We start from the raw sequence: 54119 nt of genomic DNA on the forward strand, positions 1-54119 counted from the left end.
CTATCCGGGTCTTCTTCTCCGCCGGAATCGAGGGTGGTCTACCCATGTCTGACTCTCCTTCAGGACCTACATAACGGCCCTGCCACTAAGTCTGACGCGCGACAGACACCCACCATCCGGCAACCTCAGCCTGCCTCTCCGTGGCGGCGGTCGTCTCGGCGTGGAACACTGACCCGGCCCAGAATGTCTGATGACACGCCCGCACGTCGCATATCAGCCGGTCGGAACTACCTCGCATCACACTCATCGTTCTCTCCAATCCGTTGGTATCCGCCTGTTTTCAGGCCGTCCTCGGTGACCAGCCATGCGGCCCTGCCGAAGCGGCCCTCGGGCAGTGCGACCCAGACGTGCCCGAGCACGGCGTATCCGCCGAGACTGCCGGTGAACGGGTGAGTGACGCGCAGTATCCCTCCGTGATCGTTCCGCCAGATCCCCCGCAGGTCACTCATCGTCTTGTCCTTCACGGCGTGTACTTCCCTGCTCGCAGCTGACGGCGGAGGGCCTCACGATGCCGTCGCCGGTCGTGTCGCCGGTCGAGAATCCACGCCCACGCACGGGCCGGGGCGGTGATGATCTGGTCAAACAGCCACATGATGATTCCTTCCGTTGTCATACTCGTTGTTCTTCAATCGGGTGATGAGATTCGCTCGACCGTGCCGGCACAGCGCACGTTCCGCCGCCGCCAGTGACCCCCAGCCGGCCCGTTTCACCGTCGAGACGTTCCAGGTGTGGCCGAGTCTGGCAAGCTCAGCGAGGTCGTCGATGCGTTCAGTGATCGTGGAGTCGCCGATGCGCAGCGCGGAGACATCTGGCTGCTCGTCCGGATCGTCGATGTCGTCCCACGCCAGGGCTGGGAGCCATCCGCGTTGGCGGGCCAGTCGTTTCGCTCTGGTGACCGAGGCCGCTGGCACCTGGTCGTCTGGTGCCTGCCACGCTCGGGTGAAGAAACCGGCGATCAGATCGCGGGTCTCAACGCTCGTCGTCTCGGTCGTGTTCCGGGCGAGTCTGTCGATGCGCTGCCGGTCGACACCGACCTGGTCGGCGATCTGCCGCAGCGACCAGCCAACATAGACGAGGGCTTGGACGCGGCGGCGAGCGCCGGTGGCGTCGACGGCCGTGTTGGCTGCGGGTTTGAGGGTGACGGCGAGGATCTTCTGCGCGGTGGTCTTGTAGATCTGCCGGCGCGGTGGCCTGTGGTCGGGGTGGTCGGGTTCGTGCGGATACTTCCCCCACAGCAGATGTGTGAGTGTCGAGGCTGGGATGCCGGCGATCTTGGAGACTTGCTTCCAGCCCATGCCTTGTGCGGAGAGGTTGCGCAGGTGTTGGCGGGCGGGTTCGGCGTCGACGAGGTCGGTGCGGCCGTAGAGGCGCTGCCGGCGCCGGTTCGCTTCGTACAGGCGGGCGGCTTCGGTGCAGTCGGCGCACCGGCATCCGTGGTGGACGTAGGTGACTCGCTGTCCGTGGAGGTGTGTGGTGCGGGGGCACTTGCAGTCTTCGAACACACGCCCAGAGGCCACAGAATCGCGTGTGACGCGATTGTAAGTCTGGTTGGGGTGATTAGTCGTTGTCGGCATTCTGATCGCTCCTAGGCGTGTTCTCGTGCGTCTGGTGGTGGTGTATGAACGGTTCGACCCGGTTCGGGATCCGTTCCACAGAGATGAATGCTCCCGGCTGGCCGTCTTCGAAGGTCCAGTCTTTGCGGGCGTGCCATTCGACGATCCCGGCATCATCGACGATCACCCCGGCCTGTTCGAGAGCGTCACCGATAGCGCGCTGCAGCTTGTCCAGATCAGGAGGCGACCACGGCCCGCGGTGCTTGGACTTCTTCGGTCGCGGCAACAGCACGTGCAGGCTGGCCCGCAGTGGTGGCGTCATCGCCTCCCATTCGGGGCCGGCCTCGGCCTGGGCTGCTTCGATGACAACTTTCCTCCAGGCGGGCAGCTTCTTGCTCATCTCGATCATGCGGCCTCCGCCGATGTGGCGCTTGGATCCCTGCGGGGCTGGGATGCCGTTGACGGTGAGTTCGAACCGTTCAGGCCAAGCCAGCGGGGCGGGGTCAGAAGGGTGGTTCATCGTTGTCTCCGATCATCAGGCTGCGTGTGGTCAGGTCGGGTTGTGGGTCTGGTGTGGGAAAGCGGGCCCCGCACTTGTGGGTTGGGACGACCGGGGTGCTCTCTGGTGGGTGTGAGGCTGTGTGCCAGTGTGTGCGCTGGTGGAGTTCGGGTGCGCCTGCGTGGTTTTCGAGCATGTAGGTGCGGCGGTCGGTGATGATGCAGGCGATCTCCTGGTCGCGGTTGAGGGTGGTGGGGTCGACGGTGACGCGGAAGGACGACCAGTCGGCGTCGTCGCCTGTCAGGACTGTCTGTCGGCAGTGGCCGCAGCGGCCGAGTTTGACGCCGCGGCGGGACTGCTTTCGTTTCGGGTTGTTGAGCCACTTGTGCAGCCAGGCCGGTGTCAGCATGAGCGTTCTCGTTCGTGGCGTCGGCATTGGCAGTGTTGGGACAGCCAGGTGCTGATGTCCTCGGCGTGGCGGTCGATGTTGCTGATGATGTTGTCGTAAACGGCGGTGAGGGTTTCCTGGTCTGCTCCTGAACGTTCGAGGTGGACGAGCTGCTTCAGCAGTTCACCGCTTGCGGTGTGGAAGGCGTATCGGTTCGGCATGGTTGTTCGTCCTTTCGTCGGGAACTGGTGGCAGTGACCGCAGTGACCACAGTGCCCAGGTTTAGAAAAACTGTCTTCGCGATGTGCGTATGCATGCGTACGTGAGCGCCTACGCGTACGTGCGCGTGTTTGGCGTACCTTTCCGGAAATATGGTCACTGTGGTCACTGTGAGAGCGTTTGTGCTGGTCAGATATGTTGTTCTGGCAGTGACCAAGTGTTTTTTCTCTTGTCACTGGTTGGTCACTGCGGTCACTGAATTTTCCACAGGCAAGTGACAGGTGCCGGTGAGGGTCTGATATACTGGCACTATGAGTATTTCGACAGTCCACTGCCCACGCTGCGGTCACCACATCGCCGACCTGCAGCCGAACACCCGATCCAACGACGCCTCGAAAGCCAGAGCCGACGCCCGAACCGAGCTGCGCGACTTCCTCGCAGCACGCACCGTCCACCGCCCGAACAGCCGTGAAACGAGCTCCGACCTCTACCTCGCCTACGTCGACTGGTGTGACGAGCAGGGTATCCGCCGGGGCTCCCGCCAGATGTTCGGGCGAGCCCTCAACGACATGCCTGAGATCACGAAAGCCAGGTCGAACGGCATCCGCTACTGCCTCGGTGTGAAACTGATGTGACATCACCGATCACTCCAATGCGCGGCGACTTCCTCGTCGGTGAGCTCATCGGTGTCGAGCAGCACGAGACCGGTGTAGAAGCGTTTCCCGTTTGACCGGGTCGATTCGACTCCGAACCGTTGTCGGATCTCACGCCCGAACACCTGCGCACTCAACGGCCGCTCACCTTCCTCACCACACCAACGCGTGTAGATCATCCGCAGCGCCTTCGTCGACACCCGCGCATCCTCGTTGGCGACGATCTCGACGTGCTCGTTCATGAACCGGCCGAGAGAGTCCTCCTCGGCCGCGTACTGTTCGGTGGCGGCGAGAACGCGTTCGGGATCTGCGAGTCCACCAGCGGTGGCGGCGAGCGCACCGTCGATGATCCACTGCAGGATCCCGGGCCCTTCTTCTGCGACCATCCGCTCCGACAGGCCAGGGATGCGCTCTTCTGGTGGGATGACGCGGGTGAAGGGCAGCAGGCGTAGCCGCCGCCAGAATGATTCACCGCCACCAGATGCGACGGTGGGCTGATGGTTGCCCATCAGGAACAGCGTGTGACTGGGTTCGAAGGTGAAGAAGTCTTGGTGCATATAGCGGGCTTTGACGCGGTCGCCGCCGGTGAGCTTCTTGACCTTGCGCTCGTCGAACTTCTGACCGGGGTTGAGCTCGGAGCAGACGACGAGGCGCATGCCCATCAGGTCGGCCAGTTCGGTGGGGTGCTGGTCTTTGCCTTGGACGAGGAAGTCATCGGGAGCGACGGTGGCGTAGTCGCCGAGGAGTGCGAGGCAGGTGTCGAGGAACGCGGATTTGCCGTTGCCGCCGGCGCCGTGGAGGAATGGCAGGATGTGGTGGATGACCCGTCCGGTGGCGGCGTAGCCGATCAGCCTCTGCAAATAGGCGATGAGCTCACGATCGTCAGCGAAGGTGGTGGCGAGGAACCGGTCCCACAACGGTGTGTCCTGGCGTTCGGGTGCGACGGCGGTGATCTTGGAGTGCAGCGCGTCCGGTGTGCAGGGTGTCGTTTCACCGGTGGTGAGGTTGACGATCCCGGTGGGGGTGTTGAGCGCGTCGGGGTCGGCGTCGAGGTCGTCGGCGGTGACCCGGATGCGGCTGTCACGGCGGGCGAGACCAGTCATCGCCTCTAACGAGCGACGGGAAAGGCTTTTGAGTCGGTGTTTGGCGAGCTCTTTGTCATCATCTGGGTTGATGGATTCGACGACGTTCCAGGCGGTCTCGACCGCTTTGCTGTCATCGGTTTGGGTTTTCCAGCGGGTGCCGTCCCAGGCGAGCCAGCGCCCGTGTTCGGGCAGATAGCGCAGTTCGTGGGAGTGCCGATGGATGAGGAGGTCGGCGTTGCCTTTGTCGGTGAGGGTGGTGATGGTGCGGATCGGCATTGCGACGATGTTGCCGGCAGGTTTGGGTTGTGGGGCGAGTGCGGCGGTGCCGTCACTGGCAGGTGTGAGGTCGAGCAGCTGCTTGGTGGTGTCGCCGGCCGGGCGCATCGTGACTTCCCGTCGCGGCGCCTGCCGTCCGTATCCCTTTTTGGCGAGGTCGCGGGCGGCCGCGCTGTAGTCGCCTCCGTGGTTGAGCAGCGTGTAGGCGGCGAACTTCGAGTAGGCTTTCTCGGTCTCGAACTCTGTCGATGAGGTGAAGACGTAGAGGTTGTCGGCGGGGTTGCGGCCGGTGGTCGCTGAGATGCCGGGCCCGGTCTTGCCGGGCCGCCGCCACCCGATCGCCCCACCGGGAAATGTTTTGACTGGTTCCCAGCCGGTGAGGATGTCCCGCCAGTCGGCTGTTTGGTTGAAGTCGTCGCCGGGGCGCAGCCCGTCGATGTCGGGGTTGTGCGGCACGGCAGGTTTGGGTGCGTCGATGATGGTGGGGAAGTGCTCGTTGATCGAGGCGAAGACGGATTCGATAGCTTCAAGGTCACCTGCATTGAGTGTCGGCGCGGTTGCGGGACTGCCGACGAGGCGCGTCCATGGTTTGCCCGAAGCGTGTGCGTGGCCGGTGGTGGGTGCGACGACGACGAAGCCACCTTCGCCGCGGGTTTCGGTGATCACGGCCCGGTCTGCGGTTTGGGCGAGTTTCCGGTTGCCGGGCGGCTGCTCGGTGAGTCGGATCATCCAGTGGATGCCGCCAGAGGGTGATTGCTCGACCCAGCCGGTAGAGATTGTTTGCCACAGCTGCCCGAGTCCGGACGCTTCGGCGGTGTCGCGCAGCTCGGTGAGCCGGTCGATGTGGGCGCCTTCGATTTCGATCATGTAGAGGTTGCCGGATATGGCACCGGTGATGACGCCGAGGCCGGCATCGGGCTCGCTGAACCAGGTGTCGAGTTCGTCGGGGGTCGGCATCATCTGCATGTAGGACTTCCATGTGACGGCCGGTCGTTTGGTGCCGTCGGTGCGGACGGGGATGGGGGCGATGCCAGCCGTGAGGAGTTCGTGGGCGGTGGTGTGGATGTGGTTCACCTGTGGTGGTTTCCCTTCCTGCGTGTGGGGTGGCTGGCATGGACTGGTGTGGTGCCCTGCCGGGGGCTTGATCCCCCGGTAGTGCCGGCCGGTTCCGGTCAGGGCTGTTAGCCGTTTAGGCGTTGCGGAGTGCTTCGATCACGTTCTGGTCGAGGCCGGTCGCCTGGGCGATGGTGGGGGTGTCGAGGCCGAGGCCGATGAGCTGCCTGGCCTTGTTGACGTTGCTGTCCGGGCCGCTCGCCTGATCACCTGCAGGCTGCTGCTGTGCCGGTGCTGGCGCCTGGGGCTGGGCGGCCTGGGGCTGCTGTCCCCACTGTGATGCCGGCTGCGGGGCGGCCTGGCTGCCGGCGAACATGCCCGCAGTCGCCGAGGGGGCCTCGTAGCGCATCTCGAAGAGTTTCGGGGCGTTGAACCCCGGGTTCGATGCCTGCCCGTCAGCCTTGTAGGTCATCGAGAACCTTCCACCGACCTGCAGGTCAGTAGCGCCGGCGGCCTGCACGGCACGTTTGAGTTCGTTCATCTGCGGCCCCCACGCCTTGATGACGACCTTCCGGGTCCCGTCATCGTCAGCCTTCTCGGGGTCACGCTGCTCAGTTTTGATGGTGACGATGATCTCCTGCTGCGGGTTGCCGTCCTTCCATGTGAGTGGTTCACCGGTGCCGATGTCGCGGCGCTGCCTGACCTCAGGGTTGGCGGTGATCTCACCGGCATACGTTGTGCCGATGGTCGGCCATTTCGCGAAGATCCCACCGGTCTGAGCGAGCATGTCTGCAATCGATGTCATAGCTGTCTCCTTTGTGTGTTTTCTTTGGTTGGGTGCTCAGAGGTTGAGCAGTGCCGCCGTGGATTCGGCGACAGGTTTCTGGGGTGCGCCGGGGAACCGGCGACACGAGTAGCAGTCCGGGTCTGCTGGCAGCCCGTTGATCCAGTCGAGGGCCGCTTCGTCGCTGATGGTCTGCATGGCGGTGACGTTGAGGGCGATCCTGTCCGCCCGTGCGAGTGCCGCCTCGGCGAGGCCCGGGTTGTAGGGTTCGGTCCAGAAGTGTGTGAGCCCGAGTTCCCCGTCGCGGGGCAGAAACGTGATCGCGACCTGTTGCGGTGTCTCGCCGGCGTTGGCGAAACCCCGGGCGTACAGGTGCGCTTGCACCCGATACTGCGCGGACGGGCCCTGCCGGCGGTACTTGGTGAGCTGTTTCGGTCCGACGACCTTCCAGTCGTTGACGACCCCAAGCCCTGGGATCCACAGGTCACATGACCCGGTGATCGGGGTTCCGGCGATCGTCCCGACTGTGACCGTGCGTTCGCACTCGAACTGGCCCTCTAAGTCACCGGCAGCTGAGGCAGTGGTGAACCACTCTTCGAGTTGTGCGTGCACCGCGGTGCCGACAGCCGGCTTCCATGCCGGGCCTGTCTCGTCGGCTGGTGTGCCGGCGAGCTTGTGGCCCAGGCACCGGTCGCACGGGATCCCGATCTCGGAGGGGCCGATGCGTTTCTGCAGCGACCTCGGATGCGCGGCGATCGCCGCCTGGATGACACCGAGGAGGGTGTCCTGCACATCTTGTGCTTCGTCAGTCGTCAACATGATGGGGGCAGTCATTTCACGGTGACGCGAGGCGTGCCGGACGTGCAGTACCGGTGGTATTCGTTCTCGCCGAGTTCCTTCTTGATCGCCGTCGTGTCCGGTGTCGTCTTGTAGAACGTCGGCCAGGCGACGACGGGATAGTTCTCGAGGAATTTCTTGGTGTTGAGCCGGCGGTTGGGGGAGACGGTGATGTTGCCAGCGCTGGTCTCGGTTTTCCCTTCGGGCAGGTGGGTGGCGAACCATGTTTTGATCTCGTCGAGCTGCTCGTTCAGCTCAGCGATTTTCGCCTGCAGGCTGATGTAGGCGGCTGCGTTCTTCTCGGCCTGCTCATGTGTCGTCGTGGTCATCGTTGGTTTCCTTCCGAGTGGGTGTGGCCATTTCGGCCAGGATCTGTGCAGTGGTGAGGTTGCCTTCCCGCAGTGCTTCACAGGCGGCGTGTTCGAGCGCGAGGCGTTCGATGAACTCTTCGGTTAGGACGCTGCGAGGCTGGAGTTCAGGCGACATCGGGGAGCAGCTTGTCGAACGCCTTCGTGAACTCCGACACCGTCCGCTCAGCCACCGATGCCGGTGCATCATCACGCTCACCGTCGTCTGGGCCGTCACCGTCGTTGGTGCCGTGGAGGATGTATTCGGCGAGCTCGATCAGCTCGTCGGAGACACATGGTGTGCGCACTGTCTCGGTGTTCCCACCGTCGAACAGCTGCTGTCCGGACTCAGATCGGCGCTCGACGCACAGGTAGTGGCCGAGCTCGTTGCTGTTGATGATCTTCCCGGCGATCGCCGCCGCGGTTGCTCTGTTCTGCTGGTCGGTGTGCGGGAGGTCGCTTACGAGGTGGTTCATGGGGTGGTTCCTTTCTGCTGGCGGATGTAGCGTCGAATGTCTGCTGGGTCGTACCGCCAGGTTCCGAAGATCGCCACTGCCGGCAGCAGACCGTCTTTGCGCAGCCGGTGCACTGTGCGAGGGTGTACGGATAGGAGCTCGGCGACTTCGTTTGCGGTCAGCAGCCGGGACAGCACGGCGGTCATGGTCGGCCTCGGTCGTGATCGATTGCCGCGGCGAGCGTCCCTGCAGCGATGAGGGTGACACCAGCGAGCGTGAGGCCGTTCATGGTGAGAGTGATCGTGTAGGACCACGCGTTGATGATCGCGCCGGCTGCGACGATCGGCAGCCACAGGAATGACAGGCGGCGGGCTTCATACTTCGTCATCGGTGAGGCTCCTCGTCTTGAACGTGTGGTCGGTGTCGTCGTATGCGACGTGCCGGCTGGTGGCGATCGCTCGTTCGCACAGGTTGACGCGGTCGGTGAGCCGGTCGATGCCGCGGGCCAGCCCGTCAGCGAACACGACGGTGAGGATCGTGGCGATCAGGGACAGCCAGGCGACGCCGAGAGTGAGGACAGTCAGGGCGGTCATGACGTCGACCCTGGATCTGCAGGGCCTGATGGACGATCTCGTCCTCGGTCAGCGCTGGGCGCGTACCGTAGCTGCCGGTCTTGCGGATCGTCGGCAGAACCTCCGCTGTGACCCAGCGGCGGAACTTCACCGCTTCGGGCTTGTCCGATCGGATGACGACCTCGTACATGCCGGCCTCCGAGACGATCGTCATCTGCTGTGCGCCGCCGGCGGTTCCAAGGGTGTGCGTCTGACGCACACCCTCGTCGAGGCGGGCGGCCAAGCGTCCTGGCGATGCGATGCCGAGGACCTTGGCGAGGTCGGCGAGCACGAACCACGGCTCACCATCCAACTCGACCGTGCGCACCGGTGTATCCTGGTAGTCGAAGATCCTGAGATTCTTCATCTCGTGTCCTTTCTTGGACCGTGGCCCTCGGCGCTCCACCGCCGAGGGCGTTTCCTTTTTCCCTACTTCCTGTAGTGAGACCGGACGCGGGGTTTCCCCTTACACCCGCGCCCGGCCCCACCCTTCAGCCGCCCGAGTCGCATCCCCGTGTCGACTCCGACGACCCGCACGGACGCTCAACCGCTGACTCGACGGGAGCCATGTCCGCGCCCTCCCTTAAGGTGTCCCCAACGGCAGCAGTGTCCGCTGCTCCCGTTGCCACAGGTGCTGCTACACGGGCAGCGCCGTAACCCGAAAGGGAAGAACCATGTCCAGCAAACGGCTTGCGTGCATCGTCATCGGCGACAGCACCACCGACGGCATCGTGATCGGGTACCGCGACGATGTGATGCGTGCACTCCATCACGCGCTGTTCCAGCACTTCGCCATGACCGGCCTGGGCGGTCAGGTCACATTTCATGTCGCTGGCTCCAAAGGCAACGTCGAGCGCCACTTCTTTCTGACGCCCGACCGGCCTATTCACTTCATGTACTCCCAGGGCAAGTTCCCGCCGAAGTCTGAGGACGAAGTCAAGCGCATCTCGGAGCTCCTCCGGATCGGCGAGATCGTCCACATTCCGGTCGAGCAGTCGATCGCCAATGACGAACTCGCGAAGCAGTTCCTGCGACCCGACGCAGATGCGACTGAAGAATGAGCCCGGCGAGCCCATAGGAGACCCTTCGTGTTCAAGAAACTGCGGAAGTCCTTCCGAGAAACCAAAAAGCATCTGGAACGCCAACGCGCCATCGATCGCCGCGACGTCAAGAGGCAACGGTCCCAGCTGACCGACTTCACCCGAGTACGTCGCACCTTCGAGGTCGCCGGCATGTTCGCCTACCCCGCCGAGGTCGCCGCCGCGCAGCTCGCCGTCGGTGCCCGAGTGCGACTCATCCGCGAACCCAGGAACGCCTACGACCCGAACGCCGTCGCGATCATCGGGCCGGCAGGGCGCCTGCGGTGGGGCTACATGCCCGCCACGCTCGCCACGCAGTACGCGCCCGTCATGGATCGGGGTGTGAAGTTCAACGCGGTCATCACCCGGCTCTACGGTGACGGAGGTGAGATCGACGACGCCGAGATCACCGTATTCCCTCCGAAGCTCACGTAGCGCGGTCATGACGCCACCTCCCGGCCGTCGTTGCCCGGGCGAGCGCCAGCGGCGAGCTCGGCTGGCGATCGGCGGAAGAAGATGCCGCCATCAACGCCTACAGTCTCGGCGACTTCCATGAGCTCAGAGGCTCGGAAGTCGATCTTTCCGGTGACGCGACGATGCATCGACATCTCGGTCATTCCGACCTGCCTAGCTAGGTCAGCGACCGATATGGAGCGCCGTGCGAGCTCGGCCCGCACGTTCGCGGCTATCAACTGCTTGTTTGTTTCCGTCATGCAATGAACGGTACTAACGTTTTTCGTTAGTCGCAAGCCATAGTCTATCTCGGCGCGTCAGAACCTATCGCAGCAGCAGGTAGATCGGTCTCCTGACCTTGCGCTCTATCATCCAGCGTTATATACTGACACCATGAGTATGACAGTGATTTCTGGTTCATCCCGCGAGAGCCGTGCCGCCGCCGTAGCGCGGCGATTCCGTGGCGCAATTGCCGAGATGCAGCTGAGCAAGGCCGAAGTCGCCCGCCTCGTCCATAAGCCGGAGCCGTGGGTGGGTCGACGCGCCAACGGCTCGACTCCGTTCACACTCGACGACCTCGACCTCATCGAGTCCGTCATCGGCATCAGCGCTGATTACCTCTTTACCGGAAACGCAGAAAGCCGCCGTCCGGTTGGACCGGACGGCGGCTCTTCGGGAGTCGTACACCCCCCGGGACTCGAACCCGGAACCCACTGATTAAGAGTCAGTTGCTCTACCAATTGAGCTAGAGGTGCGAACGAGAATCTACTCTACACACCCGTCCGCGGGTTGCAAAATCAGATCGGCGCTTGAGCCGAAAATGTGTCACGCTTCACGCGCAGCAGCTCGAATCGGCCCCGAACGGCACCCCAAAAGCCCTGGTCAGAGGTACAGGCCGGTCGATTCGGCGGCGTGATCCTCCGAGATCGCATGGACATCACGCTCACGCAGCAGCATGTACGTCGTGGCCTCGAGCTCCACCTCGGCGCGCTCCTCCGGGTCGAAGAGCACGGTGTCGCCCAGCTGCACCTGACGGACGTGCGGGCCGGCGGCCACGACAGTGCCCCAGGCCAGGCGCTTGCCCACCTCGGCGGTGGCAGGGATGACGATGCCGGCAGCCGAGGTGCGCTCACCGAGCTCCGCATCCGGCTCGACCAGGAGCCGATCGTGGAGCATGCGGATCGGCAGCGAAGACGTCTGCTGGGGCACGGTCAGCGGTTGGCCCGCAGGACGAACAGAGTGACGAGAGCGGCGGCAGCGAGCGCGGCACCGCCGATGAGGGCCGCGCGGTCGACCTTGACGGAGCCGTCGTCGTGCACGACGACCGACTTCGCGCTGTCGGCGGCACGGCTGGCGAGCGCACGCGGGTGCACCCGGCCGACGAACTCGTCGATGTTGGCAGCCAGGCGCTGTTCGCGGAGCCGGATCGACTCTTCGAGCTGGGATTTGCTGGCGCTGTCGACGGTCACGTCGGAGGTGTAGACATTGCTGCTCATCAGGATGCTTCCTCACTCACGAAGGGGCTGGCGTGCAGGAGACCGGCAGATGCCCAGGCGGCGCGCGGCATATGCTGCCGTGTGTCGTCGTCCCACATCATTGTCTCTGCCTAGAGCTTACCGGTTCGCGCCGGATATGGTGGAACCGGCACTCGCCCCGACGCGAGCCCGGACCCGATGAAAGGAATGAGCATGCCCCGTCTTGAGGTCGGCGACACCGCCCCTGATTTCACTCTGCCCGCCGCCGATGGCTCCGAAGTGAGCCTCTCGGACTTCCGCGGTCAGCGCGTCGTCGTCTACTTCTACCCTGCCGCCATGACCCCCGGCTGTACGACGCAGGCCTGTGACTTCCGCGATTCGCTCGCTGCGCTCCAGGGCGCCGGCCTGCAGGTGCTCGGCATCTCCCCGGACAAGCCGGAGAAGCTGGCGACCTTCGTGGAGAAGGAGTCGCTGAACTTCCCGCTGCTGTCTGACGCCGACAAGTCCATCATGACCGAGTGGGGTGCCTTCGGCGAGAAGAAGAACTACGGCAGGGTCGTCCAGGGCGTCATCCGCTCCACCGTCGTCGTCGACGCCGACGGCACCGCCGAGCTCGCCCAGTACAACGTCAAGGCCACCGGCCACGTCGCCCGGCTGCGCAGGCAGCTCGGCATCGACGCCGACTGACCCGGCCACCGCCTCGGGCCCGGCATCCCGCGGCGGCCCGCCGCCCCCCGGCCGCCCGACCGGTTCGCGCCCGCGCACGCAGCTGGTCTAAGCTGAGATGGCTCTGCGCGAGTGGCGGAATTGGTAGACGCGCTGGATTTAGGTTCCAGTGTCTGCGGACGTGAGGGTTCGAGTCCCTCCTCGCGCACCGTTTTCTCAGGCGGCCGCTCCGCCGCTCACTGCCCGTCGTAGCCTTCCGGGCTGATGCTGTTGGAATCCGCCGGCTCATCGGCGCCGCGGTAGCGGGGCACATTGCTGATCGCACCCTCATGCTGCCGGTGGCCGACCCGTTCGGCGATCGCCGGCTGCCGCTGCGACGGGAAATGGCGCAGCTCGCCGAGCCGGTGCTCATCCCACTGCTCCATGGTCAGCGGGGTCTGCAGCCACAGCGTCACCAGCTTCGCGCACTGGATGAGCGAGTCGACATGCGAGCGCTCCCAGCCGTGCGAGCCGTCGAGGCCGAACGCCATGAGCGCCGCACGCGCACCCGCACCGGCTTCCAGCGCGGCGGCGACATCGGAGCGGTAGAAGGTGAAGATGTCGCGGGCGACCTCCAGCCCGTGGCTCTGCCCGAGCCGGATGAGCTTGCGGGTGAGGTGGTAGTCGAAGGGCCCGTGCATGTCCTTGAGCGGGATCGTCACCCCGCGCTCCACCGAGTTCTGGTTGGGCGCGCACACCGCATTGTCGATCGAGACGAGCTCGGCGACGTTCTGCGACACCCCGGCCGAGGCGCCGTGGCCGACCTCCTCGAAGATCGTCACGAGGATCGTCGTCTTGTGCGGCAGCTTCAGCTCGCCCTCCATGACGCTTTTGGCTGCCGCGAGCGCGATCGCCACGCCGGCCTTGCCGTCGAGGTGGCGGGAGTTGATGTAGCCGGACTTCGACATCGAGGGGTTCGTCATGAGGGCGACCGTGTTGCCCACCTCGATGCCGAGCTCCGTGAGACCTGCTTTGTCGCTGACGTCCTCATCGACGCGGACTTCGACCTCCTCCCAGCTGACGGCCTGGGTGTCGACGTCGTCGCCGTAGGCGTGGCCGGAGGTCTTGAGCGGCAGGATCGTGCCGGTGTAGACGACATCGGGGAACTCGGTGATGATCTGTACGCGCGCGCCCTCGGCGAACCGGGAGGAGAAGGTGCCGACCGGCACGACCGACAGCCGTCCGTTGTCCTTGAGGTGCGAGACCATGCAGCCGATCGTGTCGGCGTGGACGACGACGCAGCGTTCGGCGGCGATCTCCTCGTGGAAGTCCGTGGGCTCGTCCGTCGCGCCGGCTTCCGCGCCCGAGGCGGCGGGCAGCTCGACGATGAGCGCACCTTGGCGGGTGAGCTGGGCGGGCAGGCCGAGGTCGGCGACGATATCGCCGATGAACTGCATGACCGCATCGGTGCGGCCGGAGGGCGAGGGCGTGCGCAGCAGCCGGAAGAGGATGTCGAGCATCCACTCCTGGTCGATGTCACCGGCGGTCAGCTCCGTGAATCCGGTGATGTTGTCTTTGCCGAGTTCGGAAACGTTATATGCGCCTGCGGTCTCGTCCTGCTGCACTGCGGGCTCCTCCTTCTGTCGTATCCCACGGGGACGCCTGACACTTTAGCCGCTGCGGCAGCTGAGGCACAGGGCGTTCCGCACTCCGGAGCAGGTTCCAAGCCCGCACCCGGCACTCGCCCAGCCGCCGCCTCGGGCGCGGAGGGCGGTTCAGTTGGCGGGATCAGCCGGCTTGACCGGCTCCCATGCCCACGGGGTGCGCTTGGAGTTGGGGAACAGGTAGTCGATGAACTCCGCGGCGACCGGCTGCGGCTCGTGGTTGGCCAGGCCGGGGCGCTCATTGGCCTCGATGAAGACGTAGTCGGGGCCCTCGACGTCCGGGACGAGCAGGTCGATGCCAGTGACCGGGATGTCGACGGCCTGCGCAGCGGTGATCGCGGCCTTCGCGAGCTCCGGATGCAGCCGCTCGGTGACGTCGTGGATGGTGCCACCGGTGTGGAGATTGGCGGTGCGGCGCACCTGCAGACGCTTGCCCGGTTCGAGGATGTCGTCGAGGCTGTAGCCCTCCTCGCGCACGGTCGCCTCGGTGGTCTCGTCGAGCGGGATCTTCGACTCCCCGCCGGTGGCGGCGGCCCGGCGCTTGGACTGCTTGCGGATGAGCTCGGCGACCGGGGTCTTCCCATCGCCGACGACCGCGGCCGGCCGCCGGATCGCAGCGGCGACGACCCGGCCGGTGATGACGAGGATGCGCAGATCCTCGCCGGCGCAGAACTCCTCCATGAGCACCTCAGTGCCCTCTCCCCCGGCGCGTGCGAGCGCCTCTTTGAGCTCCTTCTCCGTCTGCACCCCGATCGTGATGCCGGCGCCCTGTTCGCCGCGCACCGGCTTGACGACCAGCGGGCCGTGCTCGTCGAGGAAGTCGACATCGTCCTCATCGAAGGTGGCGTTGCGGCCCTGCGGCACGCGCACCCCGGCGGCTTCGACGATCTTGCGGGTCACCCGCTTGTCCTCACAGCGGCTCATCGCCACCGCCGAGGTGTACTGCGACAGCGATTCGCGGGTGATGACCGTGCGGCCGCCGTACTCGAGCTGGATGTAGCCGGTGTCGGCGTCGAGCACGCTCACCCGGATGCCGCGCCGGGTGGCCTCATCGGCGACGATGCGCGCATACGGGTTGAGCTCGTCGAGGCCCTCGATGCGCGGCTGGGCGTAGAGCTGCTCGTTGATGGCGTTCTTGCGCTTGACGCCGTAGATCGCCTGGCGTTCGAAGCCCATGCGCTCATACAGGCTGATGGCCGCGTCGTTGTTCCACATCACCGACAGATCCATGAACTCCGCGCCGTGTTCGGCGAGCAGCCGGGCGAGCGCGGCGGCGAGGAACCTCCCGAGGCCGCGGTGGCCGCTCGTCGTGTCGACGGCCAACGTCCACAGGGAGGAGCCGCGCTCCGGATCGTCGAACAGCTCGGAGTGGTCGACGCCGGTGACGGTGCCGATGATCTCGCCGGTCGATTCGTCCTCGGCCACCAGGTAGTGCATGGCGTCGACATTGCGGTGGTTGTCCCAGATGACGCTGACATCGGCCGGCACCATCGAGCGGGTGACGTAGATGCGGTTGATCGCCTCGCAGTCGGCCTCGGTCTCGATGGGGCGCACCCGCACCCCGGGCACCTCGACCGGATCCGGCAAGCGGTTCTCCAGATCGAGCCGGTAGGTGTGGCTCGGGTCGATGAAGTACTCCTCCGGATGCAGCGCCACGAGCACATGCGGGTCTCTGAGGTACATGCAGATGTCGCGGGTGCCGCCGGCTTCATCGCGCAGCACCCGCCCGATCTCCTCGATCTCGGAGAAGGTCTGGCCGAAAACGAGCCGGCCCCAGCCGAGCTCCTGGATGACATCGTGCTTCATGATTCGCTCCTGCCGCCGGCTCAGACGGCCGGGCCGGTGATGCCGTGGTTCTGCAGCCACAGCTCCAGCAGCGCGATCTGCCACAGACGGTTGCCGCGCAGCGGGGTGAGGTTCTCATTCGGGGCGGCGAGCAGCGCCTCGACAGCGGCCGGCTGGAACAGGCCGCGCTCGCGGGCCACCGGCCCGGAGATCGCCTCGCGGACCTTCTCCAGGTACGGGCCCTGCAGATGCTTGAGGGCCGGGACCGGGAAGTAGCCCTTGGGCCGGTCGATGACCTCGCTCGGGATGACCCGGCGGCCGACCTCCTTGAGGATGCCCTTGCCCTCCTGCGCGGTCTTCAGACGTGCGGGGCATTCGGCAGCGAGCTGGACGAGGTCGTGGTCGAGGAACGGCATGCGCGCCTCGAGACCGGCGGCCATCGTCATATTGTCGACGCGCTTGACCGGGTCGTCGACGGCCATGATCGTCGTGTCCAGGCGCAGGGCACGGTCGATGCCCGAGATCGCGCCCGGGCTGCGGAAGTGGGCGTCGACGAATTCGGTGGAGACGTCTGAGCCGGCCATGAACTGCGCGGAGACGAGCTGGCCCATCTCCTCATAGCTGCGGTCGAAGAACGCCTGCTGGTAGCTGGCGAGCGCGGCCTCGACGTCCTCCCCGGCCTCGTACATCGGCGGGTACCAGTGGTAGCCGGCGAACACCTCGTCCGCGCCCTGCCCGGACTGCACGACCGTGACGTGCTTGGCGACTTCCTGGCTCAGCAGGTAGAAGGCGACGGCGTCGTGGCTGACCATCGGCTCGCTCATGACGCCGATCGCCTCGTCGAGGGCCGGCAGCATCCGCTCGGTGGAGATCCGCAGCTGGTGGTGGCTGGTGTTGAAATGCTCGGCGATGATGTCGGAGTACTTGAACTCATCGCCCTCTTCGCCGCCGAAGGATTCGAAGCCGATCGAGAAGGTCTCGATGTCCTGCTGGCCGGATTCGTCGATGAGCCCGACGATGAGGCTGGAGTCCAGGCCGCCGGAGAGCAGCACACCCACCGGCACATCGGCGACCAGCCGGCGGCGCACCGCTGTGCGCAGGCTGTCGAGGATCGCATCCTGCCAGTCGGTGTCGGTCCAGTCGGCTTTCTCAGCCGGGGTGCCGTAGCGCGGCTCCCAGTACTGGGTCTGCGTCTGCGCGCCGTCGGTCTCGATCCACAGATAGGTGGCCGGCGGCAGCTTCCGCACCCCGGCGAGCATGGTGAACGGCGCCGGGACGACAGCGTGGAAGGTCATGTAGTGGTTGAGGGCGACCAGGTCGATCCGGGTGTCGATGCCCCCGGCAGCCAGCAGCGCCGGCAGAGTCGAGGCGAAGCGGAAGGCGCCGCCCACCTCGGCGTAGTAGAGCGGGCGCACACCCATCCGGTCGCGGGCGAGGAACACCCGGCCGGTGTCCTCCTCATGGATGGCGAGGGCGAACATGCCCTGCAGGCGGTCGAGGGCCTGCTCACGCCACTGGGCGAAGGCCTTGAGGACCACCTCGGTGTCGGATGCGGTACGGAAGCTATGGCCGAGGCCGTGCAGCTCCTCGCGCAGCTCGCGGTAGTTGTAGATGGCGCCGTTGAGCACGATCGACATGCGCACATCGGGATCGCGCATGGGCTGGGCGCCGTTCTCGCCGAGATCGATGACCGCCAGCCGCCGGTGGCCGAACACCACCCGCCCCTCATCGAGGAGGCCCTCACCGTCCGGTCCACGGCCGGCCATCGCGCGGGTCATCGCGTCGACAGCGGCCTTCGCGTCCGCATGTGATGTCTGGGCTGTGGAGATCTGTCCGCAGATGCCGCTCACACCGGCTCACATCCTTCACGGTAGGTTGCACTGCTTTCATCCTATACAACGGGCGCCCCGGCCCCGGAACTGCGCGACGCCGCGCTGAGATGACGGCAACCGCCGCCGAGGCGGTGGGGCGTCTGCGGCGCTGTCGGGTGCCTCACGTGGGGGCACATGTGCCGCGGCGCGGGCACCTCACGTGCGGCGCTGGGCGGTGACGACGGTGAACCGCCGGTCGCGTGCCCACTGCCGGCTGCCGCCGAACGTCCGGTTGATCGCCGCCCGGTACCCGAGGTGGGAGTTGTACACGCACACGAGCCGCCCGCCGAGACGCAGCAGCCGATGCGCGGTGCCGATCATCGCGTGCGCCGTCGCGGTCTCGATCGTATGCCCCGCGTGGAACGGCGGATTCAGCACGACGAGGTCGGCGCTGCCGGACAGCGGGGCGAGCGCCGGCTCGCTGGCGTCAGCGGCATCGGCGAGCAGGAGCTGCAGACCTGCTGCCGTCCCGCCGGCGTGTGCGCCCAGGGTCTCCGCCGCCGAGGCGAGCGCGGCTTTCGACACATCGACCCCGATGCTCGTGGCCGGGTTGAGCAGGGCGCGGACATTGGCCAGCAGCCAGCCATTGCCGCAGCCCAGATCGACGACCGTCGGGTCTGCGGCTTCTGGGGCTGCACCAGGTCTCGCCACTGCGCTGTGCGGCGCCGCTGCGGTCAGCTCGTCCCGGTGCTCCAGGAGGCTGCCGATGAGCGCATCGGTGCCGCGGTCGATCTGGGTGCCGCCATAGCAGGCGCCATACGCTGCAACCTGCACCGGCGCAGCGCCGGGCACGCGCAGCGGCCGCGCATCGGTCCGCGGCAGCACCGGGGCCGCGCCGGCCTCTCCTGTGTCTGCGGCGTCGGTCTCTCCCCTGTGCGCGGCGCCGGTCTCTCCCCTGTGCGCGGCGCCGGTCTCTCCCCTGTGCGCGGCGTCGGTCTCCGGCGTTTCAGCCGCGCGGTCCCGCGGACCGCTGCCGATGATAAGCCGGCACTTCGCCAAGCCGGGCGACACATCGACGCGCTCGAACACCTCGGCCAGCTCAGCATTGATCGATGGGTTCATATGCTTCTCACGACCGACGACGATGACCTCAGCCGCCGCTCCAGCAGCGGCCTGCAGGTACTCGCGCAGCGCCGCATTCGCCTTCGGCGCCGCCAGCACCACCCGGCAGCCGGGCGGAAACAACGCGCGCCTCGGCAATGCGCTCAGATGCGCCTCGGGAGCGGAGACCACCCCACTGGCGAGCGGTTCCATCCCTCTGGTAAGCGACTCCATGCCAGCGGCTGCCAGCTCCGCGGCGGCTGCAAGGCTGCGCCGCTTATTGCGCAGATCATCCCAGTACGCGCGCACCTCAGCGCCGCCGAAGCTGCCAGCCAGCAGCAGCGTGCCGTCCTCATCATCGATGACCACGAGCGGCCGCTGCACCCACGCGGGATCGGCAGCCGGCGCTGCGCTGGGACCATCGGACACCTCGGCGGCGGGCCGGCCGGAGATGTCGAGCCAGCCGCTGCTGCGGCCGAGCAGATACTCACTCACCAGACGCGAGGGCCCGAAGCCCACCGGCCATTCCGGCCACAACCGGGCCACCGCCTCGGCGGCGGGACCCAAGGCGGCGCGCAGGGCCGCGCGATGAGGCGCGGCGGCCGGCAGAAGTGACTGCACCATGCGCCCCAGTTTAGAGATGCCGCGGCGGTTCGGCCGGCGAGGCGACTGTGGCGAGCGGACATGTGACCGACCAGACTCTTCTGTTCGCCGGGATCGCTCGATAGGCTTGTGAGCAGGACGTTTTCGCGCAGATCTGATGGCGAAGGCAAGCGCAGAGGAGCCAGCACGCATGACCATTCTTGTCGGATATACCCCCAGCCCCGAAGGCATGGCTGCCGTAGACTTCGGCATCGAGCAGGCCCGGGCGTTCAACGACAGTCTGCTCGTGCTCAATGCCGGTGTGGGTGAGGCGCGCGAGGAGAAGGGCATCGCCTCGGCTGAGGACCTCAAGGCGCTCGGCGAGAAGCTTGACGCCGCTGGGATCCGACAGGAGCTCAAGCAGTTTCTGCGCGGCAACGACCCGGTCGAGGAGATCCTCGCCCTCGCCGAGGCGACCCCTGAGGTGCGGATGATCGTCATCGGCTCCCGGCAGCGCTCGCTGGTGGGCAAGCTCATCATGGGTTCGACCGCGCAGCGCATCATCCTCGGCGCCGAGGTGCCGGTCGTGTCCGTCAAGGCGAAGAAGTAAGGGCGGGCGGTCAGCCGGTGCGGATCAGCTGCCGGACCGCTCTTTCAGAGCGGCGGCGAGTTCGGCGAGAAAGTCCGGCATGTGCGTCCTGTTCGTCACGCGGAAGTACTCCCAGCCGGCGGTGCGGAAGGCCCGTTCGCGCTCAATATCGTGGTTCCACTGCCAGTCATCCGTGCGGTGGTGGGCGCCTTCGTATTCGATGGCGATGCGGGCCCCGCGATAGGCGAGATCCGGATGGTAGAGCTGCGCGGCGCGCGGCAGCTGGATCGGCGTGCAGACCACCGGCTCCGGCAGACCGGCTCTGACGATCGCCAGTCGCAACTGCGTCTCCCGCGGTGAGCCGACCCTGTCGCGTGCGAGGCCGAGCGCGGCCAGCAGCTTCTGCTTGCCGATGATGCCGCGGGTGGCTTCCGTCGCCTTCCGTACCCGCTGGACCGTGGTGACCGGGTTCGTCTTCCAGGTCCCGCAGATCGCGTCGATGACATAGATCAGCTCACCGATATCGAGGACGCGCGCGAGCTCGTAGAGGACATAGTCGCCGCGGTTGAGGCGGACGCTGTAGATCGAGTGCGGGTCGTAGCGGTCGGAGCGGATGATGCGCACTCCCGCACGCCGGATGAGCTTCTTCTTCGGCACCGTCACCGTCAGCTCGGAGCACAGCAGCCGCCTGGGGATCGGCCAGCCGCGCAGCAGAGCCGCTGTCACCTGGCTGCCGATCGCCTCTGGGCGCGCGGCACTCACACACGCCAGGTCATGTCGCAGGCGGTACCACGCGTCATCAGCCCATGCGGGCCCGGGCGGCAGCAGCGGCTGCGAGGGGTCAGCGATCGCGCCATACCAGCGAGTGGAGAGTCGGTTCCGGCTGCCGTACTTGGCGAACTCCGTGATGGCCCTGCCGGCAGCAGAGGACGTGGCAACAGGCATGCGCAGAAGCTCGAGCTCCGGCGGTTCGTTCTGTTCGGGTTGTGCGCTCATGCTGCGAGTGTCGGCACCGGGGCGCGAGCGGATCGAGTCCCTCGTGCGGGTTGTGGATAGTGAGAGATGCGGCGTGCGGGGAGCGAGCCGGCGGTGCTGTGCGACGCTGAGGGCAGCGCTGGGGCGGCTGAGAGTCAGCGAAATGGCTCGTAAGCGCGGCTGGAGCGGTGTCGCGAGAAAAGAGTGTTCAAACTTCGATGGTGAAAGTGCCTTTTCACCATCGAAGTTTGAACACTCTTTTCCCACAGGCCACTGCGCACAGGACGGGCGTCTCCCGAGGCGCCTGTGACCAGCCATCCGTCCGCCCGGTTCGGCCACAGACGCTGAAACTCAGCTGCAGCCACCCCTTTCCCACCGAAAGAGGCTGCAGACCCCCGCACACAGCACTGCAGACCCCGCACACAGCACTGCAGACGCCCGCACACAGCACTGCGGACCCTGGTCGTCATGACCAGAGCCCGCAGATGCAGGTTCAGGTGAGCGGTGGGGTCACCGCCTGCCTGCGCTCAGCCGTTCACCCGAGGCCGCAGACAGCCAGGCGCCATACACCGCAGGCACCATCACTCAAGCAGCTCGCGCATGAGGCGGGCAGTCTCCGAAGGAGTCTTGCCGACCTTGACGCCAGCGGCCTCGAGCGCTTCCTTCTTCGCTTCGGCAGTGCCGGAGGAGCCGGAGACGATAGCGCCGGCATGGCCCATGGTCTTGCCCTCGGGCGCAGTGAAGCCGGCGACGTAGCCGACGACCGGCTTGGTAACATTGGCCTTGATGTACTCGGCCGCACGCTCCTCAGCATCGCCGCCGATCTCACCGATCATCACAATGGCTTCGGTCTCGTCGTCGTTCTGGAACGCTTCGAGTGCATCGATGTGTGTGGTGCCGATGATCGGGTCACCGCCGATGCCGATGCAGGTGGTGAAGCCGATGTCGCGCAGCTCGTACATCATCTGGTACGTCAGCGTGCCGGACTTCGAGACGAGGCCGATCTTGCCGCGGTTGGTGATGTTGGCCGGGGTGATGCCGGCCAGCGACTGCTCGGGACTGATGATGCCCGGGCAGTTCGGGCCGATGATCCGGGTCTTGTTGCCCTTCTCACAGGCGTGCGCCCAGATCTGCGCGGAGTCCTGGGCCGGGATGCCCTCGGTGATGATGACGAGCAGTCCGATGCCGGCATCGATGGCTTCGAAGGCAGCATCCTTCGAGAAGGCCGGCGGCACGAAGGCCACGGAGACATCCGCACCGGTCTTCTCCATCGCCTCGGCGACGGTTTCGAAGACGGGCAGCTCGACTTCGCTGCCGTCCTTGTCCGTGTGCTTAACGGTCGTGCCGGCCTTGCGGGCGTTGACGCCGCCGACGATCTGCGAGCCGGCTGCGAGCATCCGGGCGGTGTGCTTGGTGCCTTCGCCGCCGGTGATGCCCTGCACGATGATCTTCGAGTCGGAGTGGAGGAAAATCGACATGATTCTTAAGCCTTTCGGATGGGATCAGCGGCTGGCGGCGAGTTCGGCTGCCTTGTCGGCGCCGCCGTCCATCGTGTCGGTCAGGGTCACCAGCGGGTGGTTGGCGTCTTCGAGGATCTTGCGGCCCTCGTCGACGTTATTGCCGTCCAGGCGCACGACGAGCGGCTTCGAGGCGGCGTCACCCAGGATCTCCAGGGCCTTGACGATGCCGTTGGCCACCGCGTCGCAGGCGGTGATGCCGCCGAAGACGTTGACGAACACGCTCTTGACCTGGTCATCGCCGAGGATGACGTCGAGTCCGTTGGCCATCACCTCGGCCGAGGCGCCGCCGCCGATGTCGAGGAAGTTCGCCGGCTTGGCTCCGCCGTGGTTCTCACCGGCGTAGGCGACGACGTCAAGGGTCGACATGACGAGTCCCGCACCGTTGCCGATGACGCCGACCTCACCGTCGAGCTTGACGTAGTTGAGGTCGAACTTCTTGGCCTTGAGCTCCAGCGGATCCTCAGCGCTGATGTCGTGCAGCGCCGCGTGGTCTTCATGGCGGAAGTCAGCGTTGTCGTCGAGGGTGATCTTGCCGTCGAGGGCGATGATCTTCCCGTCGCCGGTCTTGACGAGCGGGTTGACCTCGACGAGGCTGGCGTCTTCCTGCTGGTAGACGGTCCACAGCGTGGTGAAGACCGCAGCGACCTTCTGCGCATCCTCGCCCTCGAAGCCGGCGGCAGCGGCGATCTCGGCGGCCTTGGCCTCATCGATGCCGGTGAGCGGGCTGACCTCGACCTTGGCGAGATCCTCGGGGCGCTCCTTGGCCAGGGTCTCGATCTCGACGCCGCCCTCCTTCGAGCACATCGCCAGGTAGGAGCGGTTGGCGCGGTCGAGCAGGATCGAGAAATAGTACTCCTCGGCGATGTCGGCGCCTTCTGCGATCATGACCTTCTCGGTCGTGTGGCCCTTAATGTCGAGGCCGAGGATCTCCTCAGCCTTCGCCCGTGCGTCCTCCGGGGACTTCGCGAGCTTGACGCCGCCGGCTTTGCCGCGGCCGCCGGTCTTGACCTGAGCTTTGACGACGACGGTTCCCCCGCCCAGCTCCTCTGCTGCGGTCTGGGCTTCTTCCGGGGTCTCGGCGACCCGTCCGGCGAGCACGGGCACACCGTGCTTCTCGAACAGGTCACGGGCCTGATATTCAAAAAGATCCACGTGAGTTCCTAACGTCAGTGTTGGTGCCCCGGCCGGCGCGAGGTGTTCCCGTGCGTCCGGTGCTCCTTCTGCGGGTGGCTGAGGCGCCGCCGCCGAGGTGGTCCTCGCCTGCGCGTAGACCGCCGGGCTGGCATTGCTTCAGCACATGTCGACCATTCATCACTTTAGTAGGCTTCCGCGGTTTGGCCACACCGCACGTGCTGCAGATCTCACTCGCAGGGTGCGATTGTGCTGACGCTCCGGCCTCGCACGGCCGGTGCCTTGATATCAAGATGCTTTGCCGGGAAGTATCTTGACGTCGTCTCTATCGCAGTAGAATGGAGCACATGGACGAAGTCGATCGGATCGTAGCGGCATGGCGGCGCGAGCGCCCCGATCTCGAGGTCGCCCCGATGGAGGTGCTCTCGCGGGTCTCGCGCTTGGCCAAGCAGCTCGACAAGGCGCGCAAGACCACCTTCGCCGAGCACCGGCTGGAAGTCTGGGCCTTCGATGTGCTCTCTGCGCTGCGCCGCGCCGGTGAGCCCTATGAGCTCTCCCCCTCCCGCCTCATCAGCGAGATGATGGTGACCTCGGGGACGATGACGAACCGCATCGACCGCCTCGTCAAAGTCGGCTGGGTCTCCCGCCGGCCGGATCCCACGGACCGCCGCTCGATCCTCGTGACGCTCACCGAGGCGGGCAAGCAGAAGGTCGATGATGCCATGGCCGACCTGCTCGTCCATGAGGCCGATCTCCTCGCCGCCCTCACCGCTGCGCAGAAGCGCAAGCTCACCGAGCTGCTGCGTGCCCTGTCGACCGGCTTCGAGTCCGGTTCGCGCACCACCGCCGACCCTGCCCCGTGATCGCCCACCGCCGAGGAGACGCTTCGTGACTGCCCACCGCCGCCGATCCGACCGCCGCCGATCCGACCATCGCCGCCGGCCCGGCGACCGCTTCCCCACCGTCGAGGGTGCGCTCGGCCCACGCGACCTCGGCGGCCTGCCCGCAGCTGGGGGTCACACCCGCCTCGGGCGTGTGTTCGCCGGCGGGCGCCGCGAGCTCATGACTGCCCGCGGGGTCGAGCAGCTCGCCGGTCTGGGCGTGCGCTCGATCATCGATCTGCGCACCGCTGCCGAGGTGGGCCGCCGGGATTCCGATCCGGCCGTTCCTGAGGCGGCCTGGCAGGACTTCGAGATCCTCGCCTGTCCGGTTGAGGACTTCGACAACGCCGCCTACGTCGTGGCGATCGACCATCCGTTCCTCAACCATCCCAAGCAGTACGGGCTGCTGCTGGAGCACTTCCCGGGACTGCTGCACGATGCGCTGGTCAGGCTGGCGGAGGCGATCGAGGCTGGGCCGGTGTACATCCACTGCTCGGCCGGGCGCGACCGCACCGGCCTCGTCTCGGCGTGGATGCTGCAGCTGGCCGGGGTCGACCCCAAGGTCATCGGCACTGAGTACGTACGCTCCCTCGCGGTGGTGAATGAGCACCACAAGACCTCCGGCCACCCGGTCGAGTACTTCATGCGGCCCAGGGAGTTCGCCGCCTGGGCCGGTGAGCGGCATGCCGCGCTGCTGGATTTCCTCTCCGCGCATCCGGCTGCCGCAGCGCTGGAGGAGCTGAGAATCTCGTCGGCACACGCGGCAGCCTTGGCCACTCTGCGGCCGTGATTCTCTAAACTCGAAGCATGAGTCGACGTCTTCTCCTCTTCCCCGCTGCCGTCTTCGCCTCAGGTCTGCTGCTCAGCGGCTGTGCCGTGAGCGATTCCGAGCGCCCCGAACAGCGCCCTTCGCTCTCGCCGGAGGAGGTGCAGCCGATCGAGACTCCCGACTCCGCTCCCCCGGTCGTCATCGTCGACACCACACCGGGCGGGGCGAAGGAGAACGACCCGCTGTGGCAGGGCCTGGAGAAGGCGGCCGCCGACGGCGATGAGGCCTATCTCAACGTCTTCCTGCGCACCTTCGCCGAGGTCGGCGATTCCGGTGAGATCTCCCTGACTCCCGATATGTCCGACAGCGTCACCGTCAATGTCGACGCCGAACAGGTCACCGCCCATGAGTCCGGCTTCTACCAGGTCACCGGCACCTTCGAGGTCGAGCAGCTCGGTGATGCGGCGTTCACCCTCAGCACCGTCGATGGTGAGGAGATCACCGAGCTCAACCCGCAGGGCCCGGATGCCGAGGCCCGCTGCACCGCTGATGACGCGCAGGACCGCATCGAGCTCGCGGCTTCGGATCTGGCGGATGATCCGGAGCTGCGCGAGGACATGCGTCTGCAGTGGGGTGCCGCTCCCGAGGTGTGGTGGGGCATCCAGCAGACCGCCCTGTCCCTGCGTGGTTCCGATGAGGAGTTCGCCGGCGACTTCCTCGCCGAGGTGTGTGGCCCCTACCGCGATGGCGCCCCGGACGGCGGCGAAGGCGATGCTGGCGACGGCGGTGCCGGTGAGGAGTCAGGCGATGACTCCGGCGGCGGCGAACTCGGCGGCTGATGCGCAAGTCGCCGGCTCCTCACACCAGCGTCTGATCAATCCGTCGACGTGTCGAGGTGCTGTTCGCTGGAGGCAGCCCCGAGTGCGCGCTCGTAGGCGCGGATCGTGGCGGGGCTGAAGAGGCCGGCAAGGCACAGCACAGCCGGAACGATCGCGCCCACCTGCAGGAGTGCGCCGGCACCCCACATCGAGAGGCCGAACAGCGCCTGCAGCAGCTGCCAGGCTACGGTCGCCGGGCGGGCCCAGCGGCGCATCCGGTGCAGGCTGCGGGCCACGAGCATGAGCCCGGTGGACATGATGACGAACATGACCGCCAGCCCATACAGTGAGCTGCGCAGCTGCGGCTCGACACCTGCACCTGTGCGGACGAAGAAGATCGCCGAGACGATGAGCACGATGGCTTCGAGTGCCACCATCGCAATGGCCAGCCACAGCGTCCACGGGCGCACCGCCAGCGGCGTGCCGGGGTCCAGCAGGCCGATTCCGCCCGCGCCAGCCTCAGTGCCGACTGCGTCGTCCCCGCCGTTGAGGTCGCATCGGCTGCCGTCGTCGCGAGTCGGGTCGGCGTCGCCGGGGTGGAAGTGGAGTGAGTCGTCGCCGCCGGAGCCGCGCTTGCGTCGCTTGCCGCTCATCGGCTCACAGACCCTGTCGTCAGTCCTGTCATGGGTTCACAGGTCCAGACGCTCGAAGCCGGGGATCACAAGATCATCGAGGAACCGGTTGCGCGCGTCGTGGGGCAGGAAGGCGGCGCCGAGGGCGTTGACAGTCGCCCATTCGAGGTCGGACTGCTGCCAGCCGGCGCGGTCGACGAGCAGCCGCATCTCGCGGGTCATCGAGGTCGCGGACATGAGGCGGTTGTCGGGATTCACCGTGATCGCGAAGCCGAGCTCCTTGAACCGGGTGATCGGGTGCGCCTCGATCGAGGTCGCGGCCCCGGTCTGCAGATTCGATGACGGGCACAGCTCCAGCGGAATCTGATTGTCGAGGATCCAGGCTGCGAGCCGGCCGAGCTGGCCGTCACCGGCAGCAGCCGCACCGGTGAAGTGCATGTCCTCGATGAGCCGCACGCCGTGGCCGATGCGCTGCGCATGGCAGATCTGCACGGCCGCGTGGATGCTGTCGACACCGGCGGCCTCACCGGCGTGGATGGTGACGGGGAAGCACTCACGGTGCAGCAGCTCGAAGGCGGCCAGGTGGTTGGTCGGCGGGAAGCCGTCCTCAGCACCGGCGATGTCGAAGCCGACGACTCCGCGGTCGCGGTGCCGCAGCGCCAGTTCGGCCACGGCGAGGCTGTTGTCGGCGTGCCGCATCGCCGTGATGATCTGGCCGGTGCGGATGAAGCGGCCGTTCTCGGCGGCGAGCGCATCGGCCTCATCGAGGCCGCGCTGCACGGCTTCGACGGCATCGTCCATGCTCAGGCCCTGCTGCAGATGCTGTTCGGGAGCCCACCGCGCCTCGGCGTAGAAGACGCCGTCGGCCACCTGGTCGAGCGCCCATTCGCGAGCCACCCGGGTGAGGCCCTCAGCCGTCTGCATCACCGCGATCGTGTGGTCGAAGGTCTCCAGATAGCGCGGCAGATCACCGGAGCTCGCCGATTCGGAGAACCAGGTGCGCAGCGCCTCGGCATCGGCGGCCGGCAGCTCGTGGCCGACCTCGGCAGCGAGGTCGATGATCGTCTGCGGGCGCAGTCCGCCGTCGAGGTGGTCGTGCAGCGACACCTTCGGCAGGTCGAGGATCGGGTCAGCTGGGTCGACTCCGAAAGGAGTCTCGAAGAGTTTGGAATCCACGCCCCTCAGCTTACGGCACCGGCCCGGCCGCCGGCATCCCACCTCGGGAGCGGCACGGCGCCCCAGCAGCGGGAAGGCCGGCTCAGGGCAGGTCGACGTCGCCGGAGCGGATCCGCTCCTGCACCTCACTGATCTCGCGGCCGACGCCGGCGACACCGGACAGCGGCACATCGGAGGCGACCATGCTGATGCCGCCGTTCTCGACCGTGCCGCGGTAGGACCGGGAACGCACGAGCAGCTCGCCGATCTCCTCCGGGTCCTCACCGGGCGGTTCGATCTCGCCGGCGAAGCCGGTCCGCGGCCACCCTTCGATCGTCGTCTGGAAGCCGGCGGCGATGTTCGGCACGATCGAGGCGATGACATAGCGGCCCACCCGGCCGAGGGTCTCCGAGCCGTCGGCGCCGTACCACACGAGGGTGCGCTTGGGCTCGTCCGCGGGCACCTCGGTCGGCTCATCGCTTGGGGCCGCTTCGCCCTCCGCGGCGGCGTCTGCCGGTTCGGGCGGGAAGTAGTGCTCCTGGAACCAGGCGAGGGAGCCGCTGGCCGCGCCCGAGGCGAAGGGCACGATGACATCGGCGTCCGCTTCGATCGCCTCGCGGGTGATCGCCAGGCCGGAGGCGGCCGTGTCGGAGACCGTCCGCGCCTCGATCTGGCCGCCCCGGTGGCTGCGCACCGGCGCAGCGTCCTCGCTGCCGTCCTCAGCGCCGGCACCCTCGCCGGAGCTGCTGCCCTCACCGGCGCCGCTGTCCTCGTTGTAGAGCTCGACGCCGGCGTCGAAGGCGGTGAGCAGGCCGCGGTTGTTCTCGAACCCATAGGAGGAATAGGCGGCCACGACACCGGTCTTGGAGCTCGCCGCGGCGATGTAGCCGGCGATGAAGGCCGGTTCGAGGAGATCGAAGTCGATGGTGATGACATTGTCGGGGAAGCCCTGGCCGTCGGCGCCGGTGCCGCCGGTGCCCACTGCCATCCACGCCTGTTCGGGGTGATCCTGTGCGACCTCGGCGAGGATGCCAGCCCCGCCGGGCCCGAGGAGGGCCGTGAGGGTGCAGCCGCGGTCGGCATAGGACTCGAGGGCGCGGCGGGTGTCGTCGAGGGTGTCGACGCGCTGGGTGGAGGTCGAGCCGAGGAACTCGGAACGCTGGGCGTTGGAGACCTCCCCGAAGCTCATCTGGCCGATCGAGCGGTCAGCGAAGCCGGCCGGTGAGGAGACCATGCAGCCGCTCGTGAGCAGCGGCGCAGCTGGCTCCTCGGCGCCGCACCCGCTCAGCATGACGAGACCGGGCACAGCCAGCGCCGCAGTCAGCGCAGCGGCAGATCTCAGGACCACGGAACTCCCAGGGCTCGAAGCGCCATCGCGGCATAGACGCGGACGCCCATCTCCAGTGCACGTTCATCGACGAGGTAGTCGCCTTGATGGATATCGTACGTAATCCCGCCCGGGGTGCGGGTGCCCACGCGCACGAGCGCGCCCGGGCAGTTCGTCAGATACCAGGCGAAGTCCTCCCCGCCCATCGACTGCGGAGTCAGCTGCACGCTGCCGGAGCCGAGCTCATCGCGCACGGCGGCCTCCAGCAGCGTGACCTCCTCTTCGGTGTTGACGACCGGCGGAACGCCGCGGCGGTGTTCGAGGTCGACGCTGACGCCGTAGGGTCCGGTGACCCGTTCGACGAGGTCGGGCAGCACCTCGGCGACCTGGTTCCAACCGTCGACGTCAAGACAGCGCAGAGTGCCCTGCAGGAAGCCGTCCGAGGGCACGACATTGGGCGCATGCCCGGCGCGCACCTCACCCCAGACGAGCGAGATCGCGTGACGGGGGTCGATGAGCCGCGACAGCGTGGCCGGCAGATCGGTCGTGAGCTTGCCGAGGGCGTAGACGAGGTCCTCGGTCAGGTGCGGGCGCGAGGTGTGCCCGCCGTGGCCGGTGAGCCGGATGATGACGGTGTCGCCAGCTGCGGTGATGGGCCCGATGCGGGAGCCGACCCTGCCGACGTCGACGTTCGGATCGCAGTGGATGGCGAAGACACGGGGGATGTCTGCGAGCACGCCCTGACCGATGACCTTGAGCGCACCGCCGGGCGAGACCTCCTCGGCGGGCTGGAAGATCATCCGGATGCGCCCGCCCAGGCCGCCGCGCAGCTCATTGTGGATGCTGCTGAGCACGCGGCCGGCGCCGGCGAGCGCGGAGAGGTGGATGTCGTGGCCGCAGGCATGGGCCACCCCCGGCACGGTCGAGGCGAAGGCGGTGCCGGTGAGATCGTCGAGCGGGAGGGCGTCGATGTCGGCGCGCAGGGCTGCGACGAGCGGACCGTCGCCGACCTCGCAGACGACCCCGGTGCCGTCGAGGGCCTGCGGGTTGAGATCGGCGTTGCGCAGGAAGCCGAGGATTCTCTCTGTCGTGCGGAACTCCTCATACGACAGCTCGGGGTGGGCGTGGATATCGCGCCGGAAGTCGAGCAGCTCATCGTAGAAGGGCGCAAGGTGGCTTTGGATCACAGCGTCACAGTCTAGTCAGCGCCGCTGCGGCGGGCTCGGCCGGGCGTCGAAAATCGTCACAGACCCCGCCGGCTCAGAGCAGATCGTCGCGGCCGCGCTCCTGCACCTGCGCGACGGCGGCCTTGACGTCCTGGGCGTGTGAGCGGGAGGTCACGAGCAGCACGTCGTCCGTGTCGACGACGACGACATCGTCGAGCCCGACGAGGGCGACGAGCCGGTCCGTGGTGCTGAAGACCACGCCCGAGGCGGCGACGTCGACGATCTCGCAGTCGTCGCCGAGTGCGAAGACCGGGGAGGATTCGCCGGGCACCGGCTGGCGCAGCTTGGCCACGGAGTCGAAGTCGCCCACATCGTCCCAGCCGAAGTCGCCGGGGACGACGATGACGCAGCCGGCTTCGGCCGCCGGCTCAGCCACGACGTAGTCGATCGCCCGCTTCTCCAGGCCCGGCCACACCTCGGCGAGGGCCTGCGCACGCGCCGCCTCGTCATGCCAGGCATCGGCGACCCGGCGCAGGGCGGCATAGAGATCGGGGGCCTGTTCGGCCAGCACGCCGAGCAGTGCCTCGGTGGTGGCGATGAACATGCCGGCGTTCCAGCGGTAGGAGCCGGAGTACACATAGGTGCGGGCGCGCGAGGCCGCCGGCTTCTCCACGAATGCGGTCGCACGCCGGGCGGTGGGGGCGCCGGCGATGCCGAGGTGGCGGCCGGTGCGGATGTAGCCGTAGGCGGTCGACGGATAGGTGGGAGTGATGCCGATGGTGACGATGTCGCCGGTCTGCTCGGCTGCGGCCACGGCCTGCTCGATGACCGCGTGGAACTCGGCGACATTGGTGATCGAATGGTCGGCGGAGAAGGAGCCGATGATCGCCTGCGGATCGGCATCGTGGATGAGCATCGCCGCCAGCCCGATCGCAGCGGCGGAGTCCTTCGGGGCGGGCTCGGTGATGATCCGGTCGGTCTGCAGCTGCGGCAGTTGGGCGGCCACCGCCTCGGCGTGGGCGGTGCCGGTGACGACCCATGTGCGGCTGGTGCCGACGAGCGGGAGCACCCGGTCCCAGGTCGACTGCAGCAGGGTGCGGCCGGTGCCGAGCACATCGTGGAGGAACTTCGGTGCCGCCACACGGGAGACCGGCCACAGCCGCGTGCCTGAGCCGCCGGCCGGGATCACTGCGTGGAAGTGCGGGTTCATCGGGACGGGTCCTCCGGAGTTCTCACATGGCGGTGGGTGCGTGGTCGAGGGGCGCGCCGCCGCCGAGGCGGGGCCTGTGGCCACGATACCGTCTCGCCTGCTGAGCCGGTCGCCTTCGCATGCGGCCTGTCGCCGCCGGCTGCCGCGGCAGTGGAGCGAGCACGCAGAGGGGCGCAGAACGGCATGAATGCACGGAATCAATACAGCACAGTACTGTGCCCTAATTGTTCGCGTGAGACTCTGCGTCCGTTTCCTGAACACGCCGTCGACGGATTCTCAGCGAAGTTGAGGGAATTCACATCGAATCTGCAACTATCGCCTCGCGCAGATTGGCGATTCCGCTCGGATCGGCGTAATTTCGAGGGGTACACATCTGTTCGCATTTCACTTGGAGGATGCCCCGTGGCCAATGCGTCAACGGGCACTCTGTACCGCGGAAATGAAGGAATGTGGTCCTGGGTCGCGCACCGCGTCACCGGCGTCGGCATCTTCTTCTTCCTGCTTGTACACGTGCTCGACACAGCTCTCGTCCGTGTCTCGCCTCAGGCGTACGACGCCGTCATCGCGACGTACAAGACCCCCATCATGGCGATCGGCGAGATCGGCCTGGTCGCCGGCATCGTGTTCCACGCCTTCAACGGCCTGCGCATCGCCGCTGTCGATTTCTGGGCCGGCGGACCGAAGAACCAGAAGAAGCTGTTCTGGGCCGTCATCATCGGCTGGGTCATCGTCATGGCCGGGTTCCTGCCCCGTCACCTGATCCACACGTTCGGAGGCTGAGGACAATGACATCGACCATTCCTGCTCCGCGCACCGGCTACGACCGCCACAAGTCCACGCGTTCGCGCTTCGAACTCTTCGCCTGGCTGTTCATGCGCCTCTCCGGCGTCGTGCTCGTCGTCCTCATCTTCGGCCACCTGTTCGTCAACCTCTGGCAGGGCGAAGGCGTCCAGGGCCTCGACTTCGGCTTCGTCGCCGGCAAGTGGGCCAGCCCGTTCTGGCAGATCTGGGATCTGCTCATGCTGTGGCTGGCGATGCTCCACGGCACCAACGGCATGCGCACCATCATCAGCGACTACGCCGAGAAGCCGGGCACCCGCATGGCGCTGCTGCTGACGCTCTACGTCGCCGCAGCCGTCATCGTCGTCCTCGGCACGCTCGTGATCTTCACCTTCACCCCGTGCCCGGTGGGGGCCGATCCGAGCCTGCTCCCGGACATCTGTAACGCCTAATCGGTCCTCGCTGGCCAAGGAGATTTGAGTTTCTATGCAGGTACATGACTACGACGTGGTGATCGTCGGCGCCGGCGGCGCCGGAATGCGCGCCGCCATCGAGGCCGGTCAGCGGGCACGCACCGCCGTGCTCACGAAGATCTACCCGACCCGCTCCCACACCGGCGCGGCACAGGGCGGCATGTGTGCCGCCCTCGCCAACGTCGAAGAGGACAACTGGGAGTGGCACACCTTCGACACCATCAAGGGCGGCGACTACCTCGTCGACCAGGATGCTGCCGAGGTGATGGCCAAGGAGGCCATCGACGCCGTCCTCGATCTGGAGAAGATGGGCCTGCCCTTCAACCGCACCCCGGAGGGCAAGATCGACCAGCGCCGCTTCGGCGGCCACACCCGCGATCACGGCAAGGCCCCGGTCCGCCGCGCCTGCTACGCCGCTGACCGCACCGGCCACATGATCCTCCAGACGCTCTACCAGAACTGCGTCAAGCACGGCGTGGAGTTCTACAACGAGTTCTACGTCCTCGACCTCGTCATGACCGAGGTCGACGGTGTGCGCCGCCCGGCCGGCGTCGTCGCCTACGAGCTGGCCACCGGCGAGATCCACGTCTTCCGCTCGAAGGCCGTCGTCTTCGCCTCGGGCGGTTTCGGCAAGATCTTCAAGACCACCTCGAACGCCCACACGCTCACCGGCGACGGCGTCGCAGTGGCCTACAACAACGGCATCCCGCTGGAGGACATGGAGTTCTTCCAGTTCCACCCGACCGGCCTGGCCGGCCTCGGCATCCTGCTGTCGGAGGCTGCCCGCGGTGAGGGTGCGGTGCTGCGCAACTCCGACGGTGAGCGCTTCATGGAGCGCTACGCACCCACCATCAAGGACCTCGCTCCGCGTGACATCGTCGCCCGGTCGATGGCCAATGAGGTGCGCGAAGGCCGCGGCTGCGGTCCGAACAAGGACTATGTGCTGCTCGACCTCACCCACCTGGAGCCGGCGCACATCGATGCGAAGCTGCCGGACATCACCGAGTTCGCCCGCACCTACCTCGGTGTCGAGCCCTACACCGAGCCGGTGCCGGTGTTCCCGACCGCGCACTACGCGATGGGCGGCATCCCGACCAACGTCAAGTCCGAGGTGCTGGCCAACAACACCGATATCGTCCCCGGCCTCTACGCCGCCGGCGAGACCGCATGCGTCTCGGTGCACGGCTCGAACCGCCTGGGCACCAACTCGCTGCTCGACATCAACGTCTTCGGCAAGCGCGCCGGCATCGCCGCAGCAGAGTACGCGAAGATCGCAGACCTGCCGGAGCTGCCGGAGGGTGCCGCCGACCGCACCATCGAGATGGTCGAGTCGATGCGCACCTCGAACGGCACCGAGCTCATCGGTGAGATCCGCAAGGATCTGCAGGAGATCATGGACGCCAACGTCCAGGTGTTCCGCACCGATGAGACGCTGCGCGAAGCCCTCGAGGAGATCGAGCGGCTGCGTGAGCGCTACCGCAACGTCGGCATCCACGACCGCGGCAAGCGCTTCAACCTCGATCTGCTCGAGGCGATCGAGCTGGGCTTCCTGCTCGAGATCGCAGAGGTCGTCACGGTCGCCGCGATCCACCGCAAGGAATCCCGCGGCGGCCACTTCCGCGAGGACTTCCCCGACCGTGATGACGAGAACTTCATGCACCACACGATGACCTACCTCGACCCGGACGGTGAGGCAGAGGGCATCAAGGGCATGCGCCTGGAGACCAAGCCGGTCGTCGTCACCCGTTACCAGCCGATGGAGCGTAAGTACTGATGAGCGAGACTCAGAACACCGCAGAACCTGCATCCAAGGTCGATCTCCCCGACCACCTCGGCGGGGGCGGCGGCGAGATCCCGTCATTCGACTGCACCTTCCAGATCGCCCGCTTCGATCCCGAGCAGGACGAGGCGCCGCACTGGGAGGAGTACAAGGTCACGATGTACGGCACCGACCGTGTGCTCGACGCCCTGCACAAGATCAAGTGGGAGATCGACGGTTCGCTGACCTTCCGCCGCTCCTGCGCCCACGGCGTGTGCGGCTCGGATGCGATGCGGATCAACGGCCGCAACCGCCTGGCCTGCAAGACCCTGCTCAAGGACCTCAACACCGACAAGCCGATCACCGTTGAGGCGATCAAGGGCCTGCCGCTGGAGAAGGACCTCATCGTCGACATGGAGCCGTTCTTCCAGTCGTACCGTGAGATCATGCCCTTCCTCATCACCTCCGGTCACGAGCCGACGCGTGAGCGGCTGCAGTCGATCGAGGATCGTGAGCGCTTCGACGACACCACCAAGTGCATCCTCTGCGCATCGTGCACCACCTCGTGCCCGGTGTTCTGGACCGATGGCCAGTACTTCGGTCCGGCCGCGATCGTCAACGCCCACCGCTTCATCTTCGACTCCCGTGATGAGGGCGGCGACATGCGCCTGGAGGTCCTCAACGACAAGGAAGGCGTGTGGCGCTGCCGCACCACCTTCAACTGCACCGAAGCCTGCCCACGCGGCATCGAGGTGACCAAGGCGATCGCCGAGGTCAAGCAGGCGCTGCTGCAGCGCGCGTTCTGATCCGCCGGGCATCTGCCCGCACGCACTCTCAGGCCCTGTGCCGCTTCTCCCCCGGGAAGCCGCACAGGGCCTGCTGCGTGGCAGGCTCAGGTGCGCTGTGCGCTTCCCGCGCGCGATGTCACCGAGCGCGGCTACACTTGCCACCTGTGAGCCGTTCGACACCATTCGCCACCCGACCAGCACGCCGCCGCAGCCGACTGGTCGCACGCCTCGGCGCCGGCATCGCTGCCGGCATCCTGGCCGGCGCCACCGCGATCACGCCCAGCGGCCTGCTCGCCGCGCAGCCGGCCCCCGCACCAGCCGCTTCCGCGGTCGACATCCTCGCGCAGCCGGAGGCCTCCCCGGAGGAGTCGCTGTATGAGCGGCCCGTCATCGAAGACGGCGCACCCGCACCTGAGCCGCGGGCCTCCGCATGGGTGGTCGGCGATCTGGACTCCGGTGAGATCTTCAGCTCCCACGACGTGGACCGGCAGCTCGCCCCGGCCTCCGTCATCAAGCTGCTCACCGCCCTCGCTCTCGTCGATGTGCTCGACGACCCTGATGAGAAGTATGAGGCGGTGTTCGAGGATATGACCGTCGACGGCACCAAGGTCGGCCTCGTGCAGAAGAACGAGTACACCATCGACCAGCTCTTCCACGCGATGCTGATGTCGAGTGCGAATGATGCCGCCCACGCCCTCGGCAACGCCGCCGGCGGGCAGGAGAAGGCCGTCAAGCTCATGGCCGCCAAGGCCGAGGAGCTGCAGCTGACCGGCACCGTGCCGAAGAACACCTCGGGCCTCGACGCCGATGGCCAGGTGACGACCGTGCACGACCTGCTGAAGATCGCCCATGCCTTCCTCGACAACGAGTACCTCATGTCGATCGTGCAGAAGACCGAGTACTCGATGCCCGGCGGGGTGAATCCGGAGACCAAGGAGAAGTTCGCGGGCTATCCGATCCAGGATCACACGAGAATCGTCGGCAGAGTCGACGGCGGCCTCGGGCTCAAGAACGGCTACACGGTCAAGTCGAAAGGCAGTTTCGTCGCCGTCGTCGAACGCGATGGCAGGACCTACGCCTCGGCGATCCTGCATTCGGACAACAGCACCCGCGAGGCGGCCGTCGACCTCATCGACTGGGCCTTCGCACAGTCGGAGCCTGAAGCGGAGACGACCGTGGCGCTGACACCCGAGCCGACCGAGGAGCCGAGCCCGGAAGCGACGGACACCGCTGCCGCACAGTCGGCTGGGGATCCCTCCGGTGAGGAGACGACCGGGGCCGAGGCGGCAGCTGGGACGGCGATGAGCCTGCCGGCCCTGCTCATCGGCTCAGCCCTCGCCGTGCTCGCCGCCGGCGCGGCGGCGTTCGTGATGCTGCGGCGCCGGGAGCGGCAGCGTCAGGCGGCCGCCTCAGAGTGAGGAGAAGACGCCGCGTTCGGTGAGCTTCGAGGCCAGCCCGGCGCCGTCGGGAGCGTAGATCCAGGGCACGCCCTGGCCGCGGCCGGAGCCCTTCGAACGACCGCCGGCCCACACCGCCTCGCCGACGGTCAGCTGGCGGATCGCCACGGCGACGACATTGTCCGGGTGGTTCTCGACGAACTCGCCGTAGATCTCCTCGTCATGCTGTCCGTCGTCGCCGATGAGCAGCCATTTGACGTGCGGGAACTCCCGGGCCAGGCGCTCCAGGGTGCTGCGCTTGTGGTCCTGGCCGGAGCGGAACACCCGGGTGGCCGTCGGACCCCAGTCGGTCAGCAGAAGCGGCCCGACGGGGTACATATTGCGCGTGAGGAAGCGCTTGAGGGTCGGGGCGACGTTCCACGGCCCGGTGGAGAGGTAGAGGATCGGCGAGTTGGGCCGCAGATAGGTCAGCCGGTCATAGAGCACGGCCATGCCGGCCACCGGGGAACGGGCGTGCTCATCGAGGACAAAGGTGTTCCAGGCTGCGAGGAAGGGGCACGGCAGCGCGGTCACCATGACGGTGTCGTCGATATCGGAGACGATGCCGAAGCTCTGCTCCTGGCCGATGATGCGCACGGCGGCGGTGTCGACCATCGAGTCGTCGGTCCAGAGCTCGATCTCGACGGTGCCGGCTGCGAAGTCGCCGGGGATGATCGCATCGACAACACCCCCGCGGTCAGCGGTGACCATATGCTCAGCGCCGTTGACCCGCACCCAGGCGTGGTCATCGGAGAGCGGGACATTGCCGAAGGACCGCCAGCCGCGGATCGATGACTGCGTATCAGCTGCCGGCTGCCCGGTCTTCGTCAGCACGATCCGGGCGAGCACCCGGATGAAGTTCTCGCTGCCGTAGGAGTCATAGGCGATGACGGTGCGGTGCCAGCCGCGCTTGGTCACCTTCGCCCGAGCCCACGCATGATAGCGGTCCTCGATGCGGGCGGCCGTATGGAGCATCTCGGGAGCCAGGTTCCGGGGCGCGGTCTTCTTCTTCACGTCTGCCATTCTTCCTACTCACTGCCCGGGGCGCCAACTCACGGCCCGAAGGGCACATTGTCGTAGAGCTGCCACTCCTCATCGGCGGTGTGGAAGTACACCCCGAAGCCGTGGGCCATGAACGACACCTCGTAGTCCGCGGAGTCCCGGTACGCACGCTCCAAGACCTCCTCGTCGAGCTCCTGGGCGATCGTCACGTGCGGATGATAGGGGAAGGCCAGCTGCTGATTCAGCACTCCATGACGCAGCGACTCCGAGAGCCGCTGGCATTCGGAGATCCCGCGGGCCACCGCGATGAACACGACCGGCGAGGTCGGCATGAAGGTGCCGGTGCCGCGCAGCTGCAGGGTGAACGGAGAGGTCGCATTCGCCACCCCGCGGATGTGCTCGCGCACGAGCGGCCACGCCGAGGCGGGGATCTCCATCGGCGGGATGAGGGTGATGTGCGCCGGGACCGAGGTGCCGCGCTCGTCGCCGTAGGACACCCGCAGGGACTGCAGATGGGAACCGTAGGGCTCGGGCATATCGAGGGTCACCCCGATCGAGACCATCCCGGTGCCGTCATCGGCCGGCAGCTCCGGCACCCCCGGCGGAGTGCCCCAGACCGGCCCGTATCCCCAGGCCGAGCCGGACCCCAGCGCTGCGCCCGGCGGGGGATCGGCCGCCATCAGCAGGTGGTCGTGGGGATCAGCGGCGGAGGAATCCGATGCGGTCATACACGTCCTTGATGGTCTGCTCGGCGATCGCCGCGGCGGCATCGGCTCCGATGGACAGCAGGCGTTCGAGCTCGGCCGGGTCGTTGAGGAGTTCGAGGGTGCGCTCGCGCACCGGTGAGAGCTTCTCGACGGCGAGCTCGGCGAGACCGACCTTGAGGTGGCCGTACATTCTGCCCTCGAATTCGGCGACGATCTCGCTGATCGGCTGGCCCGACAGCGAGGAGTAGATCGTCAGCAGGTTCGACACGCCCGGCTTGCGCTCCGGATCGTAGGCGATGACCGTCTCGTTGTCGGTGACGGCGGACTTGAACTTCTTCGCCAGCACCTTGGGCTCATCGAGGATGTTGATGAGACCGGCCGGGGAAGCAGCCGACTTCGACATCTTCGCCGTCGGGTCCTGCAGGTCGTAGATCTTGGCCGTCTCCTTGCCGATGAGCGGTTCGGGCACCGTGAAGACTTCGCCGTAGCGGTGGTTGAAGCGCTCGGCGAGATTGCGGGTGAGCTCCAGGTGCTGGCGCTGGTCCTCACCGACCGGCACCACCTGCGGGTGGTACATGAGGATGTCGGCGGCCATGAGCGCCGGATAGGTCAGCAGGCCGAGCGAGACCTTCTCCCGTTTGGCCGACTTGTCCTTGAACTGCGTCATCCGCTGGGCCTCACCCAGACCGGTCGTGCACTCAAGCACCCACGACAGCTGGGTGTGCTCAGGCACATGGGACTGCACGAAGATCGTCGACTTCTCCGGGTCGAGACCGGAGGCGAAGAACTGGGCCGCGGTGCGCAGGGTGCGCTCGCGCAGCAGCGCGGGATCCTGCTCGACGGTGATCGCATGCATGTTCGCGACGAAGAAGAACGCCTCGTGGGTGTCTTGGAGTTCGACGAACTGCTGCAGCGCACCGATGTAGTTGCCCAGGTGGAGGGAGTCGGAGGTGGCCTGGATTCCGGAGAGGGTGCGCAGGCGAGCCTGCGGGTCGTGCGTGGCAGTCATGACCTCCATTGTGCCACTTCACCATCCCGATCCGACGAGGCGGGCACCTCAGGAGCGGCGCGTGGCAGAAACCGCCCTCAACCATCCGCGGCGCGGACATATGCGCAATTCAGATAACAGTTTGACGGTCGTTTTCACAGATAATTCCAGGGAGTTAGACAAATCACAGATTTCGCTCCACCATATATTCCAGTCTCAGGGAACTCACACACTTCGCCCGTGCCGCTCTGCCTGACCGGAGTGGCACCTGAATCAGAGGAGAAACGGAGAACCGATGTCGGTCGAATACGTCAAAACCGATGAGAGCCTGCCTCCGGTAGGCGTCATCGAACGCCCCCGGTGGACCCCGGGCAAGATCGCCCTGTGGGTTGCGATCGCAGCGATCGCAGCTGTCGGCTGGGTCATGGTCGCGTTCGTGCGCGGCGAGAACCTGTCGGCCAGCTGGTTCGTCGCTGCGGCCGTCGGCAGCTATCTCATCGCCTTCCGGTTCTACGCGAAGTTCATCGAATGGAAGGTCTGCCGCCCCGACCTCAAGCGGGCGACCCCCGCGGAGATCAACGAGAACGGCCGCGACTTCACCCCCACCGACCGCCGCGTGGTCTTCGGCCACCACTTCGCTGCGATCTCCGGTGCCGGCCCGCTCGTCGGCCCGATCCTCGCCGCCCAGATGGGCTACCTGCCCGGCACGCTGTGGATCATCTTCGGCGTCATCCTCGCCGGCGCCGTGCAGGACTACATGGTGCTGTACTTCTCGACCCGCCGCAACGGCCGGTCGCTCGGCCAGATGGCCCGTGACGAGCTCGGCTCCGTCGGCGGCTTCATCGCTAGCCTCGGCATCCTGCTCATCATGATCATCCTCATCGCCGTGCTCGGCGTCGTCATCATCAACGCCCTGGCCGAAAGCCCGTGGGGTGTCTTCTCGATCGCGATGACGATCCCGATCGCCGTGTTCATGGGCATCTACATGCGCTACATCCGCCCCGGCAAGGTCATCGAGACCTCTGTCATCGGCATCGCCCTGCTCGTGCTGGCGATCGTCGCCGGCGGCTGGGTCAACGCCAACCCGGCGCTGGCTGAGATGTTCCACCTGTCGAAGACGACGCTGGCCTGGTCGCTCATGATCTACGGCTTCTTCGCCGCGGTGCTGCCGGTGTGGGTACTGCTGGCCCCGCGCGACTACCTGTCGACCTTCATGAAGATCGGCACCATCGTGCTGCTGGCCGTCGGCATCATCATCGTCAATCCGACCGTGCAGATGCCGGCCGTCACCCCGTTTGCCTCGAACTCCGAGGGCCCGGCCTTCGCCGGTGCGCTCTTCCCGTTCCTGTTCATCACCATCGCCTGTGGTGCGCTCTCCGGCTTCCACGCGCTGGTGTCCTCGGGCACGACGCCGAAGCTTTTGGAGAAGGAGTCGCAGGCCCGCCTCATCGGCTACGGCGGCATGCTCATGGAGTCCTTCGTCGCGATCATGGCGCTGGTCGCCGCGATCTGCCTCGACAAGGGCATCTACTTCGCCATGAACGCAGCCGAGCCGCTGACCGGCGGCACCCCCGAGGGCGCTGCCGAGTTCATCAACTCCAATCCGTTCATGGAGACGCAGACGACCGCCGCCGATCTCGCTGCCGCCGGTGAGGCCGTCGGCGAGGGTTCAATCGTCTCGCGCACCGGCGGCGCACCGACCCTGGCGATGGGCATGGCTCACATCCTGCACCAGGTGCCCGGCTTCGGCGGGCAGTCGGCGATGAGCTTCTGGTACCACTTCGCAGTCATGTTCGAAGCGCTGTTCATCCTCACGACCATCGACGCCGGCACCCGTGTCGCCCGCTTCATGTTCTCGGACTGGATGGGCAACTTCTGGCCGAAGTTCCGCGACCCGTCCTGGAACATCGGCGCCTGGGTCTCGACGATCGTCATGGTCGGCGCCTGGGGCTCGATCCTGCTCATGGGCGTCACCGACCCGCTCGGCGGCATCAACACGCTGTTCCCGCTGTTCGGCATCTCGAACCAGCTGCTGGCGGCGATCGCCTTGGCGGTGGTGTTCGCCTTGGTCTGCAAGATCGGCAAGGCACGCTATGCGTGGATCCCCGGAATCCCGCTGGCCTGGGACCTTGCCGTGACGATGACCGCCTCGTGGCAGAAGATCTTCTCCTCTGATCCGAAGCTCGGCTACTGGGCGCAGCACTCGGCCTACAAGCAGGCACTCGCCGCCGGCGAGACCTCGTTGGGCACCACCGAGGGCGTCGATGCGATGCGTGCGGTTGTGCGCAACACGTTCATCCAGGGCACCCTGTCGATCGTGTTCGCCTCGCTCGTGCTCATGGTCGTCGTCATGGCGATCGCAGTGAGCATCAAGTCGATCCGCACCGGCCCGATGGAGACGACGGAGGCACCGTTCGTGCCGACGAAGCTCTTCGCCCCCGCTGGCCTCATCGCCACGAAGGCCGAGCGCGAGGTCGAGGCCCAGTGGGAGGAGTACCGTCGCGAACACGGTCTCGCCCCGGCTGGTGCTGTCGGAGTATCCTCGAAGGAGAAGGCCGAGAAGGAGCACGGTGCCTCTGACACCGGATCCGGCTCGCACGCCGCTCCGAAGGAGAAGTGACCATGAGTTCGTTTGCTGCCGCAGTCGCCCGCCCGTTCAAGGCCGTGCACTGGTACCTCAAGGAGGTCATGGGCGAGAACGCCTACGTCCACTACCTTGAGCACTACGAGCGCCACCACGGCACCCGCGAGGGTGCGATGTGCGAACGCGAGTTCTGGCGCGATCTCATCGACGAGCAGGAGACGAACCCGAAGGCACGCTGCTGCTGAGGCAGTGACGTCCCACCCGGCGGCCGCCGGTTCACCTCAGGTGGACCGGCGGCCGCTGCGTTTTCCCGTTCCCGAGGCGGGGCTCACCTCCCGAGGCGGTGGCCGGGTGGCCGTCAGCGCGCCTCGCTCAGTGCCCCGGCGGTGATCTCCCACGTCCGGGTGCAGCCGATCTCGGCGAGGAACTCCGCATCGTGGCTGACGACGATGAGCGCACCCTGATAGGCGGTCAGCGCATCGACGAGCACCTCGATGCTCTCCAGATCGAGATTGTTCGTCGGCTCATCGAGCAGCAGCAGCTGCGGGGCCGGATCGGCCAGCAGCAGCTGTGCGAGCGCGACCCTGAACCGCTCCCCACCGGATAGCTGGCCGACCGGCTGATCGGGCCGGTCCTTCTTCAGCTGCAGACCGGCCAGCTGCGCCCGGACCGTGTTCGGCTCCGCGTGCGGGGCCGCCAGCCGGACGGTGTCGAGCACGCTGGGCTGCGGATCGAGGAGGATGCGCTGCGGCAGCACCCCCACCTCGTCGATGACGCGCACACCAGGCTCCTCCCCCGTGCGCGCGGCTGTCAGGATCCGGTTGAGCAGGGTCGTCTTGCCGGCACCGTTCGGACCGGCGAGCGCCACCCGCTCAGGCCCGCGGATGCTGAAGACCTCCTCACCGCTGTCGAGTTCGAGAACCGTGCGCCCGGCAGGGATTGCCGTGTCGGGCAGTTCGATGTCGATGACGACACGTGGCCGGATCTGGGCCTGGGCTTCTTGGAGCTGCTGATGGGCCGCTGCTTCCCGGTCGGCGTGGGTGCCTGTGAGCTTCGACGCTGACTTCTGTGCCTGCATGGCTCTGTTGCCTGCGGCGATCGGCGGGAGCTTCGCGTCCTTGACCGCCTGCTTGGCGGTGCGCTGCCGGCGGTCGAGTTTGATCTGCGCCTCGATCCGCTTGCGCTTCCGCTTGCCGACCTCGCTGCGCGCATTCACTGCCGCCTGTTCCGCGGCTTCCTGTTCGGCGGCCAGCTGCCGGCGGTAGTCTGCGAAGCTGCCCTCCCAGGTCCGCATTGTCGAGGCCTGCAGCTCGCCTGCCGCGTTGCGGGTGCCGGTGCCGTAGAGCTCGACGATCCGATCGACGCCTGCCAACAGCTGCCGGTCGTGGCTGATGATGAGCAGCGAACCCCGCCAGTTGTCGATGAGCCCGCGCACGTGCGCCCGGCCGGCGGCATCGAGGTTGTTCGTCGGCTCATCAAGGATCGCCAGCTCCGGTCGGTGCAGGTGCAGGCTTGCGAGCCCGACCTTCATCGCCTCTCCGCCCGAGAGTGTGGGCATCGGCCGGTCGAAGTCGTCTTCGCCCAGTGGGATCCCGGCTGCCGCGAGAGCCTGGCAGGCGCGGGCGGCGATGTCCCAATCCTGGCCGATGACATCGAAGTGGGCGACGTCGACGTCCCCGGTCTCCACCGCCTCGAGCGCGGCGAGCACCTGGTCGATGCCGAGCACCTCGGCGATGGTCTGGTCGCTCAGGGCCAGGTCCTGGGGCAGCACGCCGACGCTGCCGTGGATGTGCACGTGCCCGGCCGTCGGTGTCAGTTCGCCGGTGAGCAGGCGCACGAGGGTGGTCTTGCCGGCACCGTTGGCGCCGATGAGGCCGGTGCGCCCGCGGGCGATCGAGCCGGTGAGCCCAGTCAGCGCGGCGGTGCCGTCGGGCCAGGTGTAGGTGAGTGATTCAAGGGTGATGAGTGAGTGTTCCACGCATGCCTCCGCGTGTCGAAATCGAAAGGACGATTCGAGACGCGCACAGGCTCAGCGCAGTGATGGATGCAGACAGGTCTGCAGCAACGCAGGAATCCGCGAATTGCGGGATCTCCGGCGGGCAGGATCGATCACGTCAGCCGTGCAGCCGAAAACGGTTCGGCTGCCGAGCGCAGGAATGCTGCGCGTCTCAGGGGTGAGTGATCGTCGATTTCACGGAGGTGATGTGCTCTCTGCCGGAGTGCGCCGATGCTTTCACCATCGGCGAGGACTCTGCCAGTGTACCCGCCAGCTGCAGCGAGAGCGCAATGAGAATCCCAGCAGCGGCTGGCCAGCCGACTGGGGCGAACCCGATGAGCAGCACGATGACGACCCCGGCCACTCCGGTGACGACTGCGAGCACCGCACGCAGCCTGGCAGGCATCCGCTGCTGCCAGCGCGCCGGGCCGGGCAGCGGTAAGCGGACGCGGATGAGCAGGGCGGCGAGCGCGAATGAGGTGGTGAGCAGGATGAGGATCCATGGCAGCCGGGTGGCCCACCACCCGGTGGATTCCAGCTGCGGCACCATGACCGCCGCCCACGAACCAGCACCTGTCTGCCCGGTGCCGATGACGGCGGCGAGCACAGCGATGAGGGTGATGGCCACCGGCATATGCCACAGGTAGACGTGCATCCCGAGTCGGGTGGCGTGATTCGACAGCTGCATCCAGTGACGTCCGCGAGGTGCAGTGAGGAACACGCGCAGCGGTGCATGGATACGGGCGAGCACCGCGAACTGCACAAGCCCGAGGAGCACGAGCGCTGCCGTGGGCGGGTTGAGGTTGACGATCATGTTGAGGCTGTACACGTCAGCGGCGACCAACCCGGCAAGCAGGGCAAGCGCTGCGGTCGCGACCGCCCAGCTGAGCCAGGCTGGCAGCTGCCGGCGGGTGGTGAGCATATCGGCGTAGACGAAGCCGAGCTGCTGGATCAGTGGCCAGGCCAGGACGAAGTTGAGATACCCGAGTCCCGGCGTGCCGGTGACCCGGGTGAGCATGTCGACGGTGATGACGCCGGTGACGAGCACCGCGAGCGTCGTGCGCGGTGCGGTTGTGTGCAGGCGGGCGGCGAGTGGGACGAGTGAGGTCAGCCCGAGGTAGACGGCGAGGAACCACAGCGGCTGACCGGCCCGCAGGCTCGCCTCAGCCAGCAGCTCCGGCGGCACCCCGGCGAGGCCGGCGAGCGCGAAGACGATCCCGAGTGCGACGACGAGTACGAGCAGCGGGGTGAGCAGACGCTGCACGCGGGCTGCGACGAACTGCGACCAGGTGCCGCCTGCAGCCTGCAGACGCCGGTACTGCATGAGGGAGGCGCAGCCGCCGATGAAGAAGAACAGCGGCATCACCTGCACCACCCACGTCGTGAGGGCGAAGACCGTCGAACCGGTCAGGGCCACGCTGATCTGCAGCCCACCGGCGGCGGAGAGTTCGATGCCGCACATGAGGGCGTGGAGGACAACGACGGTGAGCAGACATCCGGTGCGCACGACGTCGAGGACCGGATCGCGGTGCGAGGCCGCGGTCTGGCGACCGCCGGAGTTGGCGCGTGGTGAGCTGGTGGCGGGCGACGTGCCGGTCGTCGTCGGCGTGCTGGTGATGCGCGGGCGGCTGAGTGCCAGTGACATGGGGGCTCCTTCTTCGAGTGCTCCGAAGGTAGGAGCCAGACGCCGGCCCGCACATCACTCCCCGGTCGCGATCAGCGGCCCGGGAATCGGTACGTCAGGGTGAGAGTGCTCAGCTGCCGGGGACGACGAGCCCGGATTCGTAGGCGGCGACGACGATCTGGGCGCGATCGCGCAGCCCGAGCTTCGCCAGAATCCGCGAGACATGCGTCTTGACCGTCTGCTCGGCCAGGAACAGCTCGGCTGCCGCTTCAGCATTCGTCCGGCCCTGGGCGACAAGCCTCATGACGTCGATCTCGCGTTCGGTCAGCTGCCCGAGGACCGCCGTGTCCCGGGTGACCTGCGGGGCGCTGACGTATTCGGCGATGAGCCTGCGGGTCACCGATGGCGCCAGCAGCGACTCCCCTGCCGCGACGACCCGCACGGCGGTGACGAGGTCATCGGCGGTAGCGTCCTTGAGCATGAATCCGCTCGCCCCGGCCCGCAGCGCGGCGAAGACATACTCATCAGCATCGAAGGTGGTGAGCATGATGATCCGCGGGTGCTCACCGGGCATCGCGAACACCGCACGCGCGGCATCGAGCCCATTGACCTGCGGCATCCGGATGTCCATGAGGATGACATCAGGATGCGTTCGCCGCACGAGGTCGACGACCTCGGCGCCGTCGGCTGCGCTGCCGACGACTGTGAGATCCGGCTGCGCGTCAAGCAGTGCGCCGAATCCCTGGCGGACCATCGCCTGGTCGTCGACGATCGCCACGCGGATGCGCTCGCCGTCTGGTGTGCTCCCCGGTCCCGAGGCGGTGGCTGGGCTGCCCTGAGGCGGTATGCCTGACATGATCCACAGGCTACCCCAGCCGGCACCCGGGATCCGGCACGCACACGGGGCAATGACCGCCTCGGGCCCGGATTCACCCTGCGGTAGCACGCCCAGTCGCCGGTTTTCACCCTCCGGTAGCATGTGCACCCGGTGAGCGCGGCTCTAGCGTCAGCGCCATGATCATCACAGCTGTCATCCTCGCCCTCATCGCCGCGGTCTGCCTGGCAGTCGCCACGCACCTGCAGCAGCATGCCGTGGCCGCCCAGCCGCCCGGCCGGGCCCGCACGCTGACGTGGACCGCCGGACTCGTGCTCATGGGCCTGACCACCGCCCTCAACGTCGCCGCCCTCGGGCTCGGGCCGGTCACCATCGTCCAGCCGATCGGGGCGCTCTCCCTCGTCGTCGCCGCGGTCATCAGCATCCGCTGCTTCGGGCTGCGCCTCGACCGGCGGGTGTTCACCGCCATCGGGCTCACCCTCGCCTCGATCGCTGTGTTCGTCGTTATCTCCGCCGCCCATGCCAGCCGGATCGTCATCGACGACACTGCGATCACCGCGCTTCTCAACCTCCTCATCGTCGTGAGCATCGCAGGCGCCTCGGTGGCGATCAGCCGGGCCGGCCACCTCCTGCGGGTCGCGGTCACCGGGATCATCTTCGGCGCTGTGGCCGCTGCCGCGCACGTCCTCGCCTCCTCGATCCTGACCTCCGATCTGCCGGGGCTCACGCTGGCCAGCCCGCGCTGGTGGATGCTGGCCGCCGCACTCGGACTCGCAGCCCTCATCGGCTTCGCCCTCGTGCAGACCGCCTATGCCAGCGGCCCAGCCGAGACCGTGCTGGCCGGGCTGACCGTCATCGACCCGATCGTTGCGGTTGCCATCGGCGCAGTGCTCTTCGGCGAGTACGCCGGACTCAGCGCCGCGGCCGGCCTCGGGCTCAGCCTCGCAGCCGCTGCCGGGATCGCAGGTGTGTGGATGCTCGCCCGCGTTCACCCGCGTACGCTTGAGGCAGCGGCATCCGGCACGCCTGATGCCGCACCCGCCGGCGATCAGCCCACCGCACTCACCCCTCCGGCGCAGCCTGCCGCGTCGCTTCATGAACAGGGGACCCTCCGATGACCACCTCCCCGACTGCCACCCCTGCCACCGCACCTTCACGCTGGACCCGGATCCGGCAGCAGATGGGCCGCGATGCCGTCCTGCACGTCTCCGGTTTGCCCCTGTCGCTCATCGCGATGCCCGTACTGCTCGCCGTGTTCCTGCCCGGTGTCGCCCTGCTGCCGCTGTGGGTCGGTCTGCTCGTCCTGCCCGCGGCTCTGCAGCTGGCCGCCGCGTTCGCCGATCTCTCCCGCGCCCGCGCCCGTGCCTGGGGCGCTGCCATTCCCGCGGTGTCCCGCCCAGCTCCTGCACCAGGCCTAAGCGGCTGGATCGGAGTGGCAAAAGACTCCCGGCGCTGGCTCGACCTCCTGTTCGAGACGCTCTTCGCCCTGCCGATCAGGGTGCTGACCTTCAGTATTTCCTCGTCGTGGTTCGCCGGAGCACTCGGCGGTCTGACCTATGCCGTGTGGGGCCGGGCCCTGCCGGACCACAACCAGACGCTGCTGGGTCTTACCGTCGCGGCCATTTCCGGGGATTGGGACCGGCGGATCAGCTTCGCTGCCGACGCTGCCTTCGAATTCGTCATCGGTCTCGTGCTGCTGCTCACCCTGCCAGCGGTGCTGCGACTCATGGCCGTCATCGAGGTCGCCGCGATCCAGGCGGGGCTCGGCAGCACCGGAGGGACAGCGGCGCCACCGACCTCACCACCGCAGGCTCCCCCGGCGACAGGACCTGACGGTCCGGCTGGCCCTGGGCACCCCGGCCCGCCAGCACAACCACCGCAGACTCCGACGCTCAGCACACCAGCTGCTCCGGGTGCCATGACGAGATCCGCTGCGTCGCCCGCACCAGGAGTCTCACCTGTTCTGCCACCCCTCCCGACGCTGCTCGCACCCCCAACCAATGGCGGTCCGGCCCCGCTGTACTGGCTCGTGACGATCTTCGCCGGTGTCGTCCTGCTCGCCGTCGCCTGGCCGGTCACCGCTGTCATCTACGGCACGTGGACTGTCGTGGCGATGCTGGTGGCCATCGCACAGTCCGCTTCGATCGTGGTGGCCGTCCGCTGGCCGCTGGCCGCCATCGTCCTCTCCGGGCTCGGCGCCGGCGGCGTGATCACAGCGACCGCGCACACCACCGGGATACCGTGGCCGTGGACGGTACCGTCACTGCTGGCGATCCTCATCGTCCACATCGTCATCGGTCTGCTGCACCGCTGGCCCTATCTCGGTGCGCTGTTCACGCTCACCGCCGTGCTCAGCGGTGTGGCCCTGCTGCTGCCGCGCGACGGCGGCCCGGCCGGAGCGTCGACCAGCGCGATCGTGGCGGTGTCGCTGAGCGCCGGCATCTCGATCCTCGTACTGCTCATCCGCACCTGGATCCGCAACCGCGGCGAGCTCGCCTCGGTCCGGCGGCTCTCGGAGGTCGAACTGGCCAAGCGCCAGCACCTGGAGGAGCGCACCCGCATCGCCCGCGAGCTCCACGATGTCGTCGCTCACAGCATGTCGGTCATCAGCGTGCAGGCGACCACCGCCCGCTACCGCAATCCGCAGCTCGATAAGACCAGCAGCGAGGAGTTCGAATCGATCGCCGGCTCGGCCCGGCAGGCGCTGACCGAGATGCGCGGACTGCTCTCAGTGCTGCGCGACGGGCAGAACGCCGACCTCGCCCCGCAGCCGGGGATCCTCGACATTCCCGCTCTCGTCGCCGCCACCCGGGACTCCGGCGCCGAGGTGGCACTCGAGTTCGATGAGCAGCTGCCGGTCGTGGCTCCCACGACTGGGCTGACCGCCTTCCGGATCGTGCAGGAAGGGCTGGCCAACGCCCTGCGGCACGCGCCCGGCGCTGTCATCGCCGTCAGCGTGTGCAGGCACGACAGTCAGCTGCTCGTCTCGGTCACCAATGGGCCAGCAGCAGCGAAACCGGCAGCCGATCCGCAGGCTGCCCCGGCGCTGGCTGCCGGCGGCGGTTTCGGGCTGACGGGCATGCGCGATCGCGTCCAGGCGCTGGGCGGCACCGTGAGCGCCGGGCCGGCGCCAGCTGGGGGCTTCAAGGTCGCTGCGTCGCTGCCGATCAGCTGACCGGCAGGGGCTCAGGGCCGCGCCCGCTTCAGCTCAGTCGGCTGGAGCGAGATCCGGCAGGTCGTAGTCGATGACGAGCGGGGCGTGATCGCTCCACCGCTCACCCCAGCTGGCTGCCCGGTCGACGCGGGCCGCACGAGCGAGTTCGGCCAGGCCCGGGGTCGCAGCGTGGTAATCAATCCGCCAGCCTGCGTCGTTGTCGAAGGCCTTTCCGCGCATCGACCACCAGGTGTAGGGGCCGGGCACCTCACCGGAGAGCTTACGGTGCACATCGACCCAGCCGAGCTCACCGAAGAACCGGTCGAAGTAGGCCCGTTCCTCCGGCAGAAAGCCCGCCTTCTTCTGGTTGGCCTTCCAGTTCTTGATGTCGAGCTCGGTGTGCCCGACGTTGAGGTCACCGGTGACGAGCGCGTGATCGGCGTGCTGCTGCAGTTCGGGCAGCCGGCGCACCATCTGGTCGAAGAAGCGGTACTTGTCATCCTGCTTCGGGGTGCCGGCCTCACCGGAATGGGCATAGACGGACACGACGGTCAGCAGCGAGCCGTCGGCGAGCTCGTAGTCGGCCTCCAGCCAGCGGCCGGAGCGGTCAAAGTAGTCATCCCCGTTGCCGATCCGCAGCTCCTTGGCCGGCGTGCGGCCCATGACGGCCACACCTGCCCGGCCCTTCGCCTCGGCATCGGCGGAATAGGAGATGTAGCCGGTCGGTTCGAGGACGCCCAGGGCGATGTCGTTCTGGGCGCGGACTTCCTGCAGGGTGACGATATCGGCGCCGGAGCCGGCCAGCCAGTCGGGCATTCCCTTGCGGAAGGCAGCGCGGACACCATTGACGTTCACTGTGGCGATTCGGAGCATGCCCACCATTCTGCCATGCGCATCTCACGCCGTTCCGCCGCGCGCGCATCCCCTGCTCCGCCGCGCGCATCCCCTGTCTGCCCGCCTGCGGATTCCGTCGTCTGTCCCGGCTGCGGAATCCGTTGGCGGCCGTGGTCTGCAGGCACCTGTGACCTTGCTCAAAGGGTGCACTCGGCTACCCGATGCGGCTGACCAGGGCGTAGAGTAAGAGCAAGATGACCCGCTGAAGGAGGAGCCATGGCTGATACGAGCCCCGTCGATCCGGATGCCCTGAGCATCAGCCCCTTTGACGAAGTAGACGCCCTCGATCTGCGCGAATTCCTCGTGAATGCGCAGGAGCAGTTCTGGGGAGACCTCGAGCTGGCAGACAGCCACGATCCCTACTGGTTCCGACAGTTCGCCTCATCGGGACTGGTCGCCAAGCACAAGGCCGAGATCGTCGGTTATCTGCTCGGAGCGATTCCGATCGACGGACCTGCCTATATCCATCTGGTCGCCGCCCGGTCCGACTACCGTCACCAGGGCATCGGCCGCAAGCTCTACGATGCCTTCATCGAGCTCGCCCGTAACAAGGGCGCACAGGAAGTGCAGGCGACGACGATGCCGGAGAACTCCGGTGCGATCTCGTTCCACTCCTCGATGGGCTTCGAGAGCGAACTCATGAATGACTACGCCGGACCCGGTGCGCCCCGCGTGTTCTTCCGCATGCCGCTGACCTCCTACTGAGGTCAGCCGGACGCTGCGGCCCGCACAGCCGAGCACCGGTTCTTCCGCATCAGCGCTGAAGGCTCCACCCGATTCCGGGTGGGGCCTTCAGCGCTGTGGGCTCAGCTCTGTGCGGCGGCCTGGCGTTCGGCGATCTCGACGACGTTGCGCAGCAGCAGCGCACGGGTCATCGGGCCGACACCGCCGGGATTCGGCGACAGCCAGCCGGCCACCTCGGCGACAGCCGGATCGACATCGCCGGTGATCTTTCCCTTGCCGGTCTCCTCGTCGACGACGCGCGAGACCCCGACGTCGAGAACGACGGCACCGGGCTTGACCGCCTCGGGCTTGACCAGATGCGCCGAGCCGGCAGCCGCGACGATGACATCGGCCTGCATGAGCAGCGCATCGAGGTCGCGGGTGCCGGTGTGGGTGAGGGTCACGGTGGCGTTGTGGTCGCGGCGGGTCAGCAGCGAGCCGATCGACCGGCCGACGGTCACTCCGCGGCCGATGACGACGACGTGCTGGCCAGCCAGGTCGAAGCCGGCACGGTCGATGAGTTCGATGACACCGCGCGGCGTGCACGGCAGCGGCGAGGTGATCGGCCGGTTGACGTTGAGCATGAGCCGGCCGAGGTTCATCGGGTGCAGGCCGTCGGCATCCTTGTCCGGGTCGATGCGCTCCAGGATCGCATCCGTGTCGATGTGGCCGGGCAACGGCAGCTGGACGATGTAGGCGGTGCACTCCGGGTCGGCGTTGAGCTCGTCGATGACTGCTTCGAGCTCCGCCTGGGTGATGTCGGCCGGCAGATCGCGGCGGATCGAGCGGATGCCCACCTGCTCGCAGTCGCGGTGCTTCCCGGCCACATAGGACTGCGAACCGGGGTCGTCGCCGACGAGCACCGTGCCGAGCCCCGGGGCCTGCCCGGTCTCAGCCAGCGCACGCACGCGGCCGGCGAGTTCGTCCTTGATGTCCTTGGCTGCGGCCTTGCCGTCGAGTTTCTGCGCGGTCATCAGTACTGCTTCAGTCCTTCGTAGAGCGGGAATCCGTCGGTCAGCTTCTGCACCCGTGCCTTGAGCGCCTCGACATCCGGGCTCGGCTTGAGGGTTTCGGCGATGATGTCGGCGACCTCGGTGAACTCCGCGGCACCGAATCCGCGGGTGGCCAGGGCCGGGGTGCCGATCCGCAGGCCCGAGGTGACCATCGGCGGGCGCGGATCGAAGGGCACCGCATTGCGGTTGACGGTGATGCCGACTTCGTGGAGGAGGTCCTCGGCCTGCTGCCCGTCGAGGGCGGAGTTGCGCAGGTCGACGAGCGCGAGGTGGACGTCGGTGCCGCCGGTGAGCACCGAGACGCCGGCCTCGGCGACATCGGATGCGAGCAGACGCTCCGCCAGGATCTGCGCACCTTCGATGGTGCGCTGCTGACGCTCCTTGAACTCCTGGGTCGCGGCGAGCATGAAGGCCACTGCCTTGGCGGCTACGACATGCATGAGCGGCCCGCCCTGCTGGCCGGGGAACACTGCGGAGTTGATCTTCTTCGCATGCTCCGGATCGCGGGAGAGGATGATGCCCGAACGCGGTCCGCCCAACGTCTTGTGCACCGTCGAGGACACGACATCGGCATAAGGCACCGGATTGGGGTGCAGACCGGCGGCGACGAGCCCGGCGAAGTGGGCCATATCGACCCACAGATAGGCACCGACCTCATCGGCGATCTCGCGGAAGGCGGCGAAGTCGAGGTGGCGCGGGTAGGCCGACCAGCCGGCGACGATGACCTTGGGGCGGTGGGCGAGCGCCTGCTCGCGGACCTTGTCCATGTCGATGCGGTAGGACTCCGGGTCGACCTCATAGGCCGAGACCTCGTAGAGGCGGCCGGAGAAGTTGATCTTCATGCCGTGGGTGAGGTGGCCGCCGTGGGCGAGGCTCAGGCCGAGCATGCCGTCGCCGGCGCGGGCGAAGGCGTGCATGACTGCCGCATTGGCCGAGGCACCCGAGTGCGGCTGGACATTGGCGTACTCAGCGCCGAAGAGGCTCTTGGCCCGGTCGATCGCGAGGTTCTCAGCGATGTCGACGGCCTCGCAGCCGCCGTAGTAGCGGCGCCCCGGGTAGCCTTCGGCGTACTTGTTCGTCAGCACCGAGCCCTGTGCTTCGAGCACGGCATTGGGCACGAAGTTCTCCGAGGCGATCATCTCGAGCGTGCCGCGCTGGCGGTCGAGCTCCTGATCGAGGACGGAAGCGATCTCCGGGTCGATCTGCTCGATCGAGGCGTTCATTGTCGACGCGTTATTCATTCCGGCGGCTCCTTGCAAGACGGGAACAGATGGGGTTCTTCAGCGGGCGGCCGGGCTTCACCGCCGGCATGGTGCTCGCCAGTGACAACTCTAACAGCCGGCTCCGGGCCGGAATCGGCTGTTTCAGAACGATGTCCGCGCAGTGGAATCGCGCTGTCCGAGGTGCCGCACACATCGTCTGCCCCGCCAGACCTGCTGCCCCTGCCGGTCTCTACACTGGGGGGCTATGCAGACTCCAGACTCGTCGCCCGCCCCCGTGTCCACCGCCCCTGCTGCCGCTGTTCCCGAGGCCGGCTCCGCTGCTGCCGGGGCCGCCGCCGAGGCGGGGGTCGAGTGGGTGCTGTCGCTCGCGTGTCCCGACCGGGCCGGGATCGTCCATGCGGTCTCCGGGATGCTCGTCGAGCTGGAGGCGACGATCACCGAGTCGCAGCAGTTCGGCTCACCGGACTCCCACCAGTTCTTCCTGCGCATGCAATTCCGCACGCACACGAGCGAAGCGGACATCCGCGCTGCGCTGTCCCCGGTGGCTCAGCGCCTCGACTTCACCGCCGAGCTGCACCGGGCCGACCGCCGGCTGCGCACACTCGTCATGGT

General features: G+C 67.1%; 60 protein-coding genes and 2 tRNA genes (1 of these 62 running past the window's edge). 21 read left to right on the plus strand and 41 right to left on the minus strand.

The features are described 5' to 3' along the window. Nucleotides 1-227: 227 nt before the first annotated feature. The 6 genes from ACFFN1_RS12945 to ACFFN1_RS12970 are packed head-to-tail and all read right to left on the minus strand — an operon-like array spanning nt 228 to nt 2661. Entirely contained in the window at nt 228-464 is a 237-nt protein-coding gene (locus ACFFN1_RS12945; RefSeq protein WP_376841214.1) for a hypothetical protein, read from the minus strand. Further along, nucleotides 461-592 carry a hypothetical protein gene (locus ACFFN1_RS12950; RefSeq protein WP_376841215.1) on the minus strand — a complete coding sequence of 44 codons (132 nt, stop codon included), beginning with the start codon at nt 590-592 and terminating at the stop codon, nt 461-463. Before ACFFN1_RS12950 ends, ACFFN1_RS12945 begins: the two co-directional genes overlap by 4 nt. Then, complete coding sequence (locus ACFFN1_RS12955; RefSeq protein WP_376841216.1) at nt 579-1517, minus strand: hypothetical protein; 939 nt, start codon at nt 1515-1517, stop codon at nt 579-581. Before ACFFN1_RS12955 ends, ACFFN1_RS12950 begins: the two co-directional genes overlap by 14 nt. A 40-nt stretch (nt 1518-1557) precedes the next feature. Continuing rightward, nucleotides 1558-2073: a RusA family crossover junction endodeoxyribonuclease gene (locus ACFFN1_RS12960; protein WP_376841218.1), complete on the minus strand. Its 516-nt coding sequence runs from the start codon at nt 2071-2073 to the stop codon at nt 1558-1560. Beyond that, nucleotides 2057-2461: a hypothetical protein gene (locus tag ACFFN1_RS12965; RefSeq protein WP_376841219.1), complete on the minus strand. Its 405-nt coding sequence runs from the start codon at nt 2459-2461 to the stop codon at nt 2057-2059. Before ACFFN1_RS12965 ends, ACFFN1_RS12960 begins: the two co-directional genes overlap by 17 nt. Then, nucleotides 2455-2661, minus strand: coding sequence for a hypothetical protein (locus tag ACFFN1_RS12970; protein WP_376841220.1), 207 nt, complete (start codon nt 2659-2661; stop codon nt 2455-2457). Before ACFFN1_RS12970 ends, ACFFN1_RS12965 begins: the two co-directional genes overlap by 7 nt. A gap of 309 nt (nt 2662-2970) precedes the next feature. Here ACFFN1_RS12970 and ACFFN1_RS12975 point away from each other — a divergent pair, with 309 nt between their 5' ends. Then, nucleotides 2971-3294: a hypothetical protein gene (locus tag ACFFN1_RS12975; RefSeq protein ID WP_376841222.1), complete on the plus strand. Its 324-nt coding sequence runs from the start codon at nt 2971-2973 to the stop codon at nt 3292-3294. Nucleotides 3295-3296: 2 nt separating this feature from the next. Here ACFFN1_RS12975 and ACFFN1_RS12980 read toward each other — a convergent pair whose 3' ends face one another. The 10 genes from ACFFN1_RS12980 to ACFFN1_RS13025 form a co-directional block, all read right to left on the minus strand. Beyond that, a complete protein-coding gene (locus ACFFN1_RS12980) occupies nt 3297-5747 on the minus strand; it encodes a phage/plasmid primase, P4 family (RefSeq protein WP_376841223.1) in 2451 nt (816 codons plus the stop codon). A 115-nt stretch (nt 5748-5862) separates the two neighbouring features. After that, the gene (locus tag ACFFN1_RS12985) at nt 5863-6531 is read right to left on the minus strand and encodes a hypothetical protein (RefSeq protein WP_376841224.1); all 669 of its coding nucleotides are present in this window, start codon (nt 6529-6531) and stop codon (nt 5863-5865) included. Nucleotides 6532-6567: 36 nt separating this feature from the next. Then, nucleotides 6568-7329: a hypothetical protein gene (locus tag ACFFN1_RS12990; protein ID WP_376841225.1), complete on the minus strand. Its 762-nt coding sequence runs from the start codon at nt 7327-7329 to the stop codon at nt 6568-6570. Between the two features lie 11 nt (nt 7330-7340). Next, nucleotides 7341-7676: a hypothetical protein gene (locus ACFFN1_RS12995; protein ID WP_376841227.1), complete on the minus strand. Its 336-nt coding sequence runs from the start codon at nt 7674-7676 to the stop codon at nt 7341-7343. Beyond that, complete coding sequence (locus ACFFN1_RS13000; protein WP_376841228.1) at nt 7657-7833, minus strand: hypothetical protein; 177 nt, start codon at nt 7831-7833, stop codon at nt 7657-7659. The genes ACFFN1_RS12995 and ACFFN1_RS13000 overlap by 20 nt, the downstream gene beginning before the upstream one ends. Beyond that, on the minus strand, nt 7823-8170 hold the full coding sequence (locus ACFFN1_RS13005) for a hypothetical protein (protein ID WP_376841229.1): 348 nt from the start codon (nt 8168-8170) through the stop codon (nt 7823-7825). Before ACFFN1_RS13005 ends, ACFFN1_RS13000 begins: the two co-directional genes overlap by 11 nt. Further along, a complete protein-coding gene (locus tag ACFFN1_RS13010) occupies nt 8167-8355 on the minus strand; it encodes a helix-turn-helix domain-containing protein (protein WP_376841230.1) in 189 nt (62 codons plus the stop codon). The genes ACFFN1_RS13005 and ACFFN1_RS13010 overlap by 4 nt, the downstream gene beginning before the upstream one ends. Beyond that, nucleotides 8352-8537 (minus strand): hypothetical protein, encoded by a 186-nt coding sequence (locus ACFFN1_RS13015; protein ID WP_376841232.1) that lies wholly within the window; start codon nt 8535-8537, stop codon nt 8352-8354. Before ACFFN1_RS13015 ends, ACFFN1_RS13010 begins: the two co-directional genes overlap by 4 nt. Beyond that, nucleotides 8524-8673 (minus strand): hypothetical protein, encoded by a 150-nt coding sequence (locus ACFFN1_RS13020; RefSeq protein ID WP_376841233.1) that lies wholly within the window; start codon nt 8671-8673, stop codon nt 8524-8526. Before ACFFN1_RS13020 ends, ACFFN1_RS13015 begins: the two co-directional genes overlap by 14 nt. Then, nucleotides 8663-9127: a BRO-N domain-containing protein gene (locus ACFFN1_RS13025; RefSeq protein ID WP_376841234.1), complete on the minus strand. Its 465-nt coding sequence runs from the start codon at nt 9125-9127 to the stop codon at nt 8663-8665. Before ACFFN1_RS13025 ends, ACFFN1_RS13020 begins: the two co-directional genes overlap by 11 nt. Nucleotides 9128-9434: 307 nt before the next feature. On the opposite strand from ACFFN1_RS13025, the gene ACFFN1_RS13030 reads away from it, so the two are divergent. Both ACFFN1_RS13030 and ACFFN1_RS13035 read left to right on the plus strand, forming a co-directional pair. Then, on the plus strand, nt 9435-9821 hold the full coding sequence (locus ACFFN1_RS13030) for a hypothetical protein (protein WP_376841235.1): 387 nt from the start codon (nt 9435-9437) through the stop codon (nt 9819-9821). Between the two features lie 27 nt (nt 9822-9848). After that, on the plus strand, nt 9849-10274 hold the full coding sequence (locus tag ACFFN1_RS13035) for an HIRAN domain-containing protein (RefSeq protein ID WP_376841236.1): 426 nt from the start codon (nt 9849-9851) through the stop codon (nt 10272-10274). 5 nt (nt 10275-10279) lie between these two features. On the opposite strand, the gene ACFFN1_RS13040 is transcribed toward ACFFN1_RS13035, so the two are convergent. Then, nucleotides 10280-10552 (minus strand): helix-turn-helix domain-containing protein, encoded by a 273-nt coding sequence (locus ACFFN1_RS13040; RefSeq protein ID WP_376841237.1) that lies wholly within the window; start codon nt 10550-10552, stop codon nt 10280-10282. Nucleotides 10553-10769: 217 nt separating this feature from the next. On the opposite strand from ACFFN1_RS13040, the gene ACFFN1_RS13045 reads away from it, so the two are divergent. Then, nucleotides 10770-11009 (plus strand): helix-turn-helix domain-containing protein, encoded by a 240-nt coding sequence (locus ACFFN1_RS13045; RefSeq protein WP_376841239.1) that lies wholly within the window; start codon nt 10770-10772, stop codon nt 11007-11009. On the opposite strand, the gene ACFFN1_RS13050 is transcribed toward ACFFN1_RS13045, so the two are convergent. From ACFFN1_RS13050 to ACFFN1_RS13060, 3 genes are all read right to left on the minus strand, one after another. Further along, nucleotides 10975-11047, minus strand: a tRNA-Lys gene (locus ACFFN1_RS13050). The genes ACFFN1_RS13045 and ACFFN1_RS13050 overlap by 35 nt on opposite strands. 127 nt (nt 11048-11174) lie before the next feature. After that, nucleotides 11175-11468 (minus strand): GroES family chaperonin, encoded by a 294-nt coding sequence (locus ACFFN1_RS13055; protein WP_376841350.1) that lies wholly within the window; start codon nt 11466-11468, stop codon nt 11175-11177. Nucleotides 11469-11503: 35 nt separating this feature from the next. Next, the gene (locus ACFFN1_RS13060) at nt 11504-11788 is read right to left on the minus strand and encodes a DUF3618 domain-containing protein (RefSeq protein ID WP_376841240.1); all 285 of its coding nucleotides are present in this window, start codon (nt 11786-11788) and stop codon (nt 11504-11506) included. A gap of 192 nt (nt 11789-11980) precedes the next feature. On the opposite strand from ACFFN1_RS13060, the gene bcp reads away from it, so the two are divergent. Then, nucleotides 11981-12454, plus strand: a complete 474-nt coding sequence (gene bcp / locus ACFFN1_RS13065; protein WP_376841242.1) for a thioredoxin-dependent thiol peroxidase — start codon at nt 11981-11983, stop codon at nt 12452-12454. 105 nt (nt 12455-12559) lie between these two features. Continuing rightward, nucleotides 12560-12641, plus strand: a tRNA-Leu gene (locus tag ACFFN1_RS13070). 28 nt (nt 12642-12669) lie between these two features. Here the strand turns inward: ACFFN1_RS13070 and ACFFN1_RS13075 are convergent. From ACFFN1_RS13075 to ACFFN1_RS13090, 4 genes are all read right to left on the minus strand, one after another. Further along, on the minus strand, nt 12670-14037 hold the full coding sequence (locus ACFFN1_RS13075) for an osmoprotectant NAGGN system M42 family peptidase (RefSeq protein ID WP_376841243.1): 1368 nt from the start codon (nt 14035-14037) through the stop codon (nt 12670-12672). Nucleotides 14038-14187: 150 nt separating this feature from the next. Continuing rightward, the gene (gene ngg / locus ACFFN1_RS13080) at nt 14188-15882 is read right to left on the minus strand and encodes an N-acetylglutaminylglutamine synthetase (protein ID WP_376841245.1); all 1695 of its coding nucleotides are present in this window, start codon (nt 15880-15882) and stop codon (nt 14188-14190) included. A 20-nt stretch (nt 15883-15902) separates the two neighbouring features. After that, nucleotides 15903-17711 carry an N-acetylglutaminylglutamine amidotransferase gene (locus tag ACFFN1_RS13085; RefSeq protein ID WP_376841246.1) on the minus strand — a complete coding sequence of 603 codons (1809 nt, stop codon included), beginning with the start codon at nt 17709-17711 and terminating at the stop codon, nt 15903-15905. A 177-nt stretch (nt 17712-17888) separates the two neighbouring features. Then, entirely contained in the window at nt 17889-19397 is a 1509-nt protein-coding gene (locus tag ACFFN1_RS13090) for a class I SAM-dependent methyltransferase (RefSeq protein WP_376841247.1), read from the minus strand. 169 nt (nt 19398-19566) lie between these two features. Between ACFFN1_RS13090 and ACFFN1_RS13095 the strand changes: the two genes are divergently transcribed. Continuing rightward, nucleotides 19567-19965, plus strand: coding sequence for a universal stress protein (locus tag ACFFN1_RS13095; protein ID WP_376841248.1), 399 nt, complete (start codon nt 19567-19569; stop codon nt 19963-19965). A gap of 24 nt (nt 19966-19989) precedes the next feature. Here ACFFN1_RS13095 and ACFFN1_RS13100 read toward each other — a convergent pair whose 3' ends face one another. The 3 genes from ACFFN1_RS13100 to sucC all read right to left on the minus strand — a co-directional run bounded on the left by ACFFN1_RS13100 (nt 19990) and on the right by sucC (nt 23591). Then, nucleotides 19990-20940, minus strand: coding sequence for an endonuclease domain-containing protein (locus tag ACFFN1_RS13100; protein ID WP_376841249.1), 951 nt, complete (start codon nt 20938-20940; stop codon nt 19990-19992). 560 nt (nt 20941-21500) lie between these two features. Next, nucleotides 21501-22397, minus strand: a complete 897-nt coding sequence (sucD, locus tag ACFFN1_RS13105) for a succinate--CoA ligase subunit alpha (RefSeq protein ID WP_376841250.1) — start codon at nt 22395-22397, stop codon at nt 21501-21503. 24 nt (nt 22398-22421) lie between these two features. Then, complete coding sequence (gene sucC, locus ACFFN1_RS13110) at nt 22422-23591, minus strand: ADP-forming succinate--CoA ligase subunit beta (RefSeq protein WP_376841252.1); 1170 nt, start codon at nt 23589-23591, stop codon at nt 22422-22424. A 326-nt stretch (nt 23592-23917) separates the two neighbouring features. On the opposite strand from sucC, the gene ACFFN1_RS13115 reads away from it, so the two are divergent. Genes ACFFN1_RS13115 through ACFFN1_RS13125 form a run of 3 tightly spaced genes read left to right on the plus strand, consistent with a single transcriptional unit; the run spans nt 23918 to nt 26059 of the window. Next, a complete protein-coding gene (locus tag ACFFN1_RS13115) occupies nt 23918-24433 on the plus strand; it encodes a MarR family winged helix-turn-helix transcriptional regulator (protein ID WP_376841253.1) in 516 nt (171 codons plus the stop codon). A 25-nt stretch (nt 24434-24458) separates the two neighbouring features. After that, nucleotides 24459-25241, plus strand: a complete 783-nt coding sequence (locus tag ACFFN1_RS13120; RefSeq protein ID WP_376841254.1) for a tyrosine-protein phosphatase — start codon at nt 24459-24461, stop codon at nt 25239-25241. A gap of 17 nt (nt 25242-25258) precedes the next feature. After that, nucleotides 25259-26059, plus strand: coding sequence for a hypothetical protein (locus ACFFN1_RS13125; RefSeq protein ID WP_376841255.1), 801 nt, complete (start codon nt 25259-25261; stop codon nt 26057-26059). A gap of 35 nt (nt 26060-26094) precedes the next feature. Here ACFFN1_RS13125 and ACFFN1_RS13130 read toward each other — a convergent pair whose 3' ends face one another. The 5 genes from ACFFN1_RS13130 to ACFFN1_RS13150 form a co-directional block, all read right to left on the minus strand. Then, nucleotides 26095-26691, minus strand: a complete 597-nt coding sequence (locus ACFFN1_RS13130; protein WP_376841257.1) for a hypothetical protein — start codon at nt 26689-26691, stop codon at nt 26095-26097. 36 nt (nt 26692-26727) lie between these two features. Next, nucleotides 26728-27846, minus strand: coding sequence for an adenosine deaminase (locus tag ACFFN1_RS13135; RefSeq protein ID WP_376841258.1), 1119 nt, complete (start codon nt 27844-27846; stop codon nt 26728-26730). Nucleotides 27847-27928: 82 nt separating this feature from the next. Beyond that, a complete protein-coding gene (locus ACFFN1_RS13140) occupies nt 27929-29173 on the minus strand; it encodes a BMP family ABC transporter substrate-binding protein (RefSeq protein ID WP_376841260.1) in 1245 nt (414 codons plus the stop codon). Then, nucleotides 29164-30339, minus strand: a complete 1176-nt coding sequence (locus ACFFN1_RS13145; protein WP_376841261.1) for an amidohydrolase — start codon at nt 30337-30339, stop codon at nt 29164-29166. Before ACFFN1_RS13145 ends, ACFFN1_RS13140 begins: the two co-directional genes overlap by 10 nt. 73 nt (nt 30340-30412) lie before the next feature. Beyond that, on the minus strand, nt 30413-31528 hold the full coding sequence (locus ACFFN1_RS13150) for a mannose-1-phosphate guanylyltransferase (RefSeq protein WP_376841263.1): 1116 nt from the start codon (nt 31526-31528) through the stop codon (nt 30413-30415). A 402-nt stretch (nt 31529-31930) separates the two neighbouring features. On the opposite strand from ACFFN1_RS13150, the gene sdhC reads away from it, so the two are divergent. The 5 genes from sdhC (at nt 31931) to ACFFN1_RS13175 (ending at nt 36746) form a co-directional block, all read left to right on the plus strand. Then, on the plus strand, nt 31931-32308 hold the full coding sequence (gene sdhC / locus ACFFN1_RS13155) for a succinate dehydrogenase, cytochrome b556 subunit (RefSeq protein ID WP_376841265.1): 378 nt from the start codon (nt 31931-31933) through the stop codon (nt 32306-32308). A gap of 5 nt (nt 32309-32313) precedes the next feature. Beyond that, nucleotides 32314-32760, plus strand: coding sequence for a succinate dehydrogenase hydrophobic membrane anchor subunit (locus ACFFN1_RS13160; RefSeq protein ID WP_376841266.1), 447 nt, complete (start codon nt 32314-32316; stop codon nt 32758-32760). A gap of 34 nt (nt 32761-32794) precedes the next feature. After that, nucleotides 32795-34555: a succinate dehydrogenase flavoprotein subunit gene (gene sdhA, locus ACFFN1_RS13165; RefSeq protein ID WP_376841267.1), complete on the plus strand. Its 1761-nt coding sequence runs from the start codon at nt 32795-32797 to the stop codon at nt 34553-34555. Next, complete coding sequence (locus tag ACFFN1_RS13170) at nt 34555-35346, plus strand: succinate dehydrogenase iron-sulfur subunit (RefSeq protein WP_376841269.1); 792 nt, start codon at nt 34555-34557, stop codon at nt 35344-35346. The genes sdhA and ACFFN1_RS13170 overlap by 1 nt, the downstream gene beginning before the upstream one ends. Nucleotides 35347-35492: 146 nt before the next feature. Continuing rightward, nucleotides 35493-36746 carry a D-alanyl-D-alanine carboxypeptidase family protein gene (locus ACFFN1_RS13175; RefSeq protein WP_376841271.1) on the plus strand — a complete coding sequence of 418 codons (1254 nt, stop codon included), beginning with the start codon at nt 35493-35495 and terminating at the stop codon, nt 36744-36746. Here the strand turns inward: ACFFN1_RS13175 and ACFFN1_RS13180 are convergent. Genes ACFFN1_RS13180 through trpS form a run of 3 tightly spaced genes read right to left on the minus strand, consistent with a single transcriptional unit; the run spans nt 36738 to nt 39482 of the window. Further along, on the minus strand, nt 36738-37787 hold the full coding sequence (locus tag ACFFN1_RS13180) for an App1 family protein phosphatidate phosphatase (RefSeq protein WP_376841272.1): 1050 nt from the start codon (nt 37785-37787) through the stop codon (nt 36738-36740). The two genes, ACFFN1_RS13175 and ACFFN1_RS13180, sit on opposite strands and share 9 nt — an antisense overlap. A gap of 29 nt (nt 37788-37816) precedes the next feature. Continuing rightward, nucleotides 37817-38494: a 2'-5' RNA ligase family protein gene (locus ACFFN1_RS13185; protein ID WP_376841275.1), complete on the minus strand. Its 678-nt coding sequence runs from the start codon at nt 38492-38494 to the stop codon at nt 37817-37819. Further along, nucleotides 38466-39482, minus strand: coding sequence for a tryptophan--tRNA ligase (trpS, locus tag ACFFN1_RS13190; protein ID WP_376841277.1), 1017 nt, complete (start codon nt 39480-39482; stop codon nt 38466-38468). The genes ACFFN1_RS13185 and trpS overlap by 29 nt, the downstream gene beginning before the upstream one ends. 274 nt (nt 39483-39756) lie before the next feature. On the opposite strand from trpS, the gene ACFFN1_RS13195 reads away from it, so the two are divergent. After that, on the plus strand, nt 39757-42081 hold the full coding sequence (locus tag ACFFN1_RS13195) for a carbon starvation CstA family protein (protein ID WP_376841279.1): 2325 nt from the start codon (nt 39757-39759) through the stop codon (nt 42079-42081). Between the two features lie 2 nt (nt 42082-42083). Then, complete coding sequence (locus ACFFN1_RS13200; protein ID WP_376841280.1) at nt 42084-42290, plus strand: YbdD/YjiX family protein; 207 nt, start codon at nt 42084-42086, stop codon at nt 42288-42290. 113 nt (nt 42291-42403) lie between these two features. Here ACFFN1_RS13200 and ACFFN1_RS13205 read toward each other — a convergent pair whose 3' ends face one another. The 3 genes from ACFFN1_RS13205 to ACFFN1_RS13215 all read right to left on the minus strand — a co-directional run bounded on the left by ACFFN1_RS13205 (nt 42404) and on the right by ACFFN1_RS13215 (nt 46521). Beyond that, nucleotides 42404-44023 carry an ABC-F family ATP-binding cassette domain-containing protein gene (locus ACFFN1_RS13205; protein ID WP_376841281.1) on the minus strand — a complete coding sequence of 540 codons (1620 nt, stop codon included), beginning with the start codon at nt 44021-44023 and terminating at the stop codon, nt 42404-42406. A 190-nt stretch (nt 44024-44213) separates the two neighbouring features. Beyond that, nucleotides 44214-45686 carry an acyltransferase family protein gene (locus tag ACFFN1_RS13210; RefSeq protein ID WP_376841282.1) on the minus strand — a complete coding sequence of 491 codons (1473 nt, stop codon included), beginning with the start codon at nt 45684-45686 and terminating at the stop codon, nt 44214-44216. A 109-nt stretch (nt 45687-45795) separates the two neighbouring features. Next, nucleotides 45796-46521, minus strand: a complete 726-nt coding sequence (locus ACFFN1_RS13215) for a response regulator (protein ID WP_376841283.1) — start codon at nt 46519-46521, stop codon at nt 45796-45798. 158 nt (nt 46522-46679) lie between these two features. Between ACFFN1_RS13215 and ACFFN1_RS13220 the strand changes: the two genes are divergently transcribed. Together ACFFN1_RS13220 and ACFFN1_RS13225 are read left to right on the plus strand one after the other, a co-directional pair. Beyond that, on the plus strand, nt 46680-47618 hold the full coding sequence (locus tag ACFFN1_RS13220) for a DMT family transporter (RefSeq protein ID WP_376841285.1): 939 nt from the start codon (nt 46680-46682) through the stop codon (nt 47616-47618). Continuing rightward, nucleotides 47615-49675, plus strand: a complete 2061-nt coding sequence (locus ACFFN1_RS13225) for a sensor domain-containing protein (RefSeq protein ID WP_376841287.1) — start codon at nt 47615-47617, stop codon at nt 49673-49675. Before ACFFN1_RS13220 ends, ACFFN1_RS13225 begins: the two co-directional genes overlap by 4 nt. Nucleotides 49676-49708: 33 nt before the next feature. On the opposite strand, the gene ACFFN1_RS13230 is transcribed toward ACFFN1_RS13225, so the two are convergent. Next, on the minus strand, nt 49709-50527 hold the full coding sequence (locus ACFFN1_RS13230; RefSeq protein ID WP_376841288.1) for an exodeoxyribonuclease III: 819 nt from the start codon (nt 50525-50527) through the stop codon (nt 49709-49711). A 237-nt stretch (nt 50528-50764) separates the two neighbouring features. On the opposite strand from ACFFN1_RS13230, the gene ACFFN1_RS13235 reads away from it, so the two are divergent. After that, a complete protein-coding gene (locus tag ACFFN1_RS13235) occupies nt 50765-51253 on the plus strand; it encodes a GNAT family N-acetyltransferase (RefSeq protein WP_376841289.1) in 489 nt (162 codons plus the stop codon). A 101-nt stretch (nt 51254-51354) separates the two neighbouring features. Here ACFFN1_RS13235 and ACFFN1_RS13240 read toward each other — a convergent pair whose 3' ends face one another. Both ACFFN1_RS13240 and glyA read right to left on the minus strand, forming a co-directional pair. After that, nucleotides 51355-52245, minus strand: coding sequence for a bifunctional methylenetetrahydrofolate dehydrogenase/methenyltetrahydrofolate cyclohydrolase (locus ACFFN1_RS13240; RefSeq protein ID WP_376841290.1), 891 nt, complete (start codon nt 52243-52245; stop codon nt 51355-51357). Next, nucleotides 52245-53525: a serine hydroxymethyltransferase gene (gene glyA / locus ACFFN1_RS13245; RefSeq protein WP_376841291.1), complete on the minus strand. Its 1281-nt coding sequence runs from the start codon at nt 53523-53525 to the stop codon at nt 52245-52247. The genes ACFFN1_RS13240 and glyA overlap by 1 nt, the downstream gene beginning before the upstream one ends. Before the next feature lie 226 nt (nt 53526-53751). Here glyA and purU point away from each other — a divergent pair, with 226 nt between their 5' ends. Further along, nucleotides 53752-54119: the 5' end (the start) of a formyltetrahydrofolate deformylase gene (gene purU, locus ACFFN1_RS13250; RefSeq protein ID WP_376841292.1), read on the plus strand. The gene runs 574 nt beyond the window's last position; 368 of the gene's 942 nt are visible here — the first part of the coding sequence; it begins with the start codon at nt 53752-53754; its stop codon lies off the right edge, out of view.

This window comes from Brevibacterium otitidis, from assembly GCF_042429315.1.
GTDB lineage: Bacteria > Actinomycetota > Actinomycetes > Actinomycetales > Brevibacteriaceae > Brevibacterium > Brevibacterium otitidis.

Bases quoted from the DNA above. Each gene is read 5' to 3' on its own strand.
- ACFFN1_RS12950 (WP_376841215.1), bottom strand. From the start codon at position 592: ATGTGGCTGTTTGACCAGATCATCACCGCCCCGGCCCGTGCGTGGGCG.
- ACFFN1_RS12960 (WP_376841218.1), bottom strand. From the start codon at position 2,073: ATGAACCACCCTTCTGACCCCGCCCCGCTGGCTTGGCCTGAACGGTTC.
- ACFFN1_RS12965 (WP_376841219.1), bottom strand. From the start codon at position 2,461: ATGCTGACACCGGCCTGGCTGCACAAGTGGCTCAACAACCCGAAACGA.
- ACFFN1_RS12970 (WP_376841220.1), bottom strand. From the start codon at position 2,661: ATGCCGAACCGATACGCCTTCCACACCGCAAGCGGTGAACTGCTGAAG.
- ACFFN1_RS12975 (WP_376841222.1), top strand. From the start codon at position 2,971: ATGAGTATTTCGACAGTCCACTGCCCACGCTGCGGTCACCACATCGCC.
- ACFFN1_RS12985 (WP_376841224.1), bottom strand. From the start codon at position 6,531: ATGACATCGATTGCAGACATGCTCGCTCAGACCGGTGGGATCTTCGCG.
- ACFFN1_RS12990 (WP_376841225.1), bottom strand. From the start codon at position 7,329: ATGTTGACGACTGACGAAGCACAAGATGTGCAGGACACCCTCCTCGGT.
- ACFFN1_RS12995 (WP_376841227.1), bottom strand. From the start codon at position 7,676: ATGACCACGACGACACATGAGCAGGCCGAGAAGAACGCAGCCGCCTAC.
- ACFFN1_RS13000 (WP_376841228.1), bottom strand. From the start codon at position 7,833: ATGTCGCCTGAACTCCAGCCTCGCAGCGTCCTAACCGAAGAGTTCATC.
- ACFFN1_RS13005 (WP_376841229.1), bottom strand. From the start codon at position 8,170: ATGAACCACCTCGTAAGCGACCTCCCGCACACCGACCAGCAGAACAGA.
- ACFFN1_RS13010 (WP_376841230.1), bottom strand. From the start codon at position 8,355: ATGACCGCCGTGCTGTCCCGGCTGCTGACCGCAAACGAAGTCGCCGAG.
- ACFFN1_RS13015 (WP_376841232.1), bottom strand. From the start codon at position 8,537: ATGACGAAGTATGAAGCCCGCCGCCTGTCATTCCTGTGGCTGCCGATC.
- ACFFN1_RS13025 (WP_376841234.1), bottom strand. From the start codon at position 9,127: ATGAAGAATCTCAGGATCTTCGACTACCAGGATACACCGGTGCGCACG.
- ACFFN1_RS13030 (WP_376841235.1), top strand. From the start codon at position 9,435: ATGTCCAGCAAACGGCTTGCGTGCATCGTCATCGGCGACAGCACCACC.
- ACFFN1_RS13040 (WP_376841237.1), bottom strand. From the start codon at position 10,552: ATGACGGAAACAAACAAGCAGTTGATAGCCGCGAACGTGCGGGCCGAG.
- ACFFN1_RS13045 (WP_376841239.1), top strand. From the start codon at position 10,770: ATGCAGCTGAGCAAGGCCGAAGTCGCCCGCCTCGTCCATAAGCCGGAG.
- ACFFN1_RS13055 (WP_376841350.1), bottom strand. From the start codon at position 11,468: ATGCTCCACGATCGGCTCCTGGTCGAGCCGGATGCGGAGCTCGGTGAG.
- ACFFN1_RS13060 (WP_376841240.1), bottom strand. From the start codon at position 11,788: ATGAGCAGCAATGTCTACACCTCCGACGTGACCGTCGACAGCGCCAGC.
- bcp (WP_376841242.1), top strand. From the start codon at position 11,981: ATGCCCCGTCTTGAGGTCGGCGACACCGCCCCTGATTTCACTCTGCCC.
- ngg (WP_376841245.1), bottom strand. From the start codon at position 15,882: ATGAAGCACGATGTCATCCAGGAGCTCGGCTGGGGCCGGCTCGTTTTC.
- ACFFN1_RS13090 (WP_376841247.1), bottom strand. From the start codon at position 19,397: ATGGTGCAGTCACTTCTGCCGGCCGCCGCGCCTCATCGCGCGGCCCTG.
- ACFFN1_RS13095 (WP_376841248.1), top strand. From the start codon at position 19,567: ATGACCATTCTTGTCGGATATACCCCCAGCCCCGAAGGCATGGCTGCC.
- ACFFN1_RS13100 (WP_376841249.1), bottom strand. From the start codon at position 20,940: ATGAGCGCACAACCCGAACAGAACGAACCGCCGGAGCTCGAGCTTCTG.
- sucD (WP_376841250.1), bottom strand. From the start codon at position 22,397: ATGTCGATTTTCCTCCACTCCGACTCGAAGATCATCGTGCAGGGCATC.
- ACFFN1_RS13115 (WP_376841253.1), top strand. From the start codon at position 23,918: ATGGACGAAGTCGATCGGATCGTAGCGGCATGGCGGCGCGAGCGCCCC.
- ACFFN1_RS13125 (WP_376841255.1), top strand. From the start codon at position 25,259: ATGAGTCGACGTCTTCTCCTCTTCCCCGCTGCCGTCTTCGCCTCAGGT.
- ACFFN1_RS13130 (WP_376841257.1), bottom strand. From the start codon at position 26,691: ATGAGCGGCAAGCGACGCAAGCGCGGCTCCGGCGGCGACGACTCACTC.
- ACFFN1_RS13150 (WP_376841263.1), bottom strand. From the start codon at position 31,528: ATGAACCCGCACTTCCACGCAGTGATCCCGGCCGGCGGCTCAGGCACG.
- ACFFN1_RS13160 (WP_376841266.1), top strand. From the start codon at position 32,314: ATGACATCGACCATTCCTGCTCCGCGCACCGGCTACGACCGCCACAAG.
- sdhA (WP_376841267.1), top strand. From the start codon at position 32,795: ATGCAGGTACATGACTACGACGTGGTGATCGTCGGCGCCGGCGGCGCC.
- ACFFN1_RS13170 (WP_376841269.1), top strand. From the start codon at position 34,555: ATGAGCGAGACTCAGAACACCGCAGAACCTGCATCCAAGGTCGATCTC.
- ACFFN1_RS13180 (WP_376841272.1), bottom strand. From the start codon at position 37,787: ATGGCAGACGTGAAGAAGAAGACCGCGCCCCGGAACCTGGCTCCCGAG.
- ACFFN1_RS13185 (WP_376841275.1), bottom strand. From the start codon at position 38,494: ATGACCGCATCGGATTCCTCCGCCGCTGATCCCCACGACCACCTGCTG.
- trpS (WP_376841277.1), bottom strand. From the start codon at position 39,482: ATGACTGCCACGCACGACCCGCAGGCTCGCCTGCGCACCCTCTCCGGA.
- ACFFN1_RS13195 (WP_376841279.1), top strand. From the start codon at position 39,757: ATGTCGGTCGAATACGTCAAAACCGATGAGAGCCTGCCTCCGGTAGGC.
- ACFFN1_RS13200 (WP_376841280.1), top strand. From the start codon at position 42,084: ATGAGTTCGTTTGCTGCCGCAGTCGCCCGCCCGTTCAAGGCCGTGCAC.
- ACFFN1_RS13210 (WP_376841282.1), bottom strand. From the start codon at position 45,686: ATGTCACTGGCACTCAGCCGCCCGCGCATCACCAGCACGCCGACGACG.
- ACFFN1_RS13215 (WP_376841283.1), bottom strand. From the start codon at position 46,521: ATGTCAGGCATACCGCCTCAGGGCAGCCCAGCCACCGCCTCGGGACCG.
- ACFFN1_RS13220 (WP_376841285.1), top strand. From the start codon at position 46,680: ATGATCATCACAGCTGTCATCCTCGCCCTCATCGCCGCGGTCTGCCTG.
- ACFFN1_RS13225 (WP_376841287.1), top strand. From the start codon at position 47,615: ATGACCACCTCCCCGACTGCCACCCCTGCCACCGCACCTTCACGCTGG.
- ACFFN1_RS13230 (WP_376841288.1), bottom strand. From the start codon at position 50,527: ATGCTCCGAATCGCCACAGTGAACGTCAATGGTGTCCGCGCTGCCTTC.
- ACFFN1_RS13235 (WP_376841289.1), top strand. From the start codon at position 50,765: ATGGCTGATACGAGCCCCGTCGATCCGGATGCCCTGAGCATCAGCCCC.
- ACFFN1_RS13240 (WP_376841290.1), bottom strand. From the start codon at position 52,245: ATGACCGCGCAGAAACTCGACGGCAAGGCCGCAGCCAAGGACATCAAG.
- glyA (WP_376841291.1), bottom strand. From the start codon at position 53,525: ATGAATAACGCGTCGACAATGAACGCCTCGATCGAGCAGATCGACCCG.